24 protein-coding genes, 1 tRNA gene and 11 pseudogenes (2 of these 36 cut by a window edge) are annotated in these 57,671 nt (G+C 42.2%); 30 read left to right on the top strand and 6 right to left on the bottom strand.

Annotated elements, in window-relative coordinates; translation table 11 throughout:
* The 21 genes and pseudogenes from DXA05_RS09360 to DXA05_RS09265 form a co-directional block, all read left to right on the top strand.
* Positions 1–1,096, top strand: the 3' portion of a protein-coding gene (locus DXA05_RS09360) for a RagB/SusD family nutrient uptake outer membrane protein (RefSeq protein WP_004299862.1). It extends 656 nt beyond the left edge of the window; 1,096 of the gene's 1,752 nt are visible here — the last part of the coding sequence; the start codon falls outside the window, past its left edge; its stop codon occupies positions 1,094–1,096.
* 24 nt (positions 1,097–1,120) lie between these two features.
* On the top strand, positions 1,121–2,968 hold the full coding sequence (locus DXA05_RS09355; RefSeq protein WP_225450262.1) for a phosphodiester glycosidase family protein: 1,848 nt from the start codon (positions 1,121–1,123) through the stop codon (positions 2,966–2,968).
* 44 nt (positions 2,969–3,012) lie between these two features.
* Positions 3,013–3,612, top strand: coding sequence for a hypothetical protein (locus tag DXA05_RS27345; RefSeq protein ID WP_284515492.1), 600 nt, complete (start codon positions 3,013–3,015; stop codon positions 3,610–3,612).
* A complete protein-coding gene (locus DXA05_RS27340) occupies positions 3,606–4,031 on the top strand; it encodes a phosphodiester glycosidase family protein (RefSeq protein WP_284515491.1) in 426 nt (141 codons plus the stop codon). The genes DXA05_RS27345 and DXA05_RS27340 overlap by 7 nt, the downstream gene beginning before the upstream one ends.
* A gap of 271 nt (positions 4,032–4,302) precedes the next feature.
* Positions 4,303–5,762: pseudogene (rhaB, locus tag DXA05_RS09345) on the top strand (rhamnulokinase).
* Positions 5,763–5,808: 46 nt separating this feature from the next.
* Positions 5,809–7,065, top strand: coding sequence for an L-rhamnose isomerase (locus tag DXA05_RS09340; RefSeq protein WP_008018351.1), 1,257 nt, complete (start codon positions 5,809–5,811; stop codon positions 7,063–7,065).
* A gap of 3 nt (positions 7,066–7,068) precedes the next feature.
* Complete coding sequence (gene rhaT, locus DXA05_RS09335; RefSeq protein ID WP_128859099.1) at positions 7,069–8,088, top strand: L-rhamnose/proton symporter RhaT; 1,020 nt, start codon at positions 7,069–7,071, stop codon at positions 8,086–8,088.
* 92 nt (positions 8,089–8,180) lie between these two features.
* The gene (gene rhaD / locus DXA05_RS09330; protein ID WP_004299882.1) at positions 8,181–8,990 is read left to right on the top strand and encodes a rhamnulose-1-phosphate aldolase; all 810 of its coding nucleotides are present in this window, start codon (positions 8,181–8,183) and stop codon (positions 8,988–8,990) included.
* A 96-nt stretch (positions 8,991–9,086) separates the two neighbouring features.
* A complete protein-coding gene (fucO, locus tag DXA05_RS09325; RefSeq protein WP_004299884.1) occupies positions 9,087–10,241 on the top strand; it encodes a lactaldehyde reductase in 1,155 nt (384 codons plus the stop codon).
* Between the two features lie 175 nt (positions 10,242–10,416).
* Positions 10,417–11,316 (top strand): AraC family transcriptional regulator, encoded by a 900-nt coding sequence (locus DXA05_RS09320; RefSeq protein ID WP_118219806.1) that lies wholly within the window; start codon positions 10,417–10,419, stop codon positions 11,314–11,316.
* Between the two features lie 108 nt (positions 11,317–11,424).
* A pseudogene (locus DXA05_RS09315) lies at positions 11,425–15,449 on the top strand (two-component regulator propeller domain-containing protein).
* A 335-nt stretch (positions 15,450–15,784) separates the two neighbouring features.
* Positions 15,785–18,922: a TonB-dependent receptor gene (locus DXA05_RS09310; protein WP_049701779.1), complete on the top strand. Its 3,138-nt coding sequence runs from the start codon at positions 15,785–15,787 to the stop codon at positions 18,920–18,922.
* A gap of 13 nt (positions 18,923–18,935) precedes the next feature.
* A pseudogene (locus DXA05_RS09305) lies at positions 18,936–20,403 on the top strand (RagB/SusD family nutrient uptake outer membrane protein).
* Between the two features lie 14 nt (positions 20,404–20,417).
* The gene (locus tag DXA05_RS09300; protein ID WP_004310456.1) at positions 20,418–21,029 is read left to right on the top strand and encodes a fasciclin domain-containing protein; all 612 of its coding nucleotides are present in this window, start codon (positions 20,418–20,420) and stop codon (positions 21,027–21,029) included.
* Between the two features lie 28 nt (positions 21,030–21,057).
* Positions 21,058–22,596: a hypothetical protein gene (locus tag DXA05_RS09295; protein WP_120067077.1), complete on the top strand. Its 1,539-nt coding sequence runs from the start codon at positions 21,058–21,060 to the stop codon at positions 22,594–22,596.
* A 367-nt stretch (positions 22,597–22,963) separates the two neighbouring features.
* Positions 22,964–24,520, top strand: coding sequence for a hypothetical protein (locus tag DXA05_RS09290; protein WP_128859098.1), 1,557 nt, complete (start codon positions 22,964–22,966; stop codon positions 24,518–24,520).
* A gap of 57 nt (positions 24,521–24,577) precedes the next feature.
* A pseudogene (locus DXA05_RS09285) lies at positions 24,578–25,590 on the top strand (DUF6528 family protein).
* Positions 25,591–25,646: 56 nt separating this feature from the next.
* Positions 25,647–27,439, top strand: a pseudogene (locus DXA05_RS09280) (glycoside hydrolase family 71/99-like protein).
* Positions 27,440–27,447: 8 nt separating this feature from the next.
* Positions 27,448–29,804, top strand: a pseudogene (locus DXA05_RS09275) (TIM-barrel domain-containing protein).
* A 19-nt stretch (positions 29,805–29,823) separates the two neighbouring features.
* Positions 29,824–32,495 (top strand): annotated as a pseudogene (locus DXA05_RS09270) (glycoside hydrolase family 2 TIM barrel-domain containing protein).
* A gap of 17 nt (positions 32,496–32,512) precedes the next feature.
* Positions 32,513–33,309 (top strand): annotated as a pseudogene (locus DXA05_RS09265) (sialate O-acetylesterase).
* Between the two features lie 420 nt (positions 33,310–33,729).
* On the opposite strand, the gene DXA05_RS09260 reads toward DXA05_RS09265, so the two are convergent.
* Positions 33,730–33,802: transfer RNA gene (locus DXA05_RS09260), tRNA-Met, on the bottom strand.
* Between the two features lie 237 nt (positions 33,803–34,039).
* On the opposite strand from DXA05_RS09260, the gene DXA05_RS09255 reads away from it, so the two are divergent.
* The 4 genes and pseudogenes from DXA05_RS09255 (at position 34,040) to DXA05_RS09240 (ending at position 38,563) form a co-directional block, all read left to right on the top strand.
* Positions 34,040–34,630 (top strand): TetR/AcrR family transcriptional regulator, encoded by a 591-nt coding sequence (locus DXA05_RS09255; RefSeq protein WP_120067072.1) that lies wholly within the window; start codon positions 34,040–34,042, stop codon positions 34,628–34,630.
* Between the two features lie 16 nt (positions 34,631–34,646).
* Positions 34,647–35,393 (top strand): 3-oxoacyl-[acyl-carrier-protein] reductase, encoded by a 747-nt coding sequence (fabG, locus tag DXA05_RS09250; protein WP_120067071.1) that lies wholly within the window; start codon positions 34,647–34,649, stop codon positions 35,391–35,393.
* A 9-nt stretch (positions 35,394–35,402) separates the two neighbouring features.
* Positions 35,403–36,074 carry an RNA pseudouridine synthase gene (locus DXA05_RS09245; RefSeq protein WP_004299905.1) on the top strand — a complete coding sequence of 224 codons (672 nt, stop codon included), beginning with the start codon at positions 35,403–35,405 and terminating at the stop codon, positions 36,072–36,074.
* Between the two features lie 219 nt (positions 36,075–36,293).
* Positions 36,294–38,563: pseudogene (locus DXA05_RS09240) on the top strand (GH92 family glycosyl hydrolase).
* A 300-nt stretch (positions 38,564–38,863) separates the two neighbouring features.
* Here DXA05_RS09240 and DXA05_RS09235 read toward each other — a convergent pair.
* The 5 genes from DXA05_RS09235 to DXA05_RS09215 all read right to left on the bottom strand — a co-directional run bounded on the left by DXA05_RS09235 (position 38,864) and on the right by DXA05_RS09215 (position 46,523).
* Positions 38,864–40,024: a glycoside hydrolase family 130 protein gene (locus DXA05_RS09235; RefSeq protein ID WP_004313028.1), complete on the bottom strand. Its 1,161-nt coding sequence runs from the start codon at positions 40,022–40,024 to the stop codon at positions 38,864–38,866.
* Positions 40,025–40,521: 497 nt separating this feature from the next.
* Positions 40,522–41,967, bottom strand: coding sequence for a glycoside hydrolase family 125 protein (locus tag DXA05_RS09230; RefSeq protein ID WP_117684357.1), 1,446 nt, complete (start codon positions 41,965–41,967; stop codon positions 40,522–40,524).
* 59 nt (positions 41,968–42,026) lie between these two features.
* On the bottom strand, positions 42,027–43,157 hold the full coding sequence (locus DXA05_RS09225; RefSeq protein WP_015533072.1) for a glycoside hydrolase family 76 protein: 1,131 nt from the start codon (positions 43,155–43,157) through the stop codon (positions 42,027–42,029).
* 79 nt (positions 43,158–43,236) lie between these two features.
* Positions 43,237–44,187 (bottom strand): endonuclease/exonuclease/phosphatase family protein, encoded by a 951-nt coding sequence (locus tag DXA05_RS09220; protein WP_015533073.1) that lies wholly within the window; start codon positions 44,185–44,187, stop codon positions 43,237–43,239.
* A 53-nt stretch (positions 44,188–44,240) separates the two neighbouring features.
* The gene (locus DXA05_RS09215; RefSeq protein WP_128859096.1) at positions 44,241–46,523 is read right to left on the bottom strand and encodes a GH92 family glycosyl hydrolase; all 2,283 of its coding nucleotides are present in this window, start codon (positions 46,521–46,523) and stop codon (positions 44,241–44,243) included.
* Between the two features lie 209 nt (positions 46,524–46,732).
* Here DXA05_RS09215 and DXA05_RS09205 point away from each other — a divergent pair.
* The 5 genes and pseudogenes from DXA05_RS09205 to DXA05_RS09185 form a co-directional block, all read left to right on the top strand.
* A pseudogene (locus DXA05_RS09205) lies at positions 46,733–50,770 on the top strand (response regulator).
* A gap of 188 nt (positions 50,771–50,958) precedes the next feature.
* The gene (locus tag DXA05_RS09200) at positions 50,959–52,932 is read left to right on the top strand and encodes a LamG-like jellyroll fold domain-containing protein (RefSeq protein WP_128859095.1); all 1,974 of its coding nucleotides are present in this window, start codon (positions 50,959–50,961) and stop codon (positions 52,930–52,932) included.
* A gap of 18 nt (positions 52,933–52,950) precedes the next feature.
* Positions 52,951–54,197: pseudogene (locus DXA05_RS28340) on the top strand (SusE domain-containing protein).
* 14 nt (positions 54,198–54,211) lie between these two features.
* Positions 54,212–55,603: a glycoside hydrolase family 76 protein gene (locus DXA05_RS09190; protein WP_128859094.1), complete on the top strand. Its 1,392-nt coding sequence runs from the start codon at positions 54,212–54,214 to the stop codon at positions 55,601–55,603.
* A gap of 36 nt (positions 55,604–55,639) precedes the next feature.
* Positions 55,640–57,671: the 5' portion of a TonB-dependent receptor gene (locus DXA05_RS09185; RefSeq protein WP_128859093.1), read on the top strand. 1,214 nt of this gene lie beyond the right edge of the window; 2,032 of the gene's 3,246 nt are visible here — the first part of the coding sequence; the start codon lies at positions 55,640–55,642; its stop codon lies beyond the right edge, outside the window.

Here is a 57,671-nt window from a genome sequence, read left to right as displayed (position 1 = left end):
TTGGGAAAAGTATCTTCGTGAATGTGCATCCGCATCGGATATCTTTATCAATGAGAGTGGTTATACAGTTTATACGGCAGGTTCTACCCCTTATTTCAATTTATTTGGCTCTTTGAATGCTGAACCCACGGAAATAATCCTGGCGAAAGATTACAATGCAGCTTTGGGATTGACTAATATTGTACAGGCATTTTGCAATTCTCCTGGTGAGGCAAATTCAGGTGTGACAAAGCGTTTTGTTAATTCTTATCTGATGAAAGATGGTTCTCGTTTTACAGATAAGAGTAATTATGAGACTATTGGATTTGTGGAAGAGATGAAAAACCGTGATCCGCGTCTGACACAAACGATTCGTGCAGCAGGATATGTACGTGATGACGGGAAAAAATATCTGCCAAACTTTAAGTTGGCAAAATTAGGGTATCATCTGAAGAAGTACGATTGTGGAGTTAAATATGATATGTCTTCTGAATCTGATTTGCCATTGTTTCGTACAGCCGAAGTTTATTTGAATTGTGCGGAAGCAAAAGCAGAATTGGGGACATTGACTCAGGATGATTTGAATAAAACAATTAATAAGCTAAGGGCTCGTGTAAATATGCCGAATTTATTAATGGCAACAGCAAATGCTAATCCGGACCCTTATTTGAAGGAGTGGTATCCGCACGTGGAAAGTGACGATAATCAGGGGATTATCCTTGAAATTAGACGTGAACGCGCTATAGAACTGGTAATGGAAGGCTTTAGATATTATGATATCATGCGTTGGAAGGAAGGTAAAATATTTGAAAAACCATTTCTTGGTATTTATTTTCCCGGTCCGGGTGAATATGATTTGGACGGTGATGGAACGAATGATGTTTATCTGTATTTGAGTACTGATAAAGGAAACTCTTCTTGTGTAGATCAGTTTGAGATAGGTGGTGAACTTAGCTTGGATCATGAGACAAGTGGTAATTTGATTATTCATCAAAGTATCAAAAGAGTATGGAATGAGGACAAGGATTACTTGTACCCGATACCAACAAAGGATCGTGTTTTAACCAATGGAGCATTAACGCAGAACCCGGGTTGGAATGATGGACTTATTTTTTAATTTTAAATGGAGAAAATAATGAAAATGAAATATTTATATATGTCTTTTCTATTGGCGTTAGTCTATAGTTGTAGTGACTCTGGAGATAATTCAGATTATAGCGAAATGTTGAAAAAAGATTTCAACCAAGAAATTAAATGGGATGTGGATTCATTGGCTCTTATGAGAGCATCTTGGGAAAAAACGGATTTAGGTAACGGGGCAGCTGTTTGTACGGCACAAGCGAGCATGTGGGGGACTACCCAAAGCGTTTCTTATGTGGTATATCCGACGACTATGTTTTCTACCAGAGTTGCTGTATGTGATACTCCTGCCAAAACTAGTATGATTGCTAAAGATAAAAAAGCATTGTTTGCTATCAATGGCAGTTATTCTATTTCCGGAAATCCGTCTACATTTACTATGGTGGATAAGGTGGTGAAGGTTGCGTCTACGATCGAATCTGCCAGTAAAGTGAACGGAGTGATTGCTATTGATGCGGAAGGTTCTGTAGATGTGAAGTCTTGTACGTTTTCAGATTATACGGATGTGGAAGATGAATATGAATCAGCTTTAGCATCAGGTCCAATGTTACTTATGGAAGGGAAAGTGTGTTCGTTTCCTCAAGATGCTATTTATACACAACGTATGGCTCGGTCTGTGATTGGGATAACTGCTCAGGGAAAAATGATGCTGCTTACTATTGATGGTGCTATAACGGGAAATGCTGATGGTGCAACACTTGAGGAGGCAGCTTTTATTGCCAAAACATTGGGGATGAAGAATGCGGTTTGTTTAGCTGACGGAAGTTCTTCCACGCTATGGACATCAGGTAAAGGCGTAGTGAATCATCCGGTTGGAAATGGACAGTATGATCATGAAGGCGAAGGTACAGTGTCTACTGTGATCTATGTTGCAGCTTCTTCTTTATTTGACGGTGGTGATGGAACGGTTGATAATCCTTATTTGATTAGCAATAGGAATCATATGAGGAACATGATGTCTGTTGTAGAACTTGATAAAACTTATTATTTCGAAATGACGAATGATGTTGATATGACTGGCATTGACTGGAAACCGCTGAATACGGGTGAGCCTGTTGACCGTTTTGATATAAAGATTCATTTTGATGGTAAGGGACATACGATTAGAAATTTACATTGTGAGATCAGTTCTCGGTACGCCAGTTTCTTTGGGGTAATGAATGGTTCATGTCGTAATGTGCGCTTTGAAAATGCGGAAGTTATTGGATATGGTTCTTCTTGTACGGGTATTGTTGCCGGTTATTTGGGAACAAATGCTTTGGAGTGTTTGATTGAAAATGTATATGTGTCTGGTACTGTAAGTGGCATACAGCAAGTGGGTGGTATTGGTGGCATTTTTGCTAAAGGTACTGTACGGAATTGTTATGCAGATGTAAAAGTAATCGGGTCTTCTCGTGCCGGTGGTATTGTTGCTGAACCAAGGAATGCTGTAGTTGTTGAAAACTGTTTTGCGACAGGAACTCTTTATAGTACAGGAAATGCAGGTGGTATTGCCGGAGGACTTAATGGCAATAATCCTACAATAAAAGGTTGTATCGCTTGGAATGAACAGATTGATGGTGAACCTGTATCAGGACGTGTTATTGGATGGCAGTCAAATACCTATACGAAGGCTACGGATTGTTATGCGAAAAAAGATATGATTATCGCATGGGGACCCAACAAAGGTATGACGGGGGCCGATGCTAATACTGCCGGAACTTATGATTGGGGTAACAATAAAACTGCAATTTGCCATGGTATTACTACGGAAAATAGTGTAGATGCTGCTAAGAAAATAGGTTGGTCTACAGATATATGGGATCTTTCAGGCGTAACTCCATTATTGAAATCTTTTAATGATAAGTAATGATACGAATAGGGAATCTATATGTTTATTTAAAAAATTATATTATGAAGTTTACGAAGTTAACAATTGCTTTTTTATCCGTATTTTTTTGTCTAGTTGTCGCTTGTGGAAGTGATGGGATCAATGATGACCCCAAAACACCGGATGTTACAGAGCCGGTAACACCAAATGAACCGGACGAACCGGACAACCCTTCCGTTGTAAAAGTTCCGACTCTACAGAAGAATGTCCAAGATGAATGGAAAATTGATTCTATCGATGATGGTTTTATTTATTATAACTATGAACGGTATGACGATGTGAGTAAGGCTCAACAGATTGTAAATGTGCTGGAAATTGATTTACTTTCCAATAAGTACAAAGTTGAATTTACATATAATAATGGAGATTCTCTTTCAACTACAGCACAAGTACGTGGGGCTATTGGTGGTATTAATGGTGGGTATGAACAGGAAGCTATTTATATTCGTATCAATGGAACTAATATCTCTGAAGTGACACTACCGGAGGGACATTTACGATACTGGAAACATGATGGTGCGCTTTATTCGGATGGAAAATCTGATATTGGAATTATATATGGCGGCAGAAATGGAAAGGCTGCAATTGATACATATAACAACATTCTGCAAAGTATTTGTTAGCTAGTGCCCCCACACTGATTGACGATTACAATCCGTTAGGTGAAACTTTTGTTGGTAATTATACTATGGAACAATTGGAGTCTTTTGACTATGAAGATTATCGCAGACATCAAGGAGTACGTCATCCTCGTACGGTGGTTGCTGTGACAGAGGATAAAGATTTGTTGTTAGTCACTATTGATGGGCGCTGGGCTGGTAAGGCGGAAGGTATGAGCGCAAAAGAAGTAACCTTATTCCTCAAAAAGCATTTCAATCCTCAATATGCACTTAATATGGATGGTGGTGGATCTACTACTATGTATGTGAAGGGGAAAGGAGCGGCAAAAACAGATGTTGTCAATTATCCTACTGATAATGGAGTCTTTAACCACTATGGACAACGTCGTGTAACAACTCATATTATAGTAAAAAGAAAGTAGATCTTAATCATTTCATCATAAAATAGGTATTTTATATATTGTAAACGGTATAAATCCATTTAGCAAAGATGGCTTTATACCGTTTATTAGTACCTATACAGAGGTGTAGGGAAAATGTGAATCTGTTTATATTTGCAATTGTATTGTGTCTTTTGTCTTTTGTGTCAAAATGTATACCCTTTCAATCAAAATACATAAGGAAAAGGAGGAGGGAATCGCCTATCTTTGCCATGTAGGTAAATGGATACCTTAAATATATAGACAGAATACCATGAAACAAAACTTTTTTGCAGTCGATCTGGCGCAACGAGCGGCCGTACAATCTTAGGAACTTTCATTGAAGGCGGATTGAATCTGGAAGAGATTAATCGTTTTCCTAACCACCTGATTGAAGTAGGTGGACATTTCTATTGGGATATTTATGCATTATATCGTCACATTATTGACGGATTGAAGTTGGTTGCTCATCGTGGCGAATCCATTGCTTCTATCGGTATCGATACCTGGGGAGTGGATTTTGTATGTGTCGGAAAAGACGGTAACTTGCTTCGCCAGCCTTATGCATATCGTGACCCGCATACAGTAGGAGCACCGGAGGCTCTTTTCTCCCGTATTTCCCGTAGCAAAGTGTATGGTAAAACGGGTATTCAGATTATGAATTTTAATTCACTTTTCCAATTAGATACTTTACGTCGCAATCACGACAGTGCGTTGGAGGCGGCAGATAAAATTCTGTTTATGCCGGATGCGTTGAGTTATATGCTTACCGGAGAGATGGTGACGGAATATACGATTGCTTCGACAGCCCAGCTGGTGAATGCACAGACACGACGTTTGGAGCCGGAGTTGCTGAAAGCGGTAGGATTGAGTGAGAAGAATTTCGGCCGTTTTGTATTCCCGGGTGAAAAGGTGGGAGTATTGACGGAAGAAGTGCAAAAGATAACCGGACTGGGTGCAATTCCTGTGATTGCGGTAGCCGGCCATGATACCGGTTCTGCTGTTGCTGCCGTTCCGGCATTGGATCGCAACTTTGCTTATTTGAGTAGCGGAACCTGGTCACTGATGGGAGTTGAAACGGATGCTCCGGTGATTAATGCTGAAACGGAAGCGTTGAACTTTACCAATGAAGGTGGTGTGGAAGGAACTATCCGTCTATTGAAGAATATCTGTGGAATGTGGTTGCTGGAACGTTGCCGTCTGAATTGGGGAGATACAAGTTATCCTGAATTAATCAGTGAGGCGGATGCTTGTGAACCGTTCCGTAGTCTGATTAATCCGGATGATGACTGTTTCGCGAATCCTGCGGACATGGAAAAAGCTATTACAGAATATTGCCGGGCTACCGGACAGTCGGTTCCCGAGAAACGCGGACAAGTAGTGCGTTGCATCTTTGAAAGTTTGGCTTTGCGTTATCGCCAGGTGTTGGAGAATTTGCGTTCACTTTCTCCCCGTCCGATTGAAACATTGCACGTGATTGGCGGAGGTAGCCGGAATGATTTGCTGAACCAGTTTACTGCCAATGCGATAGGAATTCCTGTGGTAGCCGGTCCATCTGAAGCAACAGCCATCGGTAATGTGATGATTCAGGCCATGGCGGCAGGCGAAGCGACGGATGTTGCCGGTATGCGGCAGTTAATTAACCGTTCTATCCCGTTGAAGACTTATCAACCACAAGACACGGAAGCTTGGGATGCGGCTTATATCCATTTTAAAAATTGCGTTCGGAAATAAATAGAACGATCGACAGAATAATCATTTTTAAAACTAATAGAATATCATGAAAAAAGAAGAACTGATTCAGAAAGCGTATGAGATTGCTGTGGAACGTTATGCAGCAGTAGGTGTGGACACCGAACAAGTATTGAAAACGATGCAGGATTTTCATTTGTCACTTCACTGCTGGCAGGCTGACGACGTTGCAGGATTTGAAGTACAGGCCGGCTCATTGACCGGAGGTATTCAGGCAACCGGTAATTATCCGGGCAAAGCTCGTAATATTGATGAATTGCGTGCTGACATTTTGAAAGCTGCTTCTTATATTCCGGGTACTCATCGTCTGAACCTGCACGAAATCTATGGAGATTTCCAGGGTAAGGTGGTAGACCGTGACCAGGTAGAACCGGAACATTTCAAGAGCTGGATCGAATGGGGTAAAGAACATAACATGAAGCTCGATTTCAACTCTACTTCTTTCTCTCATCCGAAATCAGGTGACTTGTCTCTTTCTAATCCTGATGAAGGCATCCGTCAGTTCTGGATTGAACATACCAAACGCTGTCGTGCCGTTGCGGAAGAAATGGGTAAGGCACAAGGGGATCCGTGTATCATGAATCTTTGGGTACATGACGGAAGCAAGGATATTACGGTAAATCGGATGAAATATCGTGCATTGTTGAAAGATTCTTTGGATCAGATCTTCGCTACCGAATATAAGAATATGAAGGATTGTATCGAATCTAAGGTGTTCGGTATCGGTCTGGAAAGCTATACAGTGGGTTCTAATGACTTCTATATCGGTTATGGTGCTTCTCGTAACAAGATGATTACACTGGATACCGGTCACTTCCATCCAACAGAAAGTGTAGCTGATAAAGTATCTTCACTGTTGCTTTATGTGCCTGAATTGATGTTGCACGTGAGCCGTCCGGTTCGTTGGGATTCAGACCATGTTACTATCATGGATGATCCGACAATGGAACTGTTCAGCGAAATCGTTCGCTGCGGTGCTTTGGACCGTGTACATTATGGTCTTGACTACTTCGATGCATCTATCAACCGTATTGGTGCATACGTAATCGGTAGTCGTGCCGCACAGAAATGTATGACTCGTGCTCTGCTCGAACCGATTGCCAAGTTGCGCGAATACGAAGCAAACGGACAGGGATTCCAACGTCTGGCTTTGCTCGAAGAAGAAAAGGCGCTTCCTTGGAATGCAGTTTGGGATATGTTCTGCTTGAAGAACAATGTTCCTGTTGGTGAAGATTTCATCGCAGAAATTGAAAAGTACGAAGCCGAAGTAACTTCTAAACGATAAGTTATGGAAATCTTAATCGGCTTATTGATTATAGCCATCGGTAGCTTTTGCCAGTCCAGTTCTTATGTACCTATCAAAAAGGTAAAAGAATGGAGCTGGGAAAGCTTCTGGTTAATACAAGGTGTATTTGCCTGGTTAGTGTTCCCGTTCCTGGGTTCACTACTGGGTGTACCCCAAGAGAGCAGTTTGTTCGACTTGTGGGGAGCAGGAGGTGCTGGAATGAGCATCTTTTATGGTATATTGTGGGGAGTAGGAGGGTTGACTTTCGGACTTTCCATGCGCTATTTGGGTGTTGCGCTCGGACAGAGTATCTCACTGGGTACTTGTGCCGGTTTCGGTACCCTTCTTCCGGCTCTTTTTGCCGGTACAAACTTGTTTGAAGGTAACGGGCTGATTCTTTTGTTGGGTGTTTGCATCACGTTGGCAGGTATTGCTATTATCGGGTATGCCGGTAGCTTGCGTGCGCAAAACATGAGTGAAGAAGAAAAACGTGCTGCCGTAAAAGACTTTGCATTGACAAAAGGGTTACTGGTTGCACTTTTGGCTGGTGTCATGAGTGCCTGCTTTGCTTTGGGACTGGATGCGGGAACACCTATCAAAGAAGCCGCTTTGGCTGGTGGAGTGGAAGGACTTTATGCCGGTCTTCCGGTTATCTTTCTGGTTACGCTTGGAGGCTTCCTGACAAATGCAGCTTACTGTTTGCAACAGAATGTGGTTAACAAAACGATGGGTGACTATGCTAAAGGAAAAGTGTGGGGCAATAATCTAGTGTTCTGTGTGTTGGCTGGTGTACTATGGTATATGCAGTTTTTCGGATTGGAAATGGGTAAGAGCTTCCTCACCGAAAGCCCGGTGTTACTGGCTTTCTCCTGGTGTATCCTGATGGCATTGAACGTAACCTTTAGTAATGTTTGGGGAATAATTCTGAAAGAATGGAAAGGGGTGTCAAACAAGACCATAACTGTGCTGATAGCTGGTCTGATCGTACTTATCTTCTCTTTAGTATTCCCAAATTTGTTTTAAAAAAATCAAGAACGGATTACACGGATTACGCAGTTTTTTTATAACTTGCGGCAAAATCCATGTAATCCGTGCCTAATTAAAATATATATATAATGAAATCAATTTTAGAGAATCGTCCGGCACTTGCCAAAGAAGTAAACAAGGTAGCAGAAGTTGCCGGATACTTGTGGCAGAAAGGATGGGCTGAACGTAATGGTGGTAATATCACTGTTAATATCACAGAGTTTGTAGACGATGAAATCCGTCAGATGAAGCCGATCAGCGAAGTAAAATCTATCGGTGTGACTCTTCCTTATCTGAAAGGCTGCTATTTCTACTGCAAGGGAACTAATAAACGCATGCGTGATTTAGCCCGCTGGCCGATGGAAAATGGTTCGGTAATCCGTATTCTGGATGACTGTGCCAGCTATGTGATTATTGCGGATGAAGCTGTAGCCCCGACATCGGAATTACCTTCTCACTTGAGCGTACACAATGACCTATTGAGCAAAAACTCTCCTTATAAAGCATCTGTACACACACACCCGATTGAACTGATTGCCATGACACATTGTCCGAAATTTCTGGAAAAAGATGTGGCTACCAATCTGTTGTGGAGTATGATTCCTGAAACAAAGGCATTCTGCCCGCGTGGTTTGGGTATCATTCCTTATAAATTACCTAGCTCGGTGGAATTGGCTGAAGCTACCATCAAAGAATTGCAGGATTACGATGTGGTGATGTGGGAGAAACATGGCGTATTTGCAGTGGATTGCGATGCGATGCAGGCATTCGATCAGATTGATGTACTCAATAAGTCGGCTCTGATTTATATCGCAGCTAAAAATATGGGCTTCGAACCGGATGGTATGAGTCAGGAACAGATGAAAGAAATGTCAGTAGCTTTCAATCTTCCTAAATAAGATTTATACTAGTCATTGATTTTAATTACTTTAGAAACCGTGGCATTTTCTACCCTGGAAGGTGCTGCGGTTAACCCTTTAAACAAATAGATAACCATGAATCGCATTATTTTAAACGAAACTTCGTACTTCGGTGCCGGATGCCGTAGTGTCATTGCTGTGGAAGCAGCCAGACGTGGCTTTAAGAAAGCCTTTTTTGTAACGGATAAAGATCTTATCAAGTTTGGTGTGGCTGCCGAAATCATTAAAGTATTTGATGAAAATCAGATTCCTTACGAACTTTATAGTGATGTAAAAGCGAACCCTACGATTGCAAATGTACAAAACGGTGTGGCGGCATACAAAGCTTCCGGAGCCGATTTTATCGTTGCTTTGGGCGGCGGTTCTTCCATCGATACTGCCAAAGGAATCGGTATTGTTGTGAACAATCCGGATTTTGCAGACGTGAAATCTCTGGAAGGGGTAGCCGATACCAAACACAAAGCGGTGCCTACTTTCGCGCTGCCTACTACTGCCGGAACAGCTGCCGAAGTAACGATCAATTATGTGATTATTGATGAAGATGCCCGCAAGAAAATGGTTTGTGTAGACCCGAACGACATTCCTGCCGTAGCTATCGTAGACCCTGAACTGATGTACTCAATGCCAAAAGGACTGACTGCAGCTACCGGTATGGATGCTTTGACTCATGCCATCGAAAGTTATATCACTCCGGGTGCCTGGGTAATGAGCGATATGTTCGAATTGAAAGCCATTGAAATGATTGCTCAAAACTTGAAAGCAGCTGTGGATAATGGTAAAGATGTGGCAGCCCGCGAAGCTATGTCACAGGCACAATATATTGCCGGTATGGGATTCTCGAATGTCGGTTTAGGAATTGTTCATTCGATGGCGCATCCGTTAGGTGCATTCTATGATACTCCTCATGGGGTAGCCAATGCCTTATTGTTGCCGTATGTGATGGAATACAATGCTGAATCTCCGGCAGCTCCGAAATATATCCATATTGCGAAAGCAATGGGAGTGGACACTACCGGAATGAGTGAAGCCGAGGGAGTAAAAGCGGCTGTTGAGGCAGTGAAAGCACTTTCTGCCAGTATCAATATACCGCAGAAATTACATGAAATCAATGTGAAGGAAGAAGATATTCCTGCACTGGCTGTTGCTGCTTTCAATGATGTTTGCACAGGCGGTAATCCTCGTCCTACTTCGGTAGCAGATATCGAAGCTCTATATCGCAAAGCTTTCTAAAGTTAGTTTTTGCGGAAGTTCTTTTCACCACAGATTACACAGATTTACACAGATTATTTTCTAATCGGAAGCCGATATTTAAGAATTAAATCTGTGTAAATCTGTGTAATCTGTGGTGTTTTTCTGAAAATAATTCCTATTTTTGTCCAACTCAATTACATGAAAACACATCGGTATGATCGAGGATAATAGTTTGGGATTAGAATTTAAATATCTGATTGTAAATGACATGGACCGTAAATTCGGGCTATGGGTAAATACCGTCGGCTATCAATCCATTCCTCCTGATTCACCTTATCCGTTGAAAGAGCATCCTTCCGGTTACTTTTTTAATGCAGAAAAAGGAAGAGTGCTTCGTGAGTATCAATTGGTATATATTACCAAGGGGCGTGGTTTGTTTTCATCTGATTCTACCTCTGAAAAGCAAGTTTGTAAAGGTCGGCTGATGGTATTGTTTCCCGGACAATGGCATACTTATCGCCCGTTGCGGCAGACTGGTTGGACGGAATATTATATTGGTTTCGAGGGGCCTATGATAGACGCCATTGTTGATGATGCTTTTTTGTCGCAGAAACAGCAAATACTGGAAATTGGCCTTAATGAAGAGTTGGTCTCATTATTCTCCCGTGCTCTTGCCGTAGCCGAAGCGGATAAGATTTCCGCGCAACAATATCTTTCCGGGATTGTGCTCCACATGATAGGGATGATTCTTTCCGTCTCCAAGAATAAGGTTTTCGAGATGAGTGATGTGGATCAGAAGATCGAACAGGCAAAAATCATTATGAATGAAAATGTTTCCGGCAATGTGGACCCGGAAGAGTTGGCTATGCGACTCAATATTAGTTATTCATGGTTTCGACGTGTTTTTAAGGAGTATACAGGTTATGCTCCGGCTAAATATTTCCAGGAATTGAAACTTCGTAAAGCTAAACAAATGCTGGTGGGAACTTCCCAGTCAGTAAAAGAGATTTCTTTTTTTCTAGGTTTCCAGTCAACCGAATATTTTTTCTCTTTCTTCAAGAAACGTACGGGACTTACTCCGTTGGAGTATCGTTCGTTCGGGCGGGAAGAATGAATAGGATGAAGTTCATATCTATTAGTTATTTGGCTCTGATTTTGGGAATATCATAAAAACTGTTACTTTTGTGGCGAAGATAATGTGCTATAAACCATCATTCTTGATATGCGCGGACAAAAACTATCTAAGATCCATTTTCTTATTCTGTTATCTCTTTTAGGATTTATATCTCCTCTTCAATCACAGGAATATAAGTTCAGGACATTGGGTGTGGAGGATGGATTGTCGCAAATAACGGTGAGCGATATTTGCCAGGATGAGAAGTCGCGTATATGGATTGCCACGCTGGATGGCTTGAATTGTTTCGATGGCAATCATATCAAAGTCTTTAATCATTTTCATAACGATTCCATCAGTTATGGTAATCTATATGTCACCCAGATGGTGGAGGACGGCCAGGGGAGTCTTTTTCTCTTGACTTCTACCGGACTTTTCCAGTTCGACCTTGAAACGGAGAAATATTATATTCTTCCGGTGTCTTCTCCTTCCACTCTTGCCAAAGGAAAGTTGGGAGTGTGGATTGCAGAAGGGGGAAAACTCTTCTTGTATGATAAGAATACCCGTTCCGTGAAACCAATGTATGCGGAGGTACATTTGCCGGACACCGGGCCGACAATGGTAGAAGGTTCGGAAGGAAATCTTTGGGTTGCTTTGAAAGATGGCGGGGTGATGCGTGTGGATACTTGTGGATCGATGTCGCTTTATTTGCCCGGAATCAAGGTGATGAAACTGATAAAAAGTAACGATCAGAATATTTGGATCGGTTCGCAGGATCATGGTGTTTTCTGTTTTTCACCTCAAGGTGCAGTCATACATCATTATGATTATAACAACAAGAGTGTTTACACGGTCCGGGATGATATGGCAAGAGCGCTATGTCAGGATTTGGAAGGGAATATATGGGTAGGTTACAGAAGCGGATTGAGTAAGATTGAGGTGGCTACCGGGAAAATATTTCATTATCAGGCGGATCCTAACCGGGTGGGGGCTATGTCCAATCGTTCGGTGACTTCTCTTTATACGGACAAACAAGGAACTGTCTGGGTGGGGACCTATTGGGGCGGCGTGAACTTCTTCTCACCGGAATATCAACATTTTGTACATTATCATGCTTCGGATACCGGATTGTCTTTTCCGGTGGTGGGTGCTATGGCAGAAGATAAATCCGGAAATATATGGATTTGCACAGAAGGTGGAGGACTGGATTTATATCAACCGGAACAAGGAACATTCAAGCATTTTAATGCGCATACCGGATATCATTTTAGTACGGATTATCTGAAAGATGTCGTTTTTGATGAGGCTAATAACTGCTTGTGGATTGCCGCTGACTTTACAAACAAGGTCAACTGTTTTCATCTTGATAACTATCGGAATGATATATATGACCTCGAACCGCTCGGAGAGGAAAGTGTGGGAGAAGCTCTGTTTGCCTTGGCCGACACTCCTCGTAAATTGTATGTAGGTACAACATCAGCAGTTGTTAGTCTGGATAAACAGACCTTAAAAACTGAAGTGTTGTTTCATCAAAAGGAGTTGTTTACACATAATTATAACACTTTGTTGCTTGATTCGAAAAACCGGCTATGGTTTGCTTCCGATGATGGTTGTGTAGCTTATGTGATTGATGAAGGACGCTTTGAAACGTATAGGATAAGTCTGAAGAAGCAGGTCAGATCTCAAAAAGAGCTGGTCAATGTCATCTATGAAGATCGAAGGGGAAACATTTGGGTCGGAACACATGGCAACGGGCTTTTCTTGTTGGATAAGAAAGAGCGATTGTTTCGTTTGCATACTCCTGAAAGTGTATTGTCGGGAGAAAATATCAGAGTGTTGGGCGAAACTCCTTCCGGGAATTTATTGATTGGTACCGGACATGGATTGTCTGTGTAGAACAGAAAGACGGGAAAGTGATAAACTTCAATTCTAAAACAGGATTTCCGCTGACTCTTGTTAATAGGAAATCCATGCATGTATCCCGCAATCATGATATTTATATGGGAGGAGCTACCGGACTGGTTGCCATTCGTGAAAGTAGTTTGTCCTATCCTCCGAAAATATATGATTTGGAGTTGGCTCATTTGTATGTCAATAACAAAGAGATTACCACAGGCGATCAAACCGGCATCCTAAATAAGTCCTTTGCCTATACCGATCGGATTAAATTGAATTATTTGCAGAATGTGTTTTCTATCGGTTTCTCGACAGATAACTTTCTGCATATTGGCGGTGGTGAGGTAGAATATCGGTTGATAGGTTCTAATGACGAATGGAGTGAGAATCGTTTGGGGAATGATATTACTTATACAAATATATCTCCGGGCGATTATGTTTTTGAGATCAGATTGAAGAACTTTCCGGAAGTAATCAGATCTCTTCATATAACGATCACACCACCTTTTTATGCCACCTGGTGGGCTTATACTATTTATGTGTGTGTGATTCTGACGATTCTATTCTTTGTGGTGAGAGAATATAGAATTCGGCTGTTCTTGAAAACCTCGTTGGATTTTGAACTTCGTGAGAAACAATATATTGAAGAAATGAACCAATCCAAACTGCGTTTCTTCACTAATATCTCACACGAGATCAGAACCCCTATTACCCTTATCCTGGGGCAGGTTGATCTGTTGTTGAATTCCGGTAAGTTGTCTACGTATGCTTATTCGAAATTACTGAATATACATAAAAATGCCGGTAACCTGAAATCATTGATAACGGAGTTGCTTGATTTCCGGAAACAGGAGCAGGGACTTTTGAAATTGAAAGTTTCTCAATTTGATTTATATTCTTTACTCAAAGAGCATTATGTATTGTTCAAAGAATTGGCAGCTAACAGGAATATTTCGTTTGTTTTGCATGCTGACTGTGAGCAATGCCTCGTGTGGGGAGATCGTATGCAATTGCAGAAAGTGGTTAATAACCTGCTGTCGAATGCTTTTAAATATACTTCAGACGGTGGAAGTATCAGTATGGAATTGGCTGATGGAGCGGATGAATGTATGTTTTCCGTTTCAGACAATGGGGCAGGAATATCCGAGGAAGATTACGTGAAGATATTCGAGCGGTTCTATCAGGCCGAGAATATCGGACAGTATGGAGGAACGGGTATCGGGCTGGCTCTAAGTCAGGGGATTGTGAAAGCTCATCAGGGAGATATAACTGTAGAAAGCCAGTTGGGGAAAGGTTCATGCTTTAAGGTCACTCTGAAGAAAGGAGATGCTCACTTTGATTCTTCTGTTTCCCGGATTGAACCGGAGCAGGATAAGGAATATATTTATTATTCGGAAGATAAAGAACTATTGGTTAAGGAGGTACAGTCGGCTCAAAGTGAGAGTGGGACTACTGACTGCAAGCTGTTGGTTATTGATGATAATGAAGAAATCAGAAATATCCTTGTAGATATCTTTTCTCCATTGTACACGGTTGAAACTGCAAGTGATGGTGAGGAAGGGTATGAAAAAGTAAAGATGATGCAACCTGATCTGGTTATTTCGGATATTATGATGCCCGGAATGCCCGGAACGGAATTGTGTGCCAAAATTAAGAACAATATTGAAACCTGTCATATCCCCGTCGTTCTTCTGACTGCCCTTAGTGCGCCCGAACGTGAGTTGGAAGGATTGAGAATTGGAGCGGATATTTATGTGGTGAAGCCATTTAATATGCGGCGGCTGGTGATGCAATGCAATAATCTGATTAATACCCGCAGACTTTTACAGAATAAATATGCCCATCAGCTGGATAGCAAAGCGGAGAAGATTGCAACGAATGAACTCGATCAGAGGTTTATCGAACAAGCGACGCAGGTAGTGGAAGATAATATGGAAAATCCCGAATTCAGTGTAGATGTCTTCTCACGTGAGATGGGGGTGGGACGTACTGTCTTATTCCAGAAGATAAAAGGTATCACGGGAAGTACGCCAAATAATTTTATCATGAATCTGCGTCTGAAAAAAGCGGCATATTTTCTGCAGAATTCTCCGGAAATGAATATATCGGATATTGCTTACCGGTTAGGATTTGGAAATCCTCAATACTTCAATAAATGCTTTAAAGAACTTTTTGATATTGCTCCTACGCAATACCGAAAAGCTCATAATACCTCCTCCGAACCCTCTGTGAAGTGATTAAAATAAGTCATCTGAATTTTTAGACTAGATAAAACGAACAATTCGATAGGGTGCAATATATTCAAATGCGATACTTTTGTGGCGTTGGATAATGCCAGCTTGTACTTGAGTTTTCTTTGGTTAGGTGTGTCCGCACACACTTTCATTTGGTAGACCGGGTACTGTGTAATCTTTATTCTAATATAATAATTATTGTGTAGTATTATGAAAGACAAATATCCATATAATAAATAAAAGATAACATCTTATTGGAGAGAATCAATATATTTTCCCCAATTAATTAAGTAGTGAGTAAAACCTTGATAATTAACCAATTTAATTTTATTCTAGTTATGAAAAATTTGCAGAGTAGGACAAAAGTGCGGTTGCTTCAGTCGTTGCTTTTGATTTCCTTGAGTCTCTTTTTCCTTGTCAATCCGGCTTATGCTCAAGGCGGGTTTGCAGTGAAGGGAGTTATTGTGGATAAAACAGGATTTCCTTTGCCTGGCGCCAATGTGATGGAGAAGGGAACATCTAATGGAACAATTACAGATTTAGATGGTAATTTCTCATTGAATGTTTCGAAGAAGGGAGTTACTTTGACTGTATCATTCATGGGATATACCCCTAAAGATGTGGTAGTGAAAGATAAAACAATGAATATTACGCTTGAAGAGAACTCTAAGCTATTGGACGAAGTAGTGGTAGTGGGTTACGGTACGATGAAAAAGCGTGATGTAACAGGAGCTATTACTTCCATCTCAAGCGAGGCCATTGAGCAAAAAATGGCTACCAATGTTTTTGAAGCATTGCAGGGTACTACTGCCGGTGTACAGGTGGTATCCGGTTCCGGACAGCCCGGTGAATCTTCTTCTATCAAAATTCGTGGTACTTCCACTTTCTCCGCTGAAGGTGTGACTCCTCTTTATATTGTAGACGGTGTTCCTTTGGAAAGTATCGATGGTATCAATACCAATGATATTACTTCTATGGAGATTTTGAAGGATGCCGCTTCTGCAGCTATCTACGGTTCGCGTTCGGCGAACGGTGTGATTATTATCACTACCAAAAGTGGGCAGGAAGGTAAAGCCCGTATTGATATCAAGTATAATCACTCGTGGGGTACATTGTCTCACAAGGTTCCACAAGCAAACCGTAAAGAACGTTTGTTGTACGACCAATATCGTAAAGAGTATTTTGAAACATACGGCGGAGGTAATCCGGATGAAAGTAGTGATATACTGAATGATCCGTTGAACTCTTTCTTTAATGTGGATAACGATTATCTGGACATGATTACAAGCACTGCACAAAAAGATCAGGTGGATATCAGTGTAGGTGGTGGTACAAAGAAATTGAAATATTTCATCAATACCGGTTATTATAATGAGAAAGGTATTATTTCCAATACAGGTTTCCAGAGATTAAATACTCGTATCAACTCCGATTATTCACCGACAGACTGGATGAATATGGGTAGCCGTATTTCTTTGACTTATTCTAAAAAGAAAGGTCTGAATGAAGGTACTTTATTGAGCGCAGTGTTGACTCGTCGTCCTTATTTCAATACTTATTATCCGGATGGCTCTTTGGTCGGAGTGTTTAACGGTCAGAAGAACCCTATTGCGCAGGTCAATTATACTACCGACTTTACTGATTCTTATAAGGCTAACTTCTTCCAGTTCTTTGAAATCAAATTCAACAAGTATTTGAAGTTTAGAGCCAATATTAATGCCAACTTCTATCTGGATAAGCGTAAAAAACTCGAACCGAGTCTTATCACCGACGAATGGCAGAAACAGAATAAAGGTTATTCTTATAATTACCTGAACTGGAACTGGATGAATGAAGACATCCTTACTTATGCACGCAAAATAAAAGATCATAATTTTACGGCCATGGTAGGTGTTAGTGCACAACAGTGGCGTTATGAAAACGAAACATTTGTGGGGATAAACTCGTCTACAGATTTTATCTATACAATGAATGCTTTTGCCGCAAACCTGGATTTGTCATCTACAGGCTCCACATTAAGCAATCACTCTATGGCTTCCATTTTTGCCCGTGTGACTTATGATTATAAAGGAAGATATTTGCTCAATGCCATTATGCGTCGTGACGGTTCTTCTCGTTTTGCCAAAGAGAACAAATGGGGTAATTTTCCTTCCGTATCTGTGGGATGGCGCTTCTCGGATGAGAAATTCATGAAATTCTCGAAAAAGTTTCTCGAAGATGGTAAGATCCGTGCAAGTTTCGGTATCACGGGTAACGAAGCAATCGGCAACTACGACTATATCTACTCTTATTCTCCGAATTCTATTTATGACGGAGTGGGTGGCGTTATTCCGACTCGTATCGGTAAAGACAATCTGAAATGGGAGGAAACTAAACAATTCAACCTTGGTCTGGACTTGAATTTCTGGAATAGCCGTTTGACAATCACTGCCGATTACTACGATAAATATACAGACGGTTTGCTGGCAAACTACCAATTGCCAAAAGAATCCGGTTTTGCATATATGAAAACCAATGTCGGTGAAATGAGTAACCGAGGCTTTGAAATAGCTGTTACCGGTGATATTATCCGCACGAAGGACTGGAAGTGGAATGCTTCTTTCAATATCTCCAGAAACGTTAACCGTATTGAGAAGCTGTCTGAAGGTAAGGCATATATGGAAGGTGATATCTGGTGGATGCAGGAAGGTGGCCGTGTGGGTGACTTCTACGGATTTAAAAGCGCCGGTATCTTTGCATACGACGAATCGAATGCTTTTACTGATAAATGGGAACAGTTGACTCCGGTGTTTGAGAATGGTGTATTCCAGTACAAATATTTGTTGGATGGAAAGGAATATGCAGGTAATATTCGTCAGAAGACGTTGCCGAACGGCAAACCGTTCCGTGGTGGAGATTACAACTGGGAAGAACCGGAAGGAACCCGTGATGGTGTGATTGATGATAATGACCGTATGGTGATCGGTAATGCCATGCCTGATGTAACCGGTGGTTTGAATACAACGGTGACTTGGAAGAATTTGAGTTTATACTTAGGATTCTATTATTCATTGGGAGGACAGATTTATAATGCAGCCGAACATAATCGTAATATGTTCAAATACACCGGAACTACTCCTTCACCGGAAGTCATCCATAATATGTGGTTGCATCCGGGTGACCAGGCAATCTATCCGCGTCCGTATAATGATGATTACAACAATGCCCGTATGGGTAACTCGTTCTATCTGGAAGATGCTTCCTTTATTCGTTTGCAGAACATACGTGTAGCATACGATCTTCCTGAAAACTGGATAAAGAAGCTGATGTTGAAGAATATAAATATCTACGCTTTTGTAAACAACGCCTTGACATGGACCAACTATTCGGGATTCGATCCTGAATTCTCTACCAACAATCCTCTGCAGGTAGGTAAAGACTCTTACCGTTATCCGAGAAAGAGAGAATATGGTATTGGTTTTTCTGCAAACTTTTAATTGAAGATATCGTATGAAGAATATAAAATATTTTGTTGGAGCTGTATGCCTGGCTCTATCGTTGAATAGCTGTTCAGACTTTCTGAATGAGGAACCGGTAAGTGAAATTCCGGCAGGTGACATGTGGCAGACTGCCCGTGACGCTAAGGCAGGTATAAATGAAATCTATGGATTGTTACGTTCCACTTTACGGGAGAACTATTTCTATTGGGGGGAGTTCCGTTCGGATAATGTAGCTCCCGGAGCACCGGTAATGGCCGATCAGGCACGTGTTATCAACAACCTAATGTCTACGGATGAGAAATGTGCAAAGTGGACGACTCTGTATCAGATGATTAACCAGGCAAATCTGGCTATTAAATATGTTCCTAATATCAGTATGCCTGATGTGGCAGACCGTAACGATTACCTCGGACAAGCGTATGCGTTGCGTGCTTTGGCCTACTTCTATGCTATCCGTGTTTGGGGAGACGTACCTTTGTTTACAGAACCTACTGAAAAGTATTCGGAAGCGATCTATAAAGAGCGTACGGATAAAAACTACATTCTTGATAATGTCATTCTTCCGGACCTGAAGAAAGCGGAAGGACTGATAAACCGCAACAAGAACTACGAACGCAAACGCATTTCTATCTGTGGCGTATGGGCCATCATGGCGGATGCTTATATGTGGGCTAAAGAATATAATCTGGCCGACCAGACCATCGATAAGATGGCGACTATCGCTTCCAAAAAGGGCGGTCGTTTTGTAGACTTCGAACCTAACATTGCTACTTGGCATACCATGTTTACGGAAGAGCTGACTAATAAACCTTCTGATGATACACCGGAAAATGATGAATATAACTCCAGAGAGTTTATTTTCCTTGTTCATTTCAACATGGATGAAGTCGGCACGAATGGTTACAGTTATATGTATCAATGGTTTTCCGGTTCAGGGAATCGTGCGGCAGTCATGTCTGATACGTTTATGAGTATCTTTGATGAAAAGGATATGCAAGGTGATTTACGCAAAGATTATACGGTGAAGAATTACCAAAATGGAAATGAATTGCGTAAATATATGGCAGGTGACATCAGTAACTCTTTGAATAAGACATGTGAAGTAGCCTATCCAATCTATCGTTACACAGATATGATGTTGTTGCAAGCTGAAGTTCGTGCTCATCAGGGAAATGGGGGAAGCTTTGGATTTAGTAAAAACTGTACGTGACCGTGCCGGATTGAATACACTGACTGAAAATGATTTTGCTTCAGAAGAAGAGGTAGTCAATTATATCTTGCGTGAACGTCAGGTGGAGTTAGCTGGCGAAGGACGCCGTTGGTTTGATTTACTGCGTACAGGAAAGTGGAAGGAAGTGATGAAACCTATTAACGGAATGGAGCAGGATGGCAATGAACTTTTCCCGATCCACTATTCACATATCTTGGAAAATCCGAAGATTGTGCAGAATACGTATTATGGTAATACTAACAACTAAAAAAGGTAGAAGCAATGAAAAAGACAATATTATATAAGACTCTTTTCTTTTGTTGGACAATTTTGGCATTGACCGGTTGTGATCTGGACTTGCAAAAGAACTATGATTATGAGCCTTCGGTGGATGATCCGTATGTAAAAGTGACAGCGTGGGAATATTTTCAGGATCACAAAGATATGTTCTCGGAGTTGATAGCAGCTATTGAGTATACAGGTTTGAAGGACTATTATACACAGACTGATAATAAATATACTTTTCTGGCTTTGAATAATGCCGGTATGCAGCTTTATCGGGAGAATGAATTTGCTGGTGTAGCTTCTATTACAGATTGTGATAAAGAAAAGGTGAAGAATATGTTGCTTTATCATATTGTAGATGGAGAATATAGTTCTTATGGGCAATTGCAGGTTGAACCGATGTTCGTTTTGACTATGCTGAAAGGTGAGACTGGATTGATGACAATGTCTGTATGGAAAAATCCATGGCAGGCTGCAGTAGGTAAGATTCTGGTGAATCAGACCGGAAGCAACGGAAAATCTCCGCAACGGCAAGCTAAGACTAGCAATATTCTGCCGACAAACGGCGTGATTCATATATTTGAGAACTATTGCAAATATTCCAAATAACCACAGTTAATTAAAAAGAGAACTAATTATGATTCGTAAAATATATACCTTATTAATATTAGGACTTTGCTTGGGCTTTGCTGCCTGTGGCGACGATAATGATGGACTGGATCCTAATGCAGCGGCTCCTGTGATTAATTTTCCTATGGAGCAGCTGGACGTTGATTTGAATAAAGTAGACAATCTGCCGGTAGTGGCTGTTATTAAATCACAGGCAGGGCTTCAGAGCGTGACAATGAAATTGCAGACGGTGGAGGGAGTGACAGAATATAAAACTGTAACCGACTTTTTCAATCCCAACTCGTATAGCTTGTCTGAAAACTTGGAGTACAATGCAAATTATGAAGCTTTTATCATTGAAGCTACAGATAAACTGAATCATGTTACGAGTGGGACTTTACCAATTGCTGTTACCGATGTAATGGCACGTCCTGTCATTACATTCGATCCGGAAGAGATTGTATATGATGAGATGGATGAAAACCCGGTAATGCCTCGTACCACTTTTAAAATTGTTTCGGAAGCTGGTTTGAAGAAAGTAGAAAGATTCTTGGTTTCTGTAGACGGACAAACATCGAAAGGTGGTGATATACTGAATGGCGACAAAACGTATGAGTATGATGAATTGATAGAATATAAAGAAGGTGATAAGGGCTTTAAAGTGAAAGCAGAAGATATATATGGTAATATCACAATTTCTACTTTGCAGGTGTCATATAAGACAGTTCCGGTTCCTGTATTGACCTTGGGTAAAGAGCTAATTACTACTGATGAAGGAGTAGATACGGAAGTTCCAATGCATATCGAATCGGTTCGTGGCGTAAAATATGTAGCTATATCCCGAGTGGAAAATGGTATAAGTACAGAAATATTCCGTGAGGAGATAGGTGGTGACAATAAAAACTTTGATTATACACCTAAAGTACAATTAACAGAAGAAACGTCCCAATTAAAAGTGGTTGTTTCTGACGGTCGAGAGGGTAAAGAAGTAGTAGGGATCGTAAGGACTTATGTGAATATGGAAGTTGTCCAGCTCAAAGTCGGTAGCCAAGTTTTGGCAAATGCGGAACCGTTTGCTCTGATTTCATTGAAGGATATGAAGACGTATTCGGTGGATGAAGCTATTTCCAGTGTGGAAAGTGCTAGGAATGTTGATATAAAGTTCTTTATAAATTCTAAAGATGGTGTTCTTTCTTTCCGCTTTTATTCTATGGAAAATGTAGAAAGTAAAAATCCTTTATATAAAGGGTCAGGTGGAAAAACATTGAGTAACTTGCCGGCAAAGAATATGACTAAATATGTCCTATTCCCTACAGATTTTGATTATGATACAGCTTCCCGTTCCTCTATTCAGAATGAATATTTGAAAGGAAATGCAGATCAGAAAGTATATATGACAATTGATAACTTTGTCGGTAGTGTGATTGGATTTAAGACCGGTGGTGCCTCAAGTGCTGGTGGAGAAAGATATGGTGTCATGAAAGTTCTTGATGTCTCCGGTAAGATGGATAATAATACGATGAAACAGATAGCAACTGTTGAAATCAAATTCCCTAAGAAGAAGTAAGTAGGGTAGTATTACCTACCGTCTGAAGTCTTAATAGAAAAGTTCTTTTCTATTAAGACTAAACTTCCCTTTCATTGGGAGTAAAGTTGCTCTCTGTCCGATACAAACTATAAACGAAGCTTACGTTTTTATAAATGCAAGTTGCGTTTATAAAAACAAAGCTTGCGTTTATAGTTTATAATAAGGATAAAAGAAGTTTGCAACAAGGGGGAAGGAAGTTCTCCCCTAGTGGAGGATAACTTTTCTATTAATAGCTGACGCGAGAGTTATTAACAGCTATCCCGGTGAACTTAGATAGAATATACGAAAGATGCGATTGATAACAAGCACATTGGTTAAGTAATAATGTGCGGTAGCTGAAAGTAATATGAGAAAACATATAATATATAGGTATTTCCTTTTTTTATCTTTGGTCGGACTGATGCAGTTAACGCTTAGTTGTTCCTCCTCTTCCAACGAAATAGAACCTTTGAAACCGGAAGGAGGAGATACTCCTTTGGAAAAAGATGAATATACTTTTTTGAACGTTGAATACCGGAAATGGCAGAACGGAACATTCCAAGCATGGACAACGGCAGATTCAAGGGAAACACGTACCATTGATAATATGAATTGGTATACTCCTTCTTCGGATTATAGCCGGACTGCATGGGGAGGACGAATCGGTTTGCAACCCTCTTCTGTGGTTGGAAAAGAAGGCTTTTTCCGAGTGGCTAGTTGTGGAGGCCGTTCTTATTTACTGGATCCGGATAATGGAGCTGTTATCATTCATGGAATTCAGCATGTCCGTCCGGGAGAATCTACTGCTCATAAGAAGGCTTTCAGTACTCGATACGGTAGTGAGGTGCGATGGAGTGAAGAGACTGGCAAACTGTTGGCAGACAATCATATAAACTATATTTCGTATGGCTCGAACCGTATTGAAGTATTTCCTGCTGCAGTACGTGCTAACTTGTTGACGCCTAAGACGCAAAAGATTGCTTATGCAGAAAATCTGTATCTGCTCCGTACCTTTATGTGGGATATGAGCAAGAATTTGGGCTACGCGTTTGATGATGACAAGTATAATCGTCTCGTTCTTCTTTTCGAACCGACATTTGCTACGTACATAGATCATCTCGTACAAGAGAAGTCAGCTTTATTTGCCGGTGACCGGCATTTTATAGGTTTCTATCTTGACAATGAATTGCCGTTTGCTAGTTATCAGAATACTGACCCTTTGCGAGGAATTGATCTGAAACATTTCTTGTCCTTACCCGAACGCTATAAAGCAGCTCGTGAGTATGCAGAAAAGTTTATGCGGGATAACGGTATAACTTCTGCCGGAGCGATCACTAAGAAAAATCAGGAAGACTTCCGGGGCATGGTTGCCGATTATTATTATCAGTTGACTACTGCCACCGTCAGGAAGTATGATAAAGAGCATTTGATTTTGGGGACACGTCTGCATGACTGGAGCAAATACAATCAGAAAGTGGTGGAAGCTTGTGCCCGTTATTGCGATCTTGTTTCTATCAATTATTATGCCCGTTGGCAACCGGAAGCAGATTTCTTGGCAAACCTGAAAGTTTGGTGTGGAACGAAACCTTTTTTAGTTTCGGAATTCTATACGAAAGCAGAAGATGCCAGTTATCAGGGAACTGGATATGCCAATACCGAAGGAGGTGGATGGCTGGTACGTACACAGAAAAACAGAGGTGAGTTTTATCAGAACTTCTGTCTTCGTTTACTTGAAACCCGGAATTGTGTGGGTTGGGTACACTTTGAGTATAATGATGGATACGGTTCGGATGGAAAAGCTTCTAATAAAGGAATAGTCTCCATCGAATACGAGCCTTATACATCTTTTCTGTCGCAGATGCGACAGGTAAATCTTGCAGTTCATTCATTGATCGATTATTATGATACAAAATCGGTTCAATAGATTAACGGAAACATTAAAAAGACAAATTGAATATTTAGAATTAAAATAGTTATGACCATGAAGAAGTTTAGTTTATTCGCAATCCTCTTAGGATTTAATATAGCTTTGGGAGCATGTTCCGATGATGATGCCGCTCCTGTAGTAAAAGATCAAATCTTTCAACTTCCGGAAAAGGCTATGTGTTGGCGGAGCAATCCAGACGGGCTATCGTCATCAGAGATGCGGAGACGAATCGCAATATCTGGAGTTGGGATCCTTATACGGCTTGTGTTCCTGCTGCCCAGCAGGGTTGGTTTGTCAATCCGAGCGAAGTAAAACCTGTTTTCAATAGACGCTATATCTTGATGACTGCCTCCGGCGGAGCTGTGGCTTTAATCCGTTTGTCGGATCATAAATTAATGTTCTATGCAAATTGCGGACAGAATCCTCACTCTGCGGAGGTATTACCCGATGGAAATATTGTGACGGCAGAATCGAAATCCGGCGAAATCAATACCTTTGTGGTTGATACGGTTAAGGTATTGGGAGCGAAGGCTAATACGGTGAAGCTGGGTAATGCGCATAATGTAGTTTGGGATAAGAAAAGGTCGTATCTGTATGCCACGGCTACAATAACGGGCGGAGTTACCGCATTATTCCGTTTTAAGTATGATGGTAACCGGAGCAATCCTAAACTGACAAATCAGACTCGTATTTATACGTTCGACAAAGAATCGGGCGGACACGATTTGTTCCCGGTATATGGTGAAGAAGATAAATTATGGCTTACAGCTGCTTCGGCTGTCTATAAGTTTGATTTGACAGGAGTTACCGACGCTACGACTAATGACTCTGCCGAACCGACTTGTGAAAAAGTCTACAATACAGCTGATATAAAAAGTATCTGTAACGGACCTGACGGAATCTTGATGCTGAAACCGACTGAAGAGTGGTGGGCTGAAGGACTTGTAAATGAGAAGGGAGAAGAACTCTTCAAGATGGACGGAGCTAAGATTTATAAAGGTCGTTGGATGATAGACAATACTTTCAGTTATCCGGAAAAGCACGATTTCGTATTGGGTGAGGATTGATTAAGTATCGTCGAAGGGTAATAAAATACATAAGTTGAATAATTAAGTTTGGAACAATGAGGAAACTTCTTCTTTTTTTATTGGTATCTATCGCATTACCGGCCTTGGCGCAGAACGGAAAGAAAGTGTATGCTGACTTCCACGGTGTGCGTTATACCCGGCAACATGACGGAAAGTTAGGGCGTTGGGAGATGTATGCCAATACGGAGAAATCAAGTACGGGAAGGAAATCCCTGTGTTATAATGCCGACCTGATAGACAGTGAAGGACGACATGAGATAGCGGCAGTGGCCTATCCCCAAGTCGGAATGCAGTCCAATCTCGATCCCGATTATATCGAATATCAGATATTGTCGGCAAAAGCTGCCAAGATAGACGGATTCTTTATCGAATGGGGATTCAAGCCTCACGAAAATGACATCTTGCTGCGTGAAATGCAGAAAGTGGCAGCGAAGTATGACTTTGAGATCGGTGTAAACTGGTGCGACGGTTGGTTGTATTATGACTGGATTACGAAGATTTATCCGGAAGTTAACACCCGTGAGGCAAAGACCGAATATATGGCTAAATGTTACCAATATTTAGTAGATAGTGTCTTTACCGGTCCGACTGCTCCTATGGTGAAGGGGATGCCTGTTTTTTATCATTTCGGTCCCGGAGCAAAAGTCGATGAATACAAGAAAGTATTATCACTGGTGAAGTTTCCGCAAGGATGAAGCAGCCCGTTGCCTTACGTCGTTGGGCGGATTGGGGAAAACTGGAAAACGATAAATACATTCCTGTCACCCGCAGTGATGATATGGATGCCTGGAAAAAAGTGGGAGAGATACCGACCGCATGGCTTCCCGCTCGTGTCCGTACAAGAGATCAGGCACATGCCGAATGGGATAATTACGCCACTCAGGATGATGTTATTGAGTTTATGAAACCTTTCCGTGATTCAATTTGGCATAGTAACAATCCTGCTTATACCATTAAGTCGGGATTTGCCATGCCGGGAATGGATAACCGGGGCTGTGCAGGCTGGGGACGTGGACACTTCTATTATATCCCTCGTAACAATGGAGAAACTTATCAAAGTATGTGGAAGTTCTGTATGGCAGAGAAGGACAGCCTGGACATGGTGTTTATCGCTTCGTGGAGTGACTATACCGAAGGACACGAAATAGAGCCGACCATTGAAAACGGTGACCGTGAACTACGTACGACTTTAAAGTATGCGGCGGAATTCAAAGACGAACAGGCGGACGAGCGTGGATTAACCTTACCTTTAATGCTTTTCCGGCTGCGAAAAGAAGCCCGTTTCCTGGAAAAGACGAAGATGGACGTATCCGCTTGTCAACGTTCGCTCGATAAGGCGGCATTGTTGATTAGCCAGGGACGTTATCCGGTGGCGATAGGTTTGTTGTCACAAATAGAAAATGATGTCAAGACAGCCAAATCCGCTTTGGCGGTTGAGATGATGCGTTTGCGTGAGTCGGACATGAAGATTCAGGGAAAGCGAAAATCAGGTGGTTACAATGCCGAAGAAACGCTTTCTATCTCTTTGCCCAAAGAATTGGTTTCCAAACTGCAAATGAATAACTATGTAGGGTATCTCTATTTTGAATACCTGGACAAAGGAAATGAATCTCTTTTTATACGTTCGTCCACACAGCGTGAACCGAAAGAACCCTTTAAAATAGTATCCCGGATACGTACCGACAATACAGGCGAATGGAAAAGTGCAAAAGTGGAACTGTATAAAGATAATATCGTAAATGGATTCAATATGCCTACGTTCTATTTAAAAGGAAATGTCGTTGTCCGTAATTTGTCATTGGGCTATACCATCTACACTGTCAAATAAATGTATTGATGAAGAGTTTGAAAAATTGGTTATTAGTTTTATCCGTATTATCTTGTTTCGGGTGTTCCTCGCCGGTTCATGAAGACGGCAGGGGATGTGCTTTCGTATCCGACAGTATCCAATACAGGGTTGAGTTTATGTCGGAGGGATGCGTACGGATTCTGTCTTTTCCCGAGGTGATACGCTGGTAACAAAAAGATTGGTTGTCGATCCGGAAAAACCGGCTTTCAAAGATTATAAATGGGAAGATACGGGAAAGAAGCTGGTCTTTCGTACCCGTGAGCTTTCCGTTGCTTTTGATAAAGAAGATGCGGCTTTCACTTTTCAGGAAGTATCGACAGGAAAGCTGTTACTGAAAGAGAAAGAAGCTAAAAAGGCACGACACTTCAAACGTTCGGTTGCCGGAGGTGAGCAATGCCTCGAAGTAACCCAACGCTTTGTTCCTACTGATGATGAGGCTATTTACGGTCTGGGGCAGTATCAGAACGGAATCATGAACTATCGTGGAAAATCCGTACTACTGTTGCAGGCAAATATGGATATAGTCAATCCGTTCCTTATCTCGACTAACGGATATGGTATCTTGTGGGATAATTATTCTTCAACAAAGTTTGAAGATACGAAAGAAGGATACTCATTTACTTCCGAGGTAGGCGATGCCTCCGACTATTATTTTGTATATGGCAAGAATATGGACGAAGTCGTTGCCGGTTATCGGGAATTGACGGGAGACGTGCCGATGTTCGGGAAGTGGGTATATGGTTTCTGGCAGTCTAAAGAACGCTATAAATCGTTCGATGAATTGAAAGCCGTTGTAAAGGAGTATCGTAAACGGGGGATTCCGTTGGATAACATTGTGCAGGATTGGGAATATTGGGGAGATAAACCCCATTGGAACAGTCTGACTTTCCATCCGGCGAACTTCAATCATCCCCGGCAAGCCATTGAAGAACTGCATCAACAGGATCATGTTCACTTTATGCTTTCCGTATGGCCCGGATTCGGACCGGAAACAGCTGTCTATCAGTCACTCGATTCTATCGGTGCCTTATTTAGCGAACCTACATGGGCAGGTTATAAAGTCTTTGATGCGTACAATCCTGCTGCACGGGATATCTTTTGGCAATATCTCAAGAAAGGACTCTATGATATGGGTGTGGATGCCTGGTGGATGGATGCAACAGAGCCTTCTTTCCGTGACGGATTCACACAGTTGAAACAGGAAGAGAGGACGAAATCAGCCGGAAATACTTATTTGGGCAGTTTTCACCGCTATCTGAATACCTATTCTTTGGAGATGCTGAAGGACTTCTATCAACGTCTTCGAGCCGAAAGCGATCAGAAGCGCATATTTATCTTAACCCGTTCCGCCTTTGCCTCACAACAGCATTATGGTACGGCGGTATGGTCGGGTGATGTCTCGGCTTCATGGGAAAATATGCATAAACAACTGGTTGCCGGTTTGAACTTATCCATGTCCGGTATTCCGTATTGGACTTCCGATACAGGAGGATTCTTTGTCACAGAACGTGATGCAAAATATCCTGATGGGTTGAAAAGCAATGATTATAAAGAGTTGTACTCCCGTTGGTTCCAGTTCAGTGCATTTACTCCTATCTTCCGTGCTCACGGCACGAATGTGCCGCGTGAAGTTTGGCAATTCGGTGAAAAGGGAACATCTTACTATGATAATCAGGTGAAATATATCCATCTGCGTTACCGTCTGTTGCCTTACATTTACTCGATGTCCCACCAAGTCACAGCCAACAATTATACCCTGTTGAGAGGCTTGGCAATGGATTTCACCACAGATACCCGGACTTTTGATATTGATAACGCCTATATGTTCGGCACCTCTTTATTGGTACGCCCGGTATTTCATCCGCAATCGGAAGAAAAGAACATCAGTGTCTATCTGCCGGAACACAACGGCAAATATTGGTACGATTTTTGGACCGGAAAGGCCTTTGAAGGAGGAAGAGAACAAATGCAGGCAAACACCCTCGACATCCTTCCCCTGTATGTAAAAGCCGGTTCTATCTTGCCTTTGGCAGAAGTGAAACAATATGCGATGGAATACCCCGACCGTGAATTGGAACTGCGTATTTACGGAGGAGCGGACGCTTCTTTCTTATGGTATGAGGACGAAGGCGACTCCTACCGCTATGAAGACGGCGTATGTTCCAAAGTACCGATGCAATGGAAAGATTCGGAACGGACATTGACGATCGGTTTGCGTGAAGGAAGTTATCCCGGTATGCCGGAACAAGTAAAAATGCGTGTGAAGTTATATCTGCCTGACGGTGCTGCTCTTGAGAGTAAAGAGTATGTCTACACAGGCAGAGAGATAAAAATAAAGTTTTAATTAGATGCATACATAGATTATGAAGAAGTTATTCTATATCTTTATTCTATTGTTTATTGTGGGATGGGCGCAGGCACAGCAACGCGTGGTATACACCATCAACGACGGATGGAAATTTACAAAAGGATCTCCATTTGAAGCACAACTGACTGGTTGTGACGATTCTTCATGGGAGACGGTCAATATACCTCATACCTGGAATGATAAAGATGCAGACGATGAAACTCCGGGATTCTATCGGGGGCCGGTCTGGTATCGAAAACAGTTGTTTATAGACAAAAGCCAGGAGGGACGTCAGGCAGTGATCTACTTTGAAGGAGCCAATCAGGAAGTGCGATTCTACCTGAACGGTCGGTTCGTTGGGGAGCACAAAGGAGGGTATACCCGCTTCTGTTTTGACATCACTCCCCATTTGCGTTATGGACAGGAAAACCTGTTTGCCATTTATGTAAACAATGTCTATAATCCGAATATTCCCCCCTTATCTGCCGATTTTACTTTCTTTGGCGGTATCTACCGGGATGTCTATTTGCAGTTTATGAATCCGGTGCACATTGCAACGAATGATTATGCTTCGTCGGGAGTTTATATCCGTACCCCCGAAGTGAATAACTCCGCTGCTTCGGTAGAAATCACTACGCTACTGACGAACGATATGCCCCAGGCTACGGAAATCAGGGTGGAGAATATAATCTGTGATGCGGATGGCAAGGAAGTGAAAAAGACGCAGGCAGAAGTAAAACTGGCAGCCGGCGAGACGAAGACAGACATCTCCAAAAAGATAAAAATAGATTCCCCTCGTCTATGGGATATAGATGATCCTTATCGCTATATGGTATATACCCGTATTCTTGATAAAAGAAGTACTTTGCTGGATGAAGTGGTGAATCCGTTAGGTTTGCGCTGGTTCAAGTTTGATTCGGAAAAAGGCTTTTTTCTGAATGGCAAAGGACGCAAACTGATCGGAACTGCCCGCCATCAGGATTATTTTCAGAAAGGAAATGCTTTGCGTGACGAATTGCACGTACAGGATGTATTGCTATTGAAGGAGATGGGAGGAAACTACCTGCGTGTATCACACTATCCTCAAGATCCTGTAATCATGGAAATGTGTGATAAACTGGGTATTGTGACTTCGGTTGAAATTCCCGTCGTTAATGCTGTTACAGAAACCGAAGAGTTTCTGCATAATTCTGTTGAGATGGCGAAAGAGATGGTACGTCAGGATTTCAACCGTCCTTCTGTAATGATTTGGGGGTATATGAATGAGATTTTTCTGCGTCGTCCCTATACCGAAGGCAAGCAGTTGGAAGATTACTACCGTTTCACGGAAAAAGTAGCCCGTGCCTTGGAGGCAACTATCCGTGAGGAAGATCCTTCAAGATATACGATGATGGCTTATCACAATATGCCTCAATACTACGAAGATGCTCATCTGACCGAAATCCCGATGATTCAAGGATGGAACTTGTATCAAGGTTGGTATGAACCGGATATCAATGAGTTCCAGCGTTTGCTCGACCGTGCCCATAAAGCATACAAAGGAAAAGTGCTGATGATAACGGAATATGGGCCAGGGGTAGATCCGAGAGTTCATTCGTACCAGCCGGAACGTTTCGACTTCTCGCAGGAATATGGACTGGTATATCATAAACATTACCTCAATGAAATGATGAAACGTCCGTTTGTAGCCGGTTCCAGTCTGTGGAATCTGAATGATTTTTATTCCGAATCCCGTGTAGATGCTGTTCCTCATGTAAACAATAAAGGCGTTGTCGGGTTAAACAGGGAGAAGAAAGATGTTTATTGGTTCTATAAGACAGCCTTGTCACGTCGTCCGATACTTGTCATTGGTAATCGGGAGTGGAAAAGCCGTGGGGGAGTGGTGAATACGGCGCAGAAAGAATGTATCAATCCGTCCCTGTATTCTCTAATGCGGAAGAAGTAGAGCTGTTTGTGAATAACAAGAGTCTGGGAAAGAAAAAGATAGAAGATAATTATGCTTTGTTTGATGTACCGTTTGTGGGTGGAGAGAATCTGCTGGAAGCTGTTGCTGTGACTGGTGATAACAAGTTGCGTGATATGCTTCGGATTCAGTTCCAGTTGGTAGGCTCGCAGTTGAAAGACGAAGCTGTGCCATTTACGGAAATAAATGTAATGTTAGGTTCTCCGAGATATTTTGAAGATCGTGCGGCAAACGTAGCATGGATTCCCGAACAGGAATATAAGCCCGGTAGCTGGGGATTTATCGGCGGAACGTCTTATCGTCGTCAAACAGGATTCGGCACTATGCTTGGTTCGGATATCGATATTCACGGAACGGACATGAATCCAATCTTCCAGACCCAACGTGTTGGAATAAAATCTTTTAAGGCTGATGTGCCAAATGGAGAATATTCTGTATATTTGCATTGGGCAGAGTTGGAGTCGGACAAAGAAAGAGAAGCATTGGTCTATAATCTGGGAGCGGACTCGGAACAAACATTTGCCGGAAATCGCAGCTTTGGTATTTCAATCAATGGAACAACCGTTTCAGATGATTTCAACGTAGCACGTGATTACGGATATGCCCGTGCTGTTATCAAAAAGTTTGTAATAACAGTAAAGGATGGAAAAGGAGTAAGTGTCGACTTTCATAAAAAAGAAGGAGAACCTATTCTGAATGCTATCCGTATTTATAGAAACTATTAATCATAAACACAGTTCGTATGCTTAGGTCTGTTTATTTACTGTCTTTTTTCCTCCTGCAATCCCTGTTTGCTTTTGCAGGAAATGTAAAGGAAAGTGTTCCATCCACTTTTGATTTGTATGTATGCATCGGTCAATCCAACATGGCGGGGCGTGCAACATTGACTCCGGAAGTCATGGATACGCTGCAAAATGTATATCTATTGAATGATAAGGGGAATTTTGAACCGGCAGTAAATCCTCTCAATCGTTATTCGACAGTCCGTAAAGACCTGTCGATGCAACGCTTGGGACCGGCTTATGGTTTTGCCAAAGAAATGACGCGGAAAACGAAACGCCCTCTCGGACTGGTAGTAAATGCGCGTGGTGGTTCTTCTATCAACTCTTGGCTAAAAGGCAGTAAAGATGGGTATTATGAAGAAGCCCTCTCCCGGATTCGGGTTGCGATGAAACAGGGAGGCGTTTTGAAAGCGATCCTTTGGCATCAGGGAGAAGCCGATTGCTCTAATCCGGAAGCATATAAACAAAAACTGATTTCTTTGGTGAAAGATCTGCGGGAAGATTTAAACATGCCGGATCTACCGGTTGTTGTCGGACAGATTTCTCAATGGAACTGGACGAAGAGAGAAGCGGGGACTGTTCCCTTTAATCAGATGATTAAAAAAGTATCTTCATTTATTCCCTATTCCGATTGGGTGTCGTCGAAAGGATTGGATGGTATAAAGATGAGAAGGACCCTCATTTTAATACAGAAGCACAATTATTGTTAGGAAAACGTTATGCGGAAAAGGTATGGAAGTTCTGTAAGCATAAATAAGATCAACCGGGAATCTCTGTTGGCGGTACTATATGAATAAACGTGAGATCGCTGATTGATGTAGAAAAACTAGTGACGGTATATGTTCAGGATACTAACGGTATCGCTGTCATATACCGTCACTATTTGCATTGGATAGCGTCATTCTTTTTTTATGTAGAATGGCTTATTTATGGCAACTTTTTTAATTCCCTCAATGAACTTTTTATGCCCCATCTTAGGTTGTGAATAACTAAATACTGCCTTGTTGATAGAAAAGGGGACTATTAGGTTAATTGTTTAATTATAAATTAATTAACCTGTTAATAACTTTGTTGATATCCTTGTTGATAACTGAAATGAGGTTGTGAATAAAGTCAGTAAAGAAGAGTTGTCATAAAAAAGAAGAACCGCATTTCTGCGATTCTTCTTTTTCTTTAGTTGCGGAGATCCGACTCGAACGAATGACCTTTGGGTTATGAGCCCAACGAGCTACCAACTGCTCCACTCCGCGATGTTTAACGGGTGCAAAGGTACGGCTTTTTTTGAAACAAACAAATAATTCGCTGAATATTTTTCGAATAAATCATCACTTTTTTCTTATTAGGTTGAGAATGAACGAAATAATGATGAAACTTTTTCTTAGCACCTATTAATATACAAATGTTAATATTCTCTCTGTTTTCTTGTATGGTCTAAAGAAAAGAATTACTTTTGCTCAAAATATTCAGCAATGTGCAATTTGTAACCTATGACCGTATCCAAGACAAAAGCCAAGTTAGTAGATGTAGCCCGTCAGCTTTTTGCGAAGATGGGGGTAGAAAATACGACTATGAACGATATCGCTCTTGCTTCTAAAAAAGGGAGACGAACGCTCTATACTTATTTTAAAAGTAAGGATGAAATCTATTTGGCTGTTGTGGAATCGGAATTGGATATATTGTCGGATATGATGAAGCGGGTAGCCGAGAAAAACATTTCTCCGGACGAAAAACTGCTGGAGCTGATATATACCCGATTAGATGCAGTGAAAGAGGTGGTCTATCGGAACGGGACGTTGCGTGCTAACTTCTTCCGTGATATATGGCGGGTGGAGAAGGTGCGTAAGAAATTCGACGCAAAGGAAATACAGTTCTTTAAGGCAGTTCTTCTGGAAGGACAGGCAAAAGGAGTTTTCCATATTGATGATGTGGAGATGACTGCCGATTTGATACATTATTGTGTGAAAGGTATTGAAGTTCCTTATATTCGTGGACATATAGGTGCACATCTGGATGAAGATACAAGAAATAGATATGTGTCCAACATTGTGTTTGGCGCACTGCATAGAACAGAAATTTAATTAAATAACTTTTAGTATGGGATTATTAGACGGAAAAACAGCCATTGTAACCGGTGCTGCTCGCGGTATTGGTAAGGCTATCGCTCTTAAGTTTGCTGCCGAAGGCGCAAACATCGCATTTACTGACCTTGTCATTGACGAAAATGCAGACAATACAGCTAAAGAATTGGAAGCAATGGGCGTGAAAGCCAAAGGTTATGCTTCTAACGCTGCTAACTTTGAAGATACTGCAAAGGTCGTAGAAGAAATCCACAAGGACTTCGGACGTATCGATATATTGGTAAACAATGCCGGTATCACTCGTGACGGCTTGATGATGCGTATGAGCGAACAGCAATGGGATATGGTAATCAACGTGAACCTGAAGTCTGCATTTAACTTCATCCACGCTTGTACACCTATCATGATGCGTCAAAAAGCTGGTAGTATTATCAATATGGCCTCTGTTGTAGGTGTTCACGGAAATGCAGGACAGGCTAACTATGCTGCTTCTAAAGCAGGTATGATTGCATTGGCTAAGTCTATCGCACAAGAGTTGGGTTCTCGCGGTATCCGTGCCAACGCTATCGCTCCGGGATTCATCCTGACAGACATGACAGCCGCTCTTTCTGACGAAGTAAGAGCTGAATGGGCAAAGAAAATACCTTTGCGTCGTGGTGGTACTCCTGAAGATGTGGCAAACATCGCTACCTTCCTGGCTTCTGATATGTCTTCTTATGTATCAGGTCAAGTGATTCAGGTAGATGGTGGTATGAATATGTAATCGAACAGAATGACTGTTGTATACGAAGACAACCATATCATTGTAGTCAACAAGACCGCTTCCGAGATTGTCCAGGCAGACAAGACGGGGGATACGCCGCTTTCGGAGACTGTAAAACAGTATCTGAAAGAGAAGTATCAGAAACCCGGAAATGTTTTCCTCGGTGTGACACACCGGTTGGACCGCCCCGTAAGCGGTCTTGTTATTTTTGCCAAAACGAGTAAGGCATTAACAAGGCTCAACGAAATGTTTCGCACTAGTGAGGTGAAAAAGACTTATTGGGCGGTTGTGAAAAATGCTCCGCAAGAACCGGAAGGTGAACTGGTACATTTTCTTGTACGTAATGAAAAGCAGAACAAAAGTTATGCATACGACAAAGAAGTGCCGAACAGCAAGAAAGCGATCTTGCATTACCGGTTGATCGGTCATTCGGAGAATTACTATTTGCTCGAAGTCGATTTAAAAACCGGACGTCATCATCAGATTCGTTGTCAGCTGGCAAAAATGGGATGCCCTATCAAGGGAGATTTGAAATATGGCTCTCCACGCTCCAATCCGGATGGGAGCATTTGTCTGCATGCCCGGAGAGTACGGTTCATACATCCTGTCTCAAAAGAACTGATAGAGCTTGAAGCTCCTCTTCCCGAAGGGAATTTATGGAAAGGATTCGCCATAGATTAACACGGATTTCCACAGATTCATTTATTATGTTATTTAGTAGACGGTACGCAGTTTTTCTGTGGAAAACCGTGTAAATCTGTGGTTGGAACTTGCCAAAAGAGTAAACCTGCCTGCCATTTTTCTTGTAAACTCTAGCGACAGTTAGTTAATTCCTAAATAGGTAGTATATTTGCATCATTCGCTAACTATAATTTTCAATCATACCAAAGAAAAATACGAATGAAGGCATTTAAACTACTTGCACTTACTTCTTGTGTCTTGCTTGCAGCGGGAAATGGAGTAGCGCAACAGAACTATTCAAAAAGTGAAGGATTATTGCAGTACGTCGATCCGTATATCGGATCCGGTTATCATGGACACGTCTTTGTTGGGACGAGTGTTCCGTATGGAATGGTACAGCTGGGTCCTACTAATATCCATAAAGGTTGGGACTGGTGCTCGGGTTATCATTATTCCGATAGTATTTTAATTGGCTTTTCACATACCCATTTGAGCGGTACGGGCTGTACTGACTTATGTGATATTCTCATCATGCCATTGAATGAGATCCGTACTCCCAGAGGCAATCAGGATGATATACGTGATGGGTATGCTTCCAGATATTCTCATGCGAATGAAATCGCCCGTCCCGAATATTACTCTTTGCTTCTCGACCGTTACAATATCAAAGCCGAGCTGACAGCTACAGATCGTGTAGGCTTCCATCGTTATACTTATCCTGAAGGAAAACCGGCTTCCATATTAATCGACTTACGTGAAGGAAACGGATCGAATGCTTACGACAGCTATATCCGTAAGGTAGATGATTATACAGTAGAGGGTTATCGTTATGTGAGAGGCTGGAGTCCTTCCCGCAAAGTTTATTTTGTGTTGAAAAGTGATAAGAAGATAGAGCAGTTTACTGCCTATGATGATAATACCCCGCAACCTTGGGACCAACTGAAAGTGGCATCGGTGAAGAGTGTCCTCACTTTTGGTAACGTGAAGGAAGTGAAGATAAAAGTCGCCCTTTCTTCTGTCAGCTGTGACAACGCAGCGATGAACCTGCAATCCGAACTTACTCACTGGGATTTTGATAAGGTGGTGGATATGAGTGCCGACCGATGGAATAAGCAACTGGAGAAGATGACAGTAGAGACTGATGATGAGGCTTCCAAACGTGTATTCTATACCGCCCATTATCATACTATGATTGCCCCTACGCTTTTTTGCGATGTGAATGGAGAGTATAGAGGGATGAATGACATGATTTACACAGACCCGAAGAAAGCCAACTATACGACTCTTTCTTTATGGGATACCTACCGTGCATTAAATCCTTTGATGACTATTACTCAACCTGAAATGGTTGACCATGTAGTCAATTCGATGATTTCCATCTATCGTCAGCAGGACAAACTCCCTATCTGGCCTTTGATGAGTGGAGAGACCGATCAGATGCCGGGGTATAGCTCCGTGCCGGTGATTGCCGATGCATATCTGAAAGGATTTACCGGGTTCGATGCGGAAGAAGCATTGCAAGCAATGATAGCTACAGCTACTTATGAAAAGCAGAAAGGAGTACCTTATGTAGTCAAAAAAGGCTATATCCCTGCCGACAAAGTTCATGAAGCTACTTCCATAGCCATGGAGTATGCAGTGGACGACTGGGGAATTGCCGCTATGGCACGTAAGATGGGAAAGACAGAAGATGCTGAAACATTCTCAAAACGTGCTCATTATTACAAGAACTATTTTGATTCTTCTATCCATTTCATTCGTCCGAAACTGGAAGACGGCTCTTGGCGTACTCCTTACGATCCGGCACGTTCCATCCATACTGTTGGAGATTTCTGTGAAGGAAACGGATGGCAATATACTTTCTTTGCTCCACAAGACCCCTATGGCTGATTGCCTTGTTTGGAGGTGACAAACCTTTTACAACGAAGCTTGATGGTTTCTTTACCAATACCGACAGTATGGGGGAAGGAGCATCAAGCGACATAACCGGATTGATCGGACAATATGCACATGGAAATGAACCGAGCCATCATGTTGCTTATCTTTATGCGTATGCCGGTGAACAATGGAAAACGGCGGAAAAGGTTCGTTTTATCATGAGCGATTTTTACACAGACCAGCCGGACGGTATCATCGGTAATGAGGATTGTGGCCAAATGTCTGCCTGGTATCTTCTTTCATCTATGGGACTCTATCAGGTGAACCCGTCGGATGGTGTATTTGTTTTCGGTAGCCCTTGTTTTAAGAAAGTAGAAGTGAAGGTACGTGGTGGTAACACTTTTACTGTAGAAGCACCCAATAACAGCAAAGAAAATATCTATATCCAGAAAGTGTATTTGAATGGTAAGCCTTATGATAAGAGTTATATCACTTATCAGGATATAATAAATGGCAGCACATTGAAGTTTGTAATGGGGAAAAAGCCTAATAAGAATTTTGGTAAGGCTCCGGCAAACAGACCGGTTGTTTTGAATAAGATAAATGGATAAAGATGGCTTACTTATAAAAGACAGCTAATTGTTGAAAGGAGGAAGAAGCCTCCGACAATGAAAGAATAAAGCTGGTTCTCAATATTCAATTCAGTTTTCAATAGGTATTATAAGGCTTTCCGATTGTAGCATTTAATTCTGCTTCGGAAAGCTTTATTTTATACTAGAAACGCTGAAAAGCAAATCCTTAACAAGAACTTACTGTTTTCAGCCGTTTTGGGGAATATAGTTTTAAGAAATAAGTTAGTCCTGATTACATCTTTCCTTTAAAAAAGAATGTAATCAAGACTATTTTTATAACTATGGAAGCGGATCAGCTTTTGCCGGTCGTTTCGGATCATAAACGGCTACTCCTACTTTGGAGTCAGCACAACCATAATACAAATACCATTTGTTTTTGAAGTAGACCATTCCTTCTATAAATACGGTTCCATCCACATATTGCCCACTCTTTTCAAAGCTATCCATCGGACGGAAGAACGGTTCATCGAGACGGGTGATAAAGCGGGTAGGATCATTGGCGTCGAAGAGTGCTTGTCCGGCAGCATAGACATTGGCGGTATAGCGTTTGTCACCTCTTCCTGAATGGTTCTTACCATTATAAAGAAGGACAATTCCTTTCGGAGTGTAGATAGCTGGAGGCCCACATTCGGTGAGATGGCTGTCGAAGTAGCCGTCACGGGGAGAAAACAGCTTTTTTAGGGAGCCGTCAATGTTGACAATCGGTGTCCAGTGGATTAAGTCATCGGAAGTAGCTGCGAATACATGCTCCTCTCCCCAGTACATAAAGTATTTCCCGTTGACTTTCTTGATAACCTGTTTCCCTTTAACAACTTCGGTCAGGATAGAGCCGGACTTACAACCCAGGTTGAAGAACTTTCCATCAAATGCTTTGGCAAAAGCAGGACCGTGTTTTGTCCAGTCTTTTAGGTTGCGGGAGGTCGCTACTGCCAGGCGAGGTACATGGCGATTCCATTGGGTGTACATCATTACATATAATCCGTCATCGGTTACGGCAATTCGTGGGTCTTCGCAGCCGCCGGGCCATTCCAACTCTTTTTGTGAATCATTATCCGGATAGAATACAGGAGTCTTTTCCCGTTGGAAATGTGTGCCGTCGGTAGAAGTGGCATAACCGAGGCGGGAAGTCCGGTGTCCGATACCGACACCTGATTTATCCTCTGCACGGTATAACACGACAATCTCACCATTGTAGAGTGTAGCAGCCGGATTGAATGTATCGTTCGATTCCCACGCAATAGAATCTTTGGTCAATGGACAGTAAAACTTAGTGTTTTCTATAGGAGATATTACCGGATTGACATTCTTTGGACGTTCGAAACCACAGAAAGCCCAATCGGGTAATTTGTTCTCTTTATGATTGGAAGACTGTCCGTAGGCAGTACAGGTCATCATGGTTGTAGTAAGTAGGAATAAAAAAGTTGATTTCATATTGTTCATATTATATGGGTCATTTATTTTTTAGGAGTCATATACTCCCTACATATAAATTGGAAAATAAATAAAATGCTGTCATCTGTCACCTGATTGGGCATAAATGATTGATTATAAATATACTGCAGTGTGACAGCATGATGTGACGGCAAGGTGACGACAACTTTGCTGTCACCTTGTTGTGAAAGCAAGGATTTTATTGTTTCTCTGCTATGTGGGCACTTATTTTTCTATCCGGAGCGGTATTCAAGGATTATCAGACTATTACGGAAGAGAGAGTTTCAGTACTTGAAACTAAAAGTTCTATTGCTTGAAACTTTTGTTTCGTCAGCGGGAAACTTTAGTTTCATCGGTGAGAAACTCTAGTTTCTCTTACTTGAAACTGTGGTTTCAAAGGCGTGAAACTAAAGTTCTTCAACCTTGAAACTACTTTGGAAGCGTAAGCTTCAAGGTTAGAAACAGTTATCTCATAAGCGGGAATACAATAAAAACATAATAGAAGACTATTGGATACTATTCAGCAAGTCTACCTTTCCTTCATTCACGAGTTTTAGGATTAGTTCTCCGAACAGCGTATTTTGCCATGCAAACCAGGAACGAGTAAAGTTCTTCGGGTCGTTCTTGTGGAAAGATTCATGCATGAACCCTGTTCCGGCATCCGTATCCATTAGCATTTTGATGCAGGTCTTGATTTCTGCGTCGTTTTGACTGGTGAATGCTTTCATCATAATACTCATGGGCCAAATCATGTCATATCCGATGTGCGGACCGCCAATTCCTTCGCCGGCAGTACCTTTGAAGAAGTAAGGATTATCTTCGCTCCATACAAACTTACGGGTATTCTGATAAATAGGATCGTTCACTTTCACATCTCCAAGATAAGGCAGGGCAATGAGACTCGGCACATTGGCATCATCCATTAACAGTTGGTTGCCGAAACCATCTACTTCGAAAGCATAGATTTTGCCATATTTCGGATGATTGTAAACCGCATACTTTTTCAGGGCTGCTTCCACTTCGTTCGACAGTGTAGTACATTCTTTAGCTAAATCAGGTTTCTTGTTGACTGTATTCAGAATCTCGGCAGCTTTGCGCAATGAAGTTACAGCAAAGAAGTTGGACGGAACGAGGAACTGGAAAGTTGTAGCATCATCCGAAGGACGGAAAGCAGAAGCAATCAGTCCGACCGGCTTTACAGGATTACCCCAGCCGTCGTTGGTCATCGTATCGAGTGCACGTTCCGTTTTACGTTGGAAACGATAAGGACCTTTCGGATCTTCTTTTCGTTGCTGTTCCTTAAACGTTTTCAAAACCTTGGCGATGGCTGTAAGCCATTCGTCGGAGAATATACTGGCGTCTCCCGTCGTCTTCCAGTAATGATAAGCGAGACGGATAGGATAACAGAGCGAGTCGATTTCCCATTTACGTTCGTGCAGTTCGGGCTTCATGTCCGTAAGGTCGCTCATCCATTCGCCGCCTTCGGAATTCATGTTGAAAGCATTGGCATACGGGTCGATATTGATACACTTGAACTGACGTTTGATAACGCCGGCCAGCATTTTTTTCAGTTTCGCGTCTTTGTTGGCAAGTTGCACGTAAGGCCATACTTGTGCACCCGAATCGCGCAACCACATGGCGTGAATGTCACCCGTATAAACAAACGTATCATCTTTACCGTCAAAATGAACAGTAGTATCCAGTGTGTTCGGGAAACAGTTTTCGAACATCCATGCCAAGCGGACATTCGTCAGCAGTTGCTTGATATGCGCAATCTGTTGTTCCACAGCTTGCGAGACAAACAGACGTTTCGATGCTTCCGGACGGTTCGTCTGATAGTTGTTGATTTGGGTATTATCTTGTTGGATGACAAAATCACTGTTCGTTATAGCCTGCATATTGCTAGCACCCAAGAGTGCTATGGACAAACAAAAGGCTTTAGTTATATTCATGGTAATAGTCTTTTTTTGTTGATTAGTATTGATTATGAAAGTGTTGCGGAGAAGAAGTGTTAAATCTCTGCAAAGAATTCAATCAGACAGGCATTGTCGAGCAGCCATTTATACTGCTCCTTGTTGTGTCCCGACCAATCCCTGCCTAATAATCCGTTTTCATCCCGGTAGTTTTCCCAGGCGTGAAGCGCATTCTCCACCATCGCATTGACATACGCCGGATTCTTGTCAATCTTATACAGAGCTTTCAGTCCTCTGAATAAGATTACGTTAAACCAGGCCATGTCTTTATGCACTTTGACAGTCGGATCTTTCTTATCGGCTTTTGTGCGGAAAAAGGCATCTGTTCCTGCGGCTGTTTGCCGTGCATCGCGCAAATACTGTTCATCTCCTGTTTCCTCATAGAGTAATACACCCGCCTGAATCATCTGTCCACTGTTGTAGGCGTACTTCTCTTTGGAAACTTTCCCTTTCAGGTTGATGTTATCCCAGTAAAGATGGTCGGTAGGGTCGCATAGATGCTTTTTCGTCCAGGCATACGTCTCTTTTGCTTTTTCGAGGTATTTGGCATCCTTCGTCAGCCGGTACAACTTGACGCCGAGCACAGTAGACGGTGCATTGGAACAAGTATGTTTCGCTTCCTTCTGCTGTTCACACCAAAAGATGCCACCATCTATCTCGTCGCTCCATCCACTGTAGATATATTGATACAATGCAACGGCTTTTTCCAAAGATGTGGGTTTGTGAGTCAGTTGGTAATAATCGCAGTAATCCAGTGCAATCCAGATGTTATCGTCATAATAACGTCCGTGCTGCCCGTACTTGGTGGGGTATGACTGATAACAGGCCGGCAGGCGGCTGTTATCCCAATACTGTTCCATCCCCGGTAGAATTTTTTTCTCGAGAATCTTTTTGTACTTCTTGTTTTCGGTCGCTTTGTATAAAGCCACACAACCCGACATCATTCCGGAATACGGCCATAGAAAAGAAGCCTTCAGCGTTCCGTTCTGCTGCGTTCCGCCCGCCAGATAAGTAATTTTTTGGTCGGGATTGACAGGATACGTTTCTGCTAGTAGTCCGTCATTCGTCTGATAGAGATTCAATACATTAGATAGAATCGAGTCGGCAATAGAAAGATAACGGGTATTTCCCGGTGTCTTTCCCACTGCGGAGGTAAGGCAAAATAACATACAGGCTACAAAACATATATTTCTCATAGGAATATCGGGTTGTGTGGTGAAACTTTCAGGTTATAACTAGATACAAAGATTATTTCTGCTGACGCTGTTCGAACTCCAGTTCCACCTTTACGGGGAAATGGTCTGAAGGAGTGCGCGCCTGATAAGTCTTGATGTCGATTTCTTCCGGGCAATCGTTCGCCTGCTTCTTTTCTCCCTTGCCTACGATGCTGCGGTAAGTATCCGTCAGCACACCATATTTTTTCACATGGAAAGACGGAGAAACGAATACATGGTCGATACGGCTTTCCGTAAAGCTGTTCGGGTCGAAGTCGTTGAACGTGCCGTTGATAGCATAGCGGAAGCCGGCCTTCTCGTAAGAGTCGCATAACACCCCTTTGCTCACAAAAGCATCATAAGACTGGTGGGTCTGGTCGACATTGAAGTCTCCCGTCAGGATGGCTGGAAGCTCTTTGCCTTTGCCAAGTTCTTTCATCTTGTCCTGTACGAGGAACGCACTTTCCACGCGTGCCTTCTTGCCGATATGGTCCATGTGCAGGTTGAAGAAAAGGAATTCGAAGCCGGTATCCTTGCATTTGAAGTGTCCCCAACTGCAAATACGCGGCAACACGGCATCCCATCCTTTGCTCGGCACGTCGGGAGTTTCCGATAACCAGAAATCACCTTTCTCTATCACATCAAACTTGTCTGTGCGATAGAAAATAGCAGAATGTTCACCTTTCTCTTTGCCGTCGTCGCGGCCTACACCGATATAATCATAACTAGGTAATGCTTCTTTCATATCTTTCAGTTGATGAATAAAGCACTCCTGCGTGCCGAAAATATCGAAATCGTGGTATTGCACTATTTGGGCAATGACCGGGTAACGTTGTCCCCAACCGTTTCCGTTGATTGAATCGCCACCGTTGGCGTTTCTCAAATTGTAGGAGGCAACGGTGATAGAAGTAGGCTGATAGTTACTTTGGCAACCGCAAAAGACGATCGCAACAAGGGCAATTAGTAAAAGGTTTTTCAGTTTCATGTTTTTATAGTTTGTTTGGTAGATAATTCATTGATCTCCAAAAGTACAATATTTTATTCAAACGAAAGAGAGTAAGGTACATCTTTTTCTGTGGTTCCCCGTTGTTTATTGGGCACGGGGCTCATTTGAAATTGAATATTAGCACCTTTAATCAGCTGGTCATGTGTAAGGAAATTGCGGGTTTGTGATTTCCCGTTTACTTTCATTTCCTTGATGTAGCGGTTATCAAGCTGGTTGTTATCTGCCTTGATCGTGATGGTCTTTCCGTTCTCCAGATGTAACTTCGCCGATTTGAAGAGCGGGGTTCCTATGATATATTCATCCGTTCCCGGGCAAACCGGATAGAAACCGAGTGCGGAGAATACATACCAGGCGGAAGTCTGTCCGTTGTCTTCGTCACCACAATAACCGTCGGGACGGGCGGTATATAGTTTGTTCATAATCTCACGTATCCAGTATTGAGCTTTCCAGGGCTCGCTTGAATAGTTGTAGAGATATACCATGTGCTGAATAGGCTGGTTGCCGTGTGCATATTGCCCCATGTTCATTACTTGCATTTCACGCATTTCGTGAATCATGCCGCGGCTTTCCATTCCCAGTTTACCCGGGATGACAAAGACGGAATCCATCATCGCGTTGAATTCTTTCTTGCCTCCCATCAGGTTGATAAGTCCTTGCGGGTCGTGGAATACGCAGAAGCTCCAGTGCCAGCTATTCCCTTCGCAAAATTCACCACTCCAATCCACTGCATCGAAATTCGGATTGAATACGCCTTTGTTATCTTTGCCAACCATCAGTTTGCGTTCCGGGTGATAGACATTTTTGTAGTTCAGCGCGTGTTTCTTATAAATGTCGATTTCGCTCTCCGGTTTACCGAGTTTCTTGCCTAATGTATAAATTGCCCAGTCGTTATATGCATACTCCAGTGTACGTGCAACGTTTTGTCCTATGCCGATATTGTTGGCAACATATCCTAGTTGGTTGTAAGATTCGTAACCGAGACGACCTGAAGCAGTCCCGCGAAGATGTGCATTTGCTCCATGTTTCAATGCTTCCCAAAGAGTTTCGATATCATATCCGCGCAATCCTTTGATGTAAGCGTCGGCCACTACGGAAGCCGAGTTGTTGCCTACCATACAATCCCGATGTCCCGGGCTGGCCCATTCCGGCAGGAAACCGCTCTCTTTGTAAGCGTTTACCAAACCTTCCTGCATCTTCAGGTTCATCGACGGATACATCAGGTTGAGGAAAGGAAACAGACAACGGAACGTGTCCCAAAAACCGGTGTCGGTAAACATATAGCCGGGACGCACTTCACCGTTATAGGGGCTGTAATGCATGATTTCTCCTTTAGCGTCTATCTCGTAAAAGCTACGTGGGAAAAGCATGGAGCGGTACAGGCAGGAATAGAAGGTGCGCAGGTTATCAATGTTATCGTCTTCCACCTCTATCTTACTCATTTCACGGTTCCACACGTCTCTTCCGTTCGTTACCAATTGGTCGAAACTGTTTCTGCCCAGCTCTTTGAGATTTAATTCCGCTTGTTCAGGACTGATAAAGGAGGAAGCAACCCGTGCGTGTACGATTTCTCCCTTTTTCGTGGCGAATCCGATTACCGCACCTGTGTGGTTTCCTTTCGCTTCGATCTCATTCGGAAGAATGTTGTTTTCGGAAACTGTGGAAACGAATGTGAACGGTTTGTCGAATTGAACTACAAAGTAGTTTTTGAAGTTTTCCGGCACACCGCCGCTATTCTTGGTTGAATAGCCGATAATCTTGTTTTCTTTCGGAATCACTTTCACATAAGAACCTTTGTCAAAAGCGTCTACAATCACGTAGGCATTCTTTGTCTCCGGATACGTGAAACGGAACATGACGGCGCGCTCCGTAGGAGCAAGCTCGGTTGTTACGTCATGGTCGGCAAGGTACACCTTATAATAATAAGGTTTGGCAACTTCCGCTTTGTGAGAGAACCAACTGGCACGTCGGTCTTGATCGAATACCAGTCCGCCGGTGATAGGCATGATGGCAAACTGCCCGTAGTCGTTCATCCAGGGACTGGGCTGATGTGTTTGTTTGAATCCTCGGATTTTGTCGGCATCATACGTGTACGCCCAACCGTCTCCCATTTTACCGGTCTGCGGTGTCCAGAAATTCATTCCCCACGGCAATGCCGTAGCCGGATACGTGTTTCCGGTAGACAGTTCAAACTTGGATTGAGTGCCTACCAGTGTGCTGACATAGTCTACCGGATTCTTAACGGCAGAAGATTGCAGGCTGTACAACACGGCACCTCCAAGAAATAGCAAGTGTTTAAATGAAAAATGTGTTTTCATGAACAAATGAATTTATAGATTTGAAAATAATTCTACGACGAAAATAGGGAGAAAAGGAATGTGCTTCTAGTAATAGAGAGGTTAAATCGCCTCTTGTCGCTAAAATTAACTACTCTGGCACGGAAATTTACTTATATTCCGGTCAAAAAAAAGCTCGGAATGTTTTTTTGTTTACCTTTGTCATATAGCAAATCTAAGAATAATACACTATGGGAAAACAGTCGGTTTATATTCTATTATTTTTTCTTAATCTGTTGATACATAACGCTTATGCTTATAATTTGAAGCAAGTTGCAGATAAAGAGTATATGTCTAATAGTTCGATTACATCTCTGTGCCAGGATGAGCGTGGATTGATGTGGATCGGGACCTGCGACGGACTGAATATTTATGATGGACAGGAGATTGAGGAATTTAAGACTCGTGACAAAGAGGATTACTTATCTGGTAATCTGATTGACAATATTGTGTATACGGGCGAAGATATTTACTGGATTCAAACCTACTATGGGTTGAACCGTTTGAACCGGAAAACCAATACAATCACTCACTATAATGAATTTCAGAAACTCTTCTTTATGAATAAGGATAGTCATGGCAATCTGTTCATTATCCAGGATAGTAACTGCATCTATTATTATCATAAAAAAGAAGGAGTCTTCAAGAAAATCAATATCACGGGAATCCCGATTTCCGATATCGTAAACTTCTTTATCGACGGTAACAACCGGATGTGGGTAGTCATGAAAGGATACAACCGCTGTTATGACATACAGCAGGAAGCCGCATCGGGAGATATCACCCTGTTACCCCAGAAAACAAACCTGATTTATCAGACTTCCTTGATTTATTGTTTCAATGACGAGCAATCTCTTTATTATATAGATAAGGAATTTAATTTCTATGCTTTCCATATTCCGACCCAGAAGAATGAATTTATTGCCAATCTGGGTAAGGAAATACAGGAACGTGGCAAAATTTCGTCCATTGTTCATTATCATAACAGCTATTTTGTGGGCTTTTTGATGGATGGCATTCTCCTGTTGGAAAAACAGAAGGAGACGGATCATTATCAAATTCAGTCGTTACCTATCAACAGCGGTGTATTCTGTCTCAAGAAAGACCGTTTTCAGGATGTTGTCTGGATTGGTACTGACGGACAGGGCGTTTATCTTTATTCGAACCCGCTTTATTCTATCAAATCAATGGTGCTTAGCAATTACACCGAGAAAATAGAACGCCCCGTGCGTGCCATCTATCTTGATGATGAATGTACTTTCTGGGTGGGAACCAAAGGAAACGGAATTCTTAAAATCTATGATTACGAATTCGATAAAAACATCTCCGACTGTCGGGCAGAGGTGTTGACTACCTCTAATAGTGCTTTGAGTAGTAATGCCGTTTATTGTTTTGCCAAGAGCCACCGGAATTTGCTTTGGATAGGAGACGAAGAAGGATTAACTTATTATTCATATCGGGAAAAACGTATCAAGAGTATACCAATACGGATCGGTAACGAAGATTTTAAATACATCCATGACATTTACGAAACAGCAGATTCCGAACTGTGGCTGGCGAGTGTCGGCATGGGAGTGGTGAAAGCTCGTATTGCCGGAACATCGGACAATCCGGTGATTGTGGATGCGCAACGTTACATCATCAATGACGGCGAACTGGGATCGAACTATTTCTTTACTATTTATGCGGAGAATGAAGCCAACCTGTTGTTTGGCAATAAAGGATATGGGGTATTCCGCTATAACGAAACGACGAATGGCCTGGAACCGGTGTCTACTCACAAATACGAAAACATGACCCTGAATAATATTCTCGCTATCAGTAAAGACAGCAGCAATAACTATCTTTTCGGAACGAGCTACGGATTGATAAAGTACACATCGGAAACTTCTTATCAGCTCTTCAATGCCAAGAATGGTTTCCTTAATAATACCATTCATGCAATTCTTAGAAGCTCGTCCGACAACTTCTGGTTGAGCACCAATCTCGGATTAATCAATTTCGATACGAAACGGAATGTCTTTCGTTCGTATGGCTTTGGAGATGGTTTAAAAGTGGTAGAGTTTAGTGACGGTGCCGCTTTTCGGGATTCCCGGACTGGTACTCTGTTCTTTGGCGGAATCAATGGAGTCGTAGCTATCCGGGCGGATGGCTGTCCAGAGCAGCTTTATATGCCTCCTGTTTATTTTGATAAGCTGTCTATCTTCGGTGAACAATACAATCTGGGCGAATTTCTCACCCGGAAAAAAGAAACTGAAGTCTTGAATTTGCAGTATGACCAGAATTTTTTTTCTGTTTCATTTGCCTCTGTGGATTATCTGAATGGTAATAACTGTACCTATTTCTATAAACTAAAAGGATTGAGTGACCAATGGGTAAACAATGGTTCGGAAAGCGGAGTCTCTTTTACGAATATGGCTCCCGGCGAATATACCTTACTGGTGAAATATTACAATAGTGTCTTTGATAAAGAGAGTGATGTCTATTCTCTGGTGATTCGTATAGGTGATCCGTGGTATGCTTCCTGGTGGGCTTATTTGATTTATGCCCTGTGTCTGCTTTTACTGGCAGCCTTGCTGATACGTTCCTTTATCCTGCGCTCCAAACGTAAAAAGCAGGAATTGCTGAACGAGATAGAGAAACGCCATCAAAAGAATGTCTTTGAGTCCAAACTTCGTTTCTTTACTAATATCGCACATGAATTTTGTACTCCGCTGACTTTGATTTATGGTCCTTGCGGACGAATCCTTCATCGAAGGGACTTAGTAAATTTGTCGTAGACTACGTACAGATGATTCAGACGAATGCGGAGCGTCTCAACAACCTGATTCATGAATTGATCGAATTCCGTCGGATGAAACGGGAAACAGGGAAGTACGGATTGAGTCATTGAATGTGTCTTCCATTGTGAAAGGAATAGCCAAAACGTTTGTAGAAATGGCTAAATCCAGAAACATCACTTTCTTGAGCAAGATACCCGAGCAGGTGATGTGGAACTCGGACAAAGGATTCCTGAATACAATTATTATTAATCTGATTTCTAATGCCTTTAAATATACTCCCGACGGACAAAGTATCAAGATTGAAGTGGATACGAGCGGGGAAAACATGCTGACTCTTCGTGTAGCGAATGAAGGAAGTACCATCAAGGAAAAGGATTTTCAGTATATTTTTAACCGGTATGCCATTTTGGATAATTTCGAGAATCAGGATGAAAAGAACTTTTCACGGAACGGACTGGGGCTAGCCATCTCTTATAATATGGCAAAGTTGCTGAATGGTACGTTGAAAGTGGAAAATACTCCTGACGGGTGGGTGATGTTTACACTACCTTGCCGGTCGTGGAACTGACTACCGGAGTGGTGGAAACCAAGCGGCTCACAGCGGAATACATCCCTAAGATAGATACTCAATCGATACTGAAACTTCCCCAGTATGAGTTTGATAAGATGCGTCCTACGCTTTTGGTTGTCGATGATGAAATCGAAATGCTATGGTTTATTGGAGAAATCTTCTCGGCTGACTTCAATGTGGTAACCTTGCAAGATCCCGAACGGCTGGATCAGGTGATGAATGAGGTTTATCCGAATGTGATTATCTGTGATGTCATGATGCCGGGAATGGGTGGCATTGAACTGACCAGGCGGATCAAATCGGTGAAAGAGACAGCGCATATTCCTATTATTGTGGTTTCCGGACGGCACGAGATGGAACAACAGATGGAAGCTCTTTCTGCCGGTGCGGAAATGTATATTACGAAACCGTTTAGTGCGGAGTACCTTCGTATTTCTGTCTGTCAGGTGATGGAACGGAAAGAGGTGTTGAAGAATTATTTCAGTTCGCCGATCAGTTCTTTTGAAAAGTCGGACGGGAAGTTGACGCATAAAGAGTCGAAGAAGTTCCTTCAGTCGGTTTTGAAGATTATCAATGATAATATAACGAACAAAGATTTGACTCCGCGTTATATCGCCGATCGGCTGGCAATCAGTCCCCGGAGTCTTTATCGGAAGATGGAAGAGATAGGAGAGGATAGCCCGACCGATCTGATTAAGGAATGTCGTTTGCACATAGCGAAAGATTTATTGCTGACCACTAAAAAGACGATTGATGAAATTGTATTCGATTCGGGATTCTCGAACAAAGTTACTTTCTTTAAGGTGTTCCGTGAAAAGTATGAATGTACGCCAAAAGAGTTTCGGATGAAACATTTGGAAGAGGTTCAGCAGTAGCCTGTGGAGGGAATTTTTAGAGAAAAAGAAGAAGTAAATATCCGTGTTAATATAGTAAACATCCGTGCCAAAAGGTAAAATAGAGCAGTTTATTTTCTTTTGGTAGAGTTTAGTGATTTTATCTTTGCCTCATCGAAGTTTTTAAGTAGATAAACTTGAAAAGTATTAATTTATTAATCTTTAATCTAATGAAAAGGAAACTTAGTTTTTTATTTCTTTCAGCATTGACCATTCCATTTTTTATGGGTTCGTGCAATGATGATAAAGAAGAACAGGAAGTGAAACCGGCAACAGATCTGGTTGTCGATAATAATTCGGTGACACTACTACAAGGAGACGAAATCACGGTGAGTATCACCTCCGGTAATGGAGATTATTATGTGAAGCCATTTGATGAAAATGTGGCGACGGCTACAATCAATGGTAATAAGGTGACTATTAAAGCTACCGAAAATAGCCAGTTGGAAGAAAATAACCGTACGGAAACCACTATATTAATAGTAGATGGACGTAAGAAAGTGGCTAGAGTGCTGGTTCGGGTAGCAAAACTCTGGGATTTGACGGTAGATGCACCGGAAGAAGGTTTTGACCTCTTTATCGGTGAAAAGAGACTGGTGAAGATTTTGACCGGTAACGGAGATTATCAGATTTCCATACCGGAAGGTGCTGATAAGTTTTTGGAAGTGGGTGAACTATCCGGACAGGTTATTCCGTTGACTGCCAAGTTCGAGACTGGAACCGATCCGGTAAATGTTACGATAACAGATAAGAAAGGTAAGACAATCACTATTCCTGTGGTAGTGAACATCGTGGATCTGACACTGAAAAGTAATGAAGCCACTTTTGCCGAACCGGATGCCGAATCTCAATATATCTCTATTGAGAGAGGTAATGGCGGATATAGTTTCACTTATCAGGTGGGAGACGGTGAGCCTACTACGGATGCAACGATTGTGGAAGCTACTGAAAAAGAGAACCTGATTACCTTGAAACCCAAAGCTAGAGGTGATGTGAAAGTGATTGTGACAGACCAGAAAGGTTCTGTGGAGGAGATTGCGGTGAAAGTGAATCCATATAACCTTAAACTGGAAAATGAAGCAACTTCTTTAATCATTGGTGGTTATGAGGCATCTACTGAAATAGCTATTACCAGAGGAAATGGTGATTATAAATTGGCACAACTCACGGATGATAATAAAACCTATTTGAAAACCGCTGAATTGATTACGGAAGACGGGGCTACCAAGTTAAAGCTGACAGGAAAGAAGCTCGGGACTACCACACTGGAACTGTCTGATGCGGCAGGTCAGAAATTGACGTTACCAGTTTATGTGAATCCGGTATGTTATCGTATGGAATATGACGTATGCTTTAAAATTGATATTAAAAAGTATGCCGAATCACATTCAGAGGTGAAAAGTATGAATCAGCTTACTTTTGAGGTTGTGTTCTACCCGACTTATACTCGTTCTATGCAATCGTTTATAGGTTTGGAAAGTGTATTCCTGCTTCGTGCAGAAGCTAAGGATGTGAATCCGCGTTTTGAAATAGCCACTAAAATTAATGGTAAGAGTGATCCCCGTTTCCGTAGTCAGCAAACTATTTATTGCGATGATTCGGAAGGTGGACGTAAGACTCCAGGTAAATGGTATCATATAGCCATTGTATATGATGGAACGAAATCAAGTACTAAAGAGGCTTATAAAATGTATATAAACGGAGTGAGAGAAACGTTGACTCCTGCGGATAACTCTTATGAGGATTGTGCTCCTAATTCATCTCTTAATCTGACAGATGTGGGTGGAAATGATAAAGCACTGTTGATTGGGCGTTCCGGAGATTCATATCGGGTAGGATATTGCAAAGTTTATCAGGCACGGATGTGGAAGAGAGCGTTGGACGAAAGTGAAATTAAAGCGAATATGTGCAAAATCCTTAATGCAGAAGAACACTCTGACTTGATGGGATATTGGGTATTCTCGAAAGGTGTCGGGGGTACTACGGTTTTTGAAAATTGGGGAAATGGCGGCAACGGATTGGATGCGCAAGTTTGTTTGCAGAATATAAGCGAAAATAAACCTGCCTGGGGAGCGGAACTTCCTGCAACTTATAATGGAGATAAGAGCCGCTTTGAACCAATTGGATGTCCTCATTCATACTAAAACTAGGAATATAATAATATGAGAAACAATATGATAACAAAAAAACTAATCAAATTTGCCCTGCTGTTTTTTCTTATCGGACTGACGGCTTGTGACAATAAACTGAATCCGGGATTTGATCCGGATGATTATGAACCGATTGTTCCGCCTGAACCTGTTAGAACAATGGATGCAATGGCTAGTGGCGAGCGGGTAGTACTTTCGGGTGCTTCGTTGACGGATATTGCTCTGAAATGGACGCCTACCGAAAAACACGGAAATACAGTATATCGTTATGAAGTATTGATTGATACGATCGGGGGCGACTTTACCAAACCGGTAGAAACGATCTTTTCTGACAATAACGGTTTGGAATCACAGTTGACTTTAACCCATTATCAGGCAAACACAATAGGTAAACTGGCTAAATTCCGTTGTAATACCAACGGTACACTGCGTTGGAAGGTGCGTGCTTATTGCGGATTGGATCAGGCTCTTAGTAGTCTGGAAGGCTATTTCGTGATCTTCATGATGGATGGCATCGATGATATGCCTGCTGAAAATGACCCAGTTTACATCACGGGTGTGGGTACGGAAGATGATGGTGATGAAGCGGAAGCACAACAAATGCTCCGTCAGAATGAAGGAATCTATCAGACTTTCACTCAATTGAAAGCCAACCAGCCGTTTGTCTTTATGTCTACTGTCGAGGTCGTAAGTGTTATTATTATGTAGACGATAATGGAGTGCTGCGTGAACGTAACGATGGTGAAGAATATACGGTGACTGTCCCTCAATCGGGTATTTATCGTATTACCATCAATATGGGTGAACAAACCATCAGTTATGATGAGATAGGAGCCGTATATCTTTATAACCAGTCTGGAGGGTACAGACAAAACTTCGACTATCTGGGATATGGCAAATGGGGCGTGAAGAATTATACAGCACGTAAGCAAAAAGAGGATTGGGCAGGAAGCGGTGAAACCCGTCATAGCTTTAAGATGGAGATCAACGGAACGACTTACCGTTGGGGACATAAGGAAAGAGATAAGGGACAGCCTAATTTGGATACCGATAAGAGTTATTATAATCTATATCAATTAGCATTGGGTACTGATGCCTGGGATTATAGTTTCCGTTTCTGCGACGAATTACTGCAGTGGGGTGCTATACAGGGAAATGTATATTATGCTACGGTGAAAACCGATGTAACCCTTTATTTCAACGCAGAGCTTGGAACGTATACCCACCGTTGGGTAGCTTCGGAAACGAATGAAGATTAAAACTTAATAATAATATGAAGAACTATATAGTATCATTATCAAAAAGAGTTTTGCTGTTAAGCGGTGCACTGGCAATATTCGCAGCTTGTGACGATGGCGATTTGGGAGACATCTACAAAGGTAACTCATCCGGCGAATATGTGTCGGATGTGAACTGGGCGGATGCAGCCGACAAAAGTACAGGAACATATATCAAATATTTCTATGAGAATGCCAGTGGACGGAATACCTTTTGCGGAAGCATCTATTGGGAAAAACCGAATACACCGGAAACCGGAGAACCAACAAGTACAGGCGGTAGCGGTGGTTGGTCACAGGGACATGCATTGGATGTTATCACCGATGCTTATATCCGCCATGCGAACAATCCCGAATATCAGACTTATTTGTATGAAAACATCATGAAACCTTTCCTGCCGGCTTTTGATGACTGGAATGAGCATTGCGGTTATGGTGGCAAGGATTTTTGGAATAACTTCTATGATGATATGGAATGGATGGCACTAGCTTCCCTGCGGGTATACGAGTTGACTGGTGATCCTGATTATTACAGTGCATTGATGAAGATGTGGAATCATATCAAGGGAGCAAAGAATGACTACAAAGGGGCAGGAGGAATGGCATGGAAAACGGATGCGCCGGCTTCGCGTATGTCTTGTTCCAATGGTCCCGGTTGCCTGTTGGCTATGAAGTTATATCAGCTCACCATTAAGGAGGCTAAAGACGGTTGGGAAGAGCAGGCTGCTTATTACCTGAACTTCGCCAAAGAGGTATACAACTGGATGACGGCTTATCTGTGTGATATTTCCACCGGACAGGTATATGATAATTTGAGTATTAAAGATGACGGTACACCGGGAGATCCTGATAAAGTAGCCTTGTCTTATAATCAGGGAACATTTATGGCGGCTGCCTTGGAATTGTACAATGCTACCGGTGAGGAGGAATATCTTCGTAATGCGGTTGCTTTCGGCTCTTATCAGGTAAATAAGAAAATGGACTCTAACTATCCGGTATTCAGTGGTGAAGGAAATTCGGGAGATAATCTTTTATTCCGTGGAATATTTGTCCGTTACTTCCTGGATATGGTGAAACAGCCGACTAACAGCCTTTATCCGGAAAAGACCAAGAATAAGTTTATCGCTGCATTGCGCAGCTGTTCTGATGTGCTTTGGACGTTGGCTCATCCCGAAGGCTATTATGTGTGGGAGTACGACTGGGCAAAAGCACCGGCCTTTGGTAATCGCGACAACAGGGAAGATCGCCTGACAATCTCCTTGAATGCGGAAGTCCCGGGAGCAACAATGATTGAAATCCGTGCCCGTTATGAAGACTGGGTGCAAGGTAAAGCAACGGAAAAGGCCAACTGGGTCGGACCGGATTTCGGTAAGAAAGCAGAGGAATAAGATTGATTTATTACACATAGAAAATCGAAAAGAAAGATGATACATATAAAAAGAAATATTTGTCTGGTGGCTGTTTCTTGCACTCTTCTTGCAGGTATACCTTTGCAGGGTGTGGCGCAAACGGGAAGAACGGCAAAGGTGCAGGCCACACAAAGCAATAAGATAACAGTGTCGGGTACGGTATTGGACAAGACGACAAATGATCCGTTGATCGGTGTGTCTGTTGTCGTGAAAGGAGTAGCCAATGCAGGTACGATTACGGATATGGATGGTAAGTTTATGCTTAAACTGCCTTATGCGGAAGCTCCGTTGGTGTTTTCTTATCTGGGTTACCAGCCACAGGAGATTGTTCCCGGTGCAAAGAAAGAACTGACTGTCTTGTTGCAGGAAGATACGAAAGCATTGCAGGAAGTGGTTGTAGTTGGTTATACCAAACAACGTAAAGAAACCATGATCGGTTCTGTGGCTACCATCACAACGAAAGATCTGACGCAGAGTCCTACTGCCAATATCAACAATGCGCTTGCCGGACGTCTGCCGGGGTTGATTGTAAACCAGTATGCGGGTGGTGAACCGGGTGTGGATCAAAGTGAATTGTTTATCCGTGGTAAGGCAACTTACGGTAACCAGAGTGCCATTGTCATTGTCGATGGAATCGAACGTGACATGAGTTACCTCGCACCGGATGAAATAGAAACATTCACTATCCTGAAAGATGCTTCGGCCACTGCCGCTTATGGTATCCGTGGTGCAAATGGTGTAATCGTTATTACTACCAAACGTGGTAAGGCAGCGGAAAAGGCAACCGTGAACCTGAAAGCCTCTATCGGTATTAACCAGCCGATCGGTTTCCCCGAATATTTAGGTTCTGCCGATTATGCAACTTTATATAATGAAGCCAGATTGAACGATGCTAAGATGACGGGCGCAGACATCAGCAGTTTGAACCTTTTCTCTCAACAGGCGATTGACAATTTTCGCCGTGCGAAAGGAGACAACTCCGATGGTTTGGGATATGACTGGGATTATTATGATTTTGCTTTCAAACCCGGTTTGCAGGAAGATGTCAGCCTCTCCATCCGTGGCGGTACGGACAAGGTACGTTATTATGTATTGGCCAATTACTTTTCACAAGGCGGTAACTACAAATATTCGAATGCCGGTGAATATGACTCGCAAACCAAGTTCACCCGTTACAACTTCCGTTCGAACATCGATATCAACATTAATCGTTATTTGAGTACCCGTTTGGATTTGGGGGCCCGTATTACCGACCGTAATGCACCGGGTACAACAGCCGGTCGCCTGATGACCATCTGTGCTACCCAGCCTCCATATCTGCCCATTCTGGTGGAAGAAAATGCGCATCCGCAGAATGAGGAATACATTCAGCAAAATCCTCGTGGTATGCTTTATGGTGACAATATCTACCGTTACAATCTTCTGGGTGAATTGAGCCGTACCGGTTATCTGAATGAAAAGAACACGTATCTGAATGGTAGTTTTGCCATGAATCTGGATATGGAATTTCTGACGAAAGGATTAAAAGCGGAAGTGATGTTCTCTTATGATGCTTCTGAAGGACGATGGATTAATCGCAAACTGGATACTTACAAAGACGGTTATCGTGAATATCCGAAATATGCGACGTTTATGCCGATCGAAGGTTCGGATGCTTATATGGCAGGCGGACACTATACGGGTGCTTACAAAACGGGTAACAAATATGATATTGACCAGACTATCGGCAACGGATTCAGTCATAACGCTTCTGACGGACGTACTTATATACAGGCACGTTTGGATTACAACCGTTTGTTTAGCAACCGCCACGAAGTGACAGCCATGTTATTGGCAAACCGTGGTAACCGTACTGTTAACAATGAATTGGCTTATCATAGCCAGGGTATCACCGGACGCTTTGCTTATTATTATAATCAGAAGTATCTGATGGAATTTAACTTCGGTTACAATGGTTCCGAGAACTTCGCTCCGGGCAAACGTTACGGGTTCTTCCCAGCTGGTTCAATCGGTTGGGTAGTCTCTGAAGAGGAATTTATGAAAAAGG

This window comes from Bacteroides sp. AM54-2NS (assembly GCF_003602935.1).
In the GTDB taxonomy this organism is placed as follows: domain Bacteria; phylum Bacteroidota; class Bacteroidia; order Bacteroidales; family Bacteroidaceae; genus Bacteroides; species Bacteroides xylanisolvens.
The sequence above is the reverse complement of the archived record's forward strand: the minus strand, read 5'-3'. Positions and strand labels throughout refer to the sequence as shown.

Excerpts from the sequence above, each read along its gene's own strand:
- DXA05_RS09215 (WP_128859096.1), bottom strand. The coding sequence starts at position 46,523 with ATGAAAACACATTTTTCATTTAAACACTTGCTATTTCTTGGAGGTGCC.
- DXA05_RS09225 (WP_015533072.1), bottom strand. The coding sequence starts at position 43,157 with ATGTTATTTTGCCTTACCTCCGCAGTGGGAAAGACACCGGGAAATACC.
- DXA05_RS09320 (WP_118219806.1), top strand. The coding sequence starts at position 10,417 with ATGATCGAGGATAATAGTTTGGGATTAGAATTTAAATATCTGATTGTA.
- DXA05_RS27345 (WP_284515492.1), top strand. The coding sequence starts at position 3,013 with ATGAAGTTTACGAAGTTAACAATTGCTTTTTTATCCGTATTTTTTTGT.
- DXA05_RS09200 (WP_128859095.1), top strand. The coding sequence starts at position 50,959 with ATGAAAAGGAAACTTAGTTTTTTATTTCTTTCAGCATTGACCATTCCA.
- DXA05_RS09340 (WP_008018351.1), top strand. The coding sequence starts at position 5,809 with ATGAAAAAAGAAGAACTGATTCAGAAAGCGTATGAGATTGCTGTGGAA.
- DXA05_RS09245 (WP_004299905.1), top strand. The coding sequence starts at position 35,403 with ATGACTGTTGTATACGAAGACAACCATATCATTGTAGTCAACAAGACC.
- DXA05_RS09190 (WP_128859094.1), top strand. The coding sequence starts at position 54,212 with ATGAAGAACTATATAGTATCATTATCAAAAAGAGTTTTGCTGTTAAGC.
- DXA05_RS09220 (WP_015533073.1), bottom strand. The coding sequence starts at position 44,187 with ATGAAACTGAAAAACCTTTTACTAATTGCCCTTGTTGCGATCGTCTTT.
- rhaT (WP_128859099.1), top strand. The coding sequence starts at position 7,069 with ATGGAAATCTTAATCGGCTTATTGATTATAGCCATCGGTAGCTTTTGC.
- DXA05_RS09355 (WP_225450262.1), top strand. The coding sequence starts at position 1,121 with ATGAAATATTTATATATGTCTTTTCTATTGGCGTTAGTCTATAGTTGT.
- DXA05_RS09235 (WP_004313028.1), bottom strand. The coding sequence starts at position 40,024 with ATGAACAATATGAAATCAACTTTTTTATTCCTACTTACTACAACCATG.
- DXA05_RS09310 (WP_049701779.1), top strand. The coding sequence starts at position 15,785 with ATGAAAAATTTGCAGAGTAGGACAAAAGTGCGGTTGCTTCAGTCGTTG.
- DXA05_RS09300 (WP_004310456.1), top strand. The coding sequence starts at position 20,418 with ATGAAAAAGACAATATTATATAAGACTCTTTTCTTTTGTTGGACAATT.
- rhaD (WP_004299882.1), top strand. The coding sequence starts at position 8,181 with ATGAAATCAATTTTAGAGAATCGTCCGGCACTTGCCAAAGAAGTAAAC.
- DXA05_RS09290 (WP_128859098.1), top strand. The coding sequence starts at position 22,964 with ATGAGAAAACATATAATATATAGGTATTTCCTTTTTTTATCTTTGGTC.
- DXA05_RS09295 (WP_120067077.1), top strand. The coding sequence starts at position 21,058 with ATGATTCGTAAAATATATACCTTATTAATATTAGGACTTTGCTTGGGC.
- fabG (WP_120067071.1), top strand. The coding sequence starts at position 34,647 with ATGGGATTATTAGACGGAAAAACAGCCATTGTAACCGGTGCTGCTCGC.
- DXA05_RS09230 (WP_117684357.1), bottom strand. The coding sequence starts at position 41,967 with ATGAATATAACTAAAGCCTTTTGTTTGTCCATAGCACTCTTGGGTGCT.
- DXA05_RS09255 (WP_120067072.1), top strand. The coding sequence starts at position 34,040 with ATGACCGTATCCAAGACAAAAGCCAAGTTAGTAGATGTAGCCCGTCAG.
- fucO (WP_004299884.1), top strand. The coding sequence starts at position 9,087 with ATGAATCGCATTATTTTAAACGAAACTTCGTACTTCGGTGCCGGATGC.